The 57,671-nt window shown below is 41.8% G+C and carries 55 protein-coding genes, 1 riboswitch and 1 other annotated feature (1 of these 57 running past the window's edge); of the genes, 3 read left to right on the forward strand and 52 right to left on the reverse strand.

Features of this window, described 5'->3' with window-relative positions; all coding sequences use genetic code 11:
• Positions 1-241 precede the first annotated feature (241 nt).
• From A3KS_RS0117170 to A3KS_RS0117375, 41 genes are all read right to left on the reverse strand, one after another.
• Complete coding sequence (locus tag A3KS_RS0117170) at positions 242-934, reverse strand: acetyltransferase (protein ID WP_242834790.1); 693 nt, start codon at positions 932-934, stop codon at positions 242-244.
• Positions 935-1,717: 783 nt separating this feature from the next.
• Entirely contained in the window at positions 1,718-2,755 is a 1,038-nt protein-coding gene (gene pseI / locus A3KS_RS0117175; protein WP_156913352.1) for a pseudaminic acid synthase, read from the reverse strand.
• Position 2,756: 1 nt separating this feature from the next.
• Positions 2,757-3,602 (reverse strand): methionyl-tRNA formyltransferase, encoded by an 846-nt coding sequence (locus tag A3KS_RS21835; RefSeq protein ID WP_051355973.1) that lies wholly within the window; start codon positions 3,600-3,602, stop codon positions 2,757-2,759.
• 11 nt (positions 3,603-3,613) lie between these two features.
• Positions 3,614-4,612 carry a PseG/SpsG family protein gene (locus tag A3KS_RS21840; protein ID WP_026395936.1) on the reverse strand — a complete coding sequence of 333 codons (999 nt, stop codon included), beginning with the start codon at positions 4,610-4,612 and terminating at the stop codon, positions 3,614-3,616.
• On the reverse strand, positions 4,612-5,346 hold the full coding sequence (locus tag A3KS_RS0117190; RefSeq protein WP_026395937.1) for a cytidylyltransferase domain-containing protein: 735 nt from the start codon (positions 5,344-5,346) through the stop codon (positions 4,612-4,614). Before A3KS_RS0117190 ends, A3KS_RS21840 begins: the two co-directional genes overlap by 1 nt.
• A gap of 4 nt (positions 5,347-5,350) precedes the next feature.
• The gene (pseC, locus tag A3KS_RS0117195; RefSeq protein WP_026395938.1) at positions 5,351-6,511 is read right to left on the reverse strand and encodes a UDP-4-amino-4,6-dideoxy-N-acetyl-beta-L-altrosamine transaminase; all 1,161 of its coding nucleotides are present in this window, start codon (positions 6,509-6,511) and stop codon (positions 5,351-5,353) included.
• Between the two features lie 19 nt (positions 6,512-6,530).
• Positions 6,531-7,538 carry a UDP-N-acetylglucosamine 4,6-dehydratase (inverting) gene (gene pseB / locus A3KS_RS0117200; protein WP_026395939.1) on the reverse strand — a complete coding sequence of 336 codons (1,008 nt, stop codon included), beginning with the start codon at positions 7,536-7,538 and terminating at the stop codon, positions 6,531-6,533.
• On the reverse strand, positions 7,531-8,181 hold the full coding sequence (locus tag A3KS_RS0117205) for a pseudaminic acid biosynthesis-associated methylase (RefSeq protein WP_035356700.1): 651 nt from the start codon (positions 8,179-8,181) through the stop codon (positions 7,531-7,533). Before A3KS_RS0117205 ends, pseB begins: the two co-directional genes overlap by 8 nt.
• A complete protein-coding gene (locus tag A3KS_RS0117210; protein WP_169727719.1) occupies positions 8,178-9,551 on the reverse strand; it encodes a motility associated factor glycosyltransferase family protein in 1,374 nt (457 codons plus the stop codon). Before A3KS_RS0117210 ends, A3KS_RS0117205 begins: the two co-directional genes overlap by 4 nt.
• A 508-nt stretch (positions 9,552-10,059) precedes the next feature.
• On the reverse strand, positions 10,060-10,683 hold the full coding sequence (locus A3KS_RS0117215) for a DUF8042 domain-containing protein (protein ID WP_026395942.1): 624 nt from the start codon (positions 10,681-10,683) through the stop codon (positions 10,060-10,062).
• A gap of 211 nt (positions 10,684-10,894) precedes the next feature.
• Complete coding sequence (locus A3KS_RS24165; RefSeq protein ID WP_026395943.1) at positions 10,895-12,937, reverse strand: flagellin N-terminal helical domain-containing protein; 2,043 nt, start codon at positions 12,935-12,937, stop codon at positions 10,895-10,897.
• Between the two features lie 384 nt (positions 12,938-13,321).
• Complete coding sequence (locus A3KS_RS0117225) at positions 13,322-13,921, reverse strand: hypothetical protein (protein WP_026395944.1); 600 nt, start codon at positions 13,919-13,921, stop codon at positions 13,322-13,324.
• A 31-nt stretch (positions 13,922-13,952) separates the two neighbouring features.
• On the reverse strand, positions 13,953-14,996 hold the full coding sequence (locus tag A3KS_RS0117230; protein ID WP_026395945.1) for a flagellin N-terminal helical domain-containing protein: 1,044 nt from the start codon (positions 14,994-14,996) through the stop codon (positions 13,953-13,955).
• A 66-nt stretch (positions 14,997-15,062) separates the two neighbouring features.
• Positions 15,063-16,700: a flagellar hook-associated protein FlgK gene (gene flgK, locus A3KS_RS0117235; protein WP_026395946.1), complete on the reverse strand. Its 1,638-nt coding sequence runs from the start codon at positions 16,698-16,700 to the stop codon at positions 15,063-15,065.
• Between the two features lie 37 nt (positions 16,701-16,737).
• On the reverse strand, positions 16,738-17,235 hold the full coding sequence (flgN, locus tag A3KS_RS0117240; RefSeq protein WP_026395947.1) for a flagellar export chaperone FlgN: 498 nt from the start codon (positions 17,233-17,235) through the stop codon (positions 16,738-16,740).
• A 47-nt stretch (positions 17,236-17,282) separates the two neighbouring features.
• Complete coding sequence (locus A3KS_RS0117245; protein ID WP_026395948.1) at positions 17,283-17,588, reverse strand: flagellar biosynthesis anti-sigma factor FlgM; 306 nt, start codon at positions 17,586-17,588, stop codon at positions 17,283-17,285.
• Between the two features lie 331 nt (positions 17,589-17,919).
• The gene (locus A3KS_RS0117255) at positions 17,920-18,951 is read right to left on the reverse strand and encodes a protein-glutamate methylesterase/protein-glutamine glutaminase (protein WP_026395949.1); all 1,032 of its coding nucleotides are present in this window, start codon (positions 18,949-18,951) and stop codon (positions 17,920-17,922) included.
• Positions 18,952-18,964: 13 nt separating this feature from the next.
• Positions 18,965-19,468, reverse strand: coding sequence for a chemotaxis protein CheW (locus A3KS_RS0117260; protein ID WP_026395950.1), 504 nt, complete (start codon positions 19,466-19,468; stop codon positions 18,965-18,967).
• A 242-nt stretch (positions 19,469-19,710) separates the two neighbouring features.
• A complete protein-coding gene (locus tag A3KS_RS0117265) occupies positions 19,711-20,199 on the reverse strand; it encodes a chemotaxis protein CheD (RefSeq protein WP_026395951.1) in 489 nt (162 codons plus the stop codon).
• Positions 20,196-20,813, reverse strand: a complete 618-nt coding sequence (locus A3KS_RS0117270; RefSeq protein ID WP_026395952.1) for a chemotaxis protein CheC — start codon at positions 20,811-20,813, stop codon at positions 20,196-20,198. The genes A3KS_RS0117265 and A3KS_RS0117270 overlap by 4 nt, the downstream gene beginning before the upstream one ends.
• A gap of 38 nt (positions 20,814-20,851) precedes the next feature.
• Entirely contained in the window at positions 20,852-22,291 is a 1,440-nt protein-coding gene (locus A3KS_RS0117275) for a flagellar assembly protein A (protein WP_026395953.1), read from the reverse strand.
• A gap of 56 nt (positions 22,292-22,347) precedes the next feature.
• Complete coding sequence (locus tag A3KS_RS0117280) at positions 22,348-23,049, reverse strand: flagellar hook-basal body protein (RefSeq protein ID WP_026395954.1); 702 nt, start codon at positions 23,047-23,049, stop codon at positions 22,348-22,350.
• Positions 23,050-23,142: 93 nt separating this feature from the next.
• On the reverse strand, positions 23,143-23,904 hold the full coding sequence (locus tag A3KS_RS0117285; RefSeq protein WP_026395955.1) for a flagellar hook-basal body protein: 762 nt from the start codon (positions 23,902-23,904) through the stop codon (positions 23,143-23,145).
• 15 nt (positions 23,905-23,919) lie between these two features.
• Entirely contained in the window at positions 23,920-24,744 is an 825-nt protein-coding gene (locus A3KS_RS0117290) for a sigma-70 family RNA polymerase sigma factor (protein WP_051355974.1), read from the reverse strand.
• A gap of 36 nt (positions 24,745-24,780) precedes the next feature.
• On the reverse strand, positions 24,781-26,841 hold the full coding sequence (flhA, locus tag A3KS_RS0117295; protein WP_026395957.1) for a flagellar biosynthesis protein FlhA: 2,061 nt from the start codon (positions 26,839-26,841) through the stop codon (positions 24,781-24,783).
• Positions 26,838-27,905, reverse strand: coding sequence for a flagellar biosynthesis protein FlhB (gene flhB / locus A3KS_RS0117300; RefSeq protein WP_026395958.1), 1,068 nt, complete (start codon positions 27,903-27,905; stop codon positions 26,838-26,840). Before flhB ends, flhA begins: the two co-directional genes overlap by 4 nt.
• A 24-nt stretch (positions 27,906-27,929) precedes the next feature.
• Positions 27,930-28,685, reverse strand: coding sequence for a flagellar biosynthetic protein FliR (locus tag A3KS_RS0117305; protein ID WP_156913356.1), 756 nt, complete (start codon positions 28,683-28,685; stop codon positions 27,930-27,932).
• 35 nt (positions 28,686-28,720) lie between these two features.
• Complete coding sequence (gene fliQ / locus A3KS_RS0117310; protein WP_026395960.1) at positions 28,721-28,987, reverse strand: flagellar biosynthesis protein FliQ; 267 nt, start codon at positions 28,985-28,987, stop codon at positions 28,721-28,723.
• Between the two features lie 15 nt (positions 28,988-29,002).
• Positions 29,003-29,791, reverse strand: a complete 789-nt coding sequence (fliP, locus tag A3KS_RS0117315; RefSeq protein ID WP_051355975.1) for a flagellar type III secretion system pore protein FliP — start codon at positions 29,789-29,791, stop codon at positions 29,003-29,005.
• Complete coding sequence (locus tag A3KS_RS0117320) at positions 29,784-30,140, reverse strand: FliO/MopB family protein (RefSeq protein ID WP_026395962.1); 357 nt, start codon at positions 30,138-30,140, stop codon at positions 29,784-29,786. The genes fliP and A3KS_RS0117320 overlap by 8 nt, the downstream gene beginning before the upstream one ends.
• Positions 30,141-30,157: 17 nt before the next feature.
• Positions 30,158-30,520: a response regulator gene (locus A3KS_RS0117325; RefSeq protein WP_026395963.1), complete on the reverse strand. Its 363-nt coding sequence runs from the start codon at positions 30,518-30,520 to the stop codon at positions 30,158-30,160.
• A 58-nt stretch (positions 30,521-30,578) separates the two neighbouring features.
• The gene (fliY, locus tag A3KS_RS0117330; protein WP_035356701.1) at positions 30,579-31,685 is read right to left on the reverse strand and encodes a flagellar motor switch phosphatase FliY; all 1,107 of its coding nucleotides are present in this window, start codon (positions 31,683-31,685) and stop codon (positions 30,579-30,581) included.
• Positions 31,682-32,695 carry a flagellar motor switch protein FliM gene (locus A3KS_RS0117335; RefSeq protein ID WP_026395965.1) on the reverse strand — a complete coding sequence of 338 codons (1,014 nt, stop codon included), beginning with the start codon at positions 32,693-32,695 and terminating at the stop codon, positions 31,682-31,684. The genes fliY and A3KS_RS0117335 overlap by 4 nt, the downstream gene beginning before the upstream one ends.
• 29 nt (positions 32,696-32,724) lie before the next feature.
• Positions 32,725-33,471: an OmpA/MotB family protein gene (locus A3KS_RS21845; RefSeq protein ID WP_051355976.1), complete on the reverse strand. Its 747-nt coding sequence runs from the start codon at positions 33,469-33,471 to the stop codon at positions 32,725-32,727.
• 17 nt (positions 33,472-33,488) lie between these two features.
• Complete coding sequence (locus tag A3KS_RS0117345) at positions 33,489-34,340, reverse strand: motility protein A (RefSeq protein WP_026395966.1); 852 nt, start codon at positions 34,338-34,340, stop codon at positions 33,489-33,491.
• 30 nt (positions 34,341-34,370) lie between these two features.
• A complete protein-coding gene (locus A3KS_RS0117350) occupies positions 34,371-34,565 on the reverse strand; it encodes a flagellar FlbD family protein (RefSeq protein WP_026395967.1) in 195 nt (64 codons plus the stop codon).
• A gap of 185 nt (positions 34,566-34,750) precedes the next feature.
• The gene (locus tag A3KS_RS0117355; protein ID WP_026395968.1) at positions 34,751-36,268 is read right to left on the reverse strand and encodes a flagellar hook-basal body complex protein; all 1,518 of its coding nucleotides are present in this window, start codon (positions 36,266-36,268) and stop codon (positions 34,751-34,753) included.
• A 73-nt stretch (positions 36,269-36,341) separates the two neighbouring features.
• Positions 36,342-36,749 (reverse strand): TIGR02530 family flagellar biosynthesis protein, encoded by a 408-nt coding sequence (locus A3KS_RS0117360; RefSeq protein ID WP_026395969.1) that lies wholly within the window; start codon positions 36,747-36,749, stop codon positions 36,342-36,344.
• 30 nt (positions 36,750-36,779) lie between these two features.
• Positions 36,780-37,190, reverse strand: coding sequence for a flagellar hook capping FlgD N-terminal domain-containing protein (locus A3KS_RS21850; RefSeq protein WP_051355977.1), 411 nt, complete (start codon positions 37,188-37,190; stop codon positions 36,780-36,782).
• A gap of 12 nt (positions 37,191-37,202) precedes the next feature.
• Positions 37,203-38,816: a flagellar hook-length control protein FliK gene (locus A3KS_RS0117370; protein ID WP_026395970.1), complete on the reverse strand. Its 1,614-nt coding sequence runs from the start codon at positions 38,814-38,816 to the stop codon at positions 37,203-37,205.
• Positions 38,817-39,209: 393 nt separating this feature from the next.
• Positions 39,210-39,294, reverse strand: a riboswitch (cyclic di-GMP riboswitch).
• 137 nt (positions 39,295-39,431) lie between these two features.
• The gene (locus tag A3KS_RS0117375) at positions 39,432-41,162 is read right to left on the reverse strand and encodes a Na/Pi cotransporter family protein (protein WP_026395971.1); all 1,731 of its coding nucleotides are present in this window, start codon (positions 41,160-41,162) and stop codon (positions 39,432-39,434) included.
• Positions 41,163-41,582: 420 nt separating this feature from the next.
• Positions 41,583-41,811, forward strand: a binding site (T-box leader).
• Between the two features lie 68 nt (positions 41,812-41,879).
• On the opposite strand from A3KS_RS0117375, the gene A3KS_RS0117380 reads away from it, so the two are divergent.
• A complete protein-coding gene (locus A3KS_RS0117380; protein ID WP_026395972.1) occupies positions 41,880-43,274 on the forward strand; it encodes a glycine--tRNA ligase in 1,395 nt (464 codons plus the stop codon).
• 100 nt (positions 43,275-43,374) lie between these two features.
• Here the strand turns inward: A3KS_RS0117380 and A3KS_RS0117385 are convergent, their stop codons facing one another.
• The 6 genes from A3KS_RS0117385 to uvrC form a co-directional block, all read right to left on the reverse strand.
• Positions 43,375-43,764 (reverse strand): 4Fe-4S binding protein, encoded by a 390-nt coding sequence (locus tag A3KS_RS0117385; protein ID WP_026395973.1) that lies wholly within the window; start codon positions 43,762-43,764, stop codon positions 43,375-43,377.
• A gap of 282 nt (positions 43,765-44,046) precedes the next feature.
• Positions 44,047-45,117: a peptide chain release factor 1 gene (gene prfA / locus A3KS_RS0117390; RefSeq protein ID WP_026395974.1), complete on the reverse strand. Its 1,071-nt coding sequence runs from the start codon at positions 45,115-45,117 to the stop codon at positions 44,047-44,049.
• Between the two features lie 130 nt (positions 45,118-45,247).
• A complete protein-coding gene (locus A3KS_RS0117395) occupies positions 45,248-46,126 on the reverse strand; it encodes a DegV family protein (RefSeq protein WP_026395975.1) in 879 nt (292 codons plus the stop codon).
• Between the two features lie 73 nt (positions 46,127-46,199).
• Positions 46,200-46,967 carry a phosphatase gene (locus A3KS_RS0117400; RefSeq protein WP_026395976.1) on the reverse strand — a complete coding sequence of 256 codons (768 nt, stop codon included), beginning with the start codon at positions 46,965-46,967 and terminating at the stop codon, positions 46,200-46,202.
• A gap of 72 nt (positions 46,968-47,039) precedes the next feature.
• On the reverse strand, positions 47,040-48,002 hold the full coding sequence (gene hprK, locus A3KS_RS0117405; protein ID WP_026395977.1) for an HPr(Ser) kinase/phosphatase: 963 nt from the start codon (positions 48,000-48,002) through the stop codon (positions 47,040-47,042).
• Between the two features lie 85 nt (positions 48,003-48,087).
• Positions 48,088-49,923, reverse strand: a complete 1,836-nt coding sequence (gene uvrC / locus A3KS_RS0117410) for an excinuclease ABC subunit UvrC (protein WP_026395978.1) — start codon at positions 49,921-49,923, stop codon at positions 48,088-48,090.
• Positions 49,924-50,042: 119 nt separating this feature from the next.
• Between uvrC and A3KS_RS0117415 the strand changes: the two genes are divergently transcribed.
• On the forward strand, positions 50,043-50,291 hold the full coding sequence (locus A3KS_RS0117415) for a hypothetical protein (RefSeq protein WP_026395979.1): 249 nt from the start codon (positions 50,043-50,045) through the stop codon (positions 50,289-50,291).
• A gap of 300 nt (positions 50,292-50,591) precedes the next feature.
• On the forward strand, positions 50,592-50,792 hold the full coding sequence (locus A3KS_RS0117420) for a cold-shock protein (protein ID WP_014356887.1): 201 nt from the start codon (positions 50,592-50,594) through the stop codon (positions 50,790-50,792).
• A 73-nt stretch (positions 50,793-50,865) separates the two neighbouring features.
• On the opposite strand, the gene A3KS_RS23345 is transcribed toward A3KS_RS0117420, so the two are convergent.
• The 5 genes from A3KS_RS23345 to uvrB form a co-directional block, all read right to left on the reverse strand.
• The gene (locus A3KS_RS23345; RefSeq protein ID WP_084505066.1) at positions 50,866-51,030 is read right to left on the reverse strand and encodes a FeoB-associated Cys-rich membrane protein; all 165 of its coding nucleotides are present in this window, start codon (positions 51,028-51,030) and stop codon (positions 50,866-50,868) included.
• 39 nt (positions 51,031-51,069) lie between these two features.
• Positions 51,070-53,091: a ferrous iron transport protein B gene (gene feoB / locus A3KS_RS0117430; protein WP_026395980.1), complete on the reverse strand. Its 2,022-nt coding sequence runs from the start codon at positions 53,089-53,091 to the stop codon at positions 51,070-51,072.
• A 91-nt stretch (positions 53,092-53,182) separates the two neighbouring features.
• Positions 53,183-53,407 carry a FeoA family protein gene (locus tag A3KS_RS0117435; RefSeq protein ID WP_026395981.1) on the reverse strand — a complete coding sequence of 75 codons (225 nt, stop codon included), beginning with the start codon at positions 53,405-53,407 and terminating at the stop codon, positions 53,183-53,185.
• Between the two features lie 317 nt (positions 53,408-53,724).
• Positions 53,725-56,532, reverse strand: a complete 2,808-nt coding sequence (gene uvrA / locus A3KS_RS0117440; RefSeq protein WP_026395982.1) for an excinuclease ABC subunit UvrA — start codon at positions 56,530-56,532, stop codon at positions 53,725-53,727.
• 21 nt (positions 56,533-56,553) lie between these two features.
• Positions 56,554-57,671 carry the 3' portion of an excinuclease ABC subunit UvrB gene (gene uvrB / locus A3KS_RS0117445; RefSeq protein ID WP_026395983.1) on the reverse strand. It continues 859 nt past the right edge of the window, so only the last 1,118 of its 1,977 coding nucleotides appear in the window; the start codon falls outside the window, past its right edge — the gene reads right to left on this strand; the stop codon is at positions 56,554-56,556.

The following is a 57,671-nucleotide window of genomic DNA, read 5'->3' on the forward strand; positions in this document are numbered from 1 at the left end:
CCATTGTGAGCATTCTCCATTTCCTCCTTGTTCTTTGGTCAGATACAAGGATAATTGATTTGATTTTTGCCCGCAATGGATTTTGCAATATTATGCATTTTCCAACTTGCAATACTATGGATTTTTGCTTTGCAACTTTCTACATTTTTATTTTACAATAAACACTGCTTGCTAAATGTCCACCATTAAGTTTATACATTGGTGTCAGGCACCTACTTCTAGGCACCTACTTCTTAGGCACCTACTTCTTAATTCTACAAGGATTCCCATAAGCCAAACAATTATCACCAATCTCCTTCGTCACCACGCTACCAATGCCAATAACTGCATTATCCCCTATACTGATATCCTGCCGTATTACTGTTGCTGCTCCAATATGAGTATTATTGCCAATCCTGACATTACCACTAAGTACAACTCCAGGAGCTATATGAGCAAAAGAACCAATCTGACAATCATGCTCAATAATACACCCAGTATTCAAAATTGAATTTTTTAAAACCTTAGCATCTCCATTTACAGTGACATTTTTTCCAATAAAAATTCCTTCTTCTATTTCGCAATAATAACTGATATTTGCCGAGGGATGAACAATTATCGGCATTCTAAAACTTAATTGAAATAATATCTTAAAAAGCTCTACTCGTCGTTTAGGATTACCGATACTCCCTAGGCTAATAAACGCATATTCAAACCCCTTTTCCTTTAAATCTGGCAAATCTGAATCGTTACCAATTATTTTTACACCCAATACTTCACTGCCTACTTTTTGTGGTTGATCAATAATCCCAATCTCATTATATTCACCACTCAATAGAATAGCCTCAATAACCGATTTACAATGACCATCTCCACCTATCAATAAAAGTTTCTTATTCATTTTAAACCATTCTAAATCCTCTGAAATCAGAACTTCTTTTACAATACAAATCATTCAGCAATGCTTCATTTTGTTCTTTCAAATGTTTAACATAATTATCTAACAACGTACTATTCGCCCAAAGCAAGCAACAATAAAATTCTTCATCTGTCATATCTGTAAATCTGTAAATTTGTGTCAGGCACGTGATCTTTTAGGCACGTGATCTTTTTTAATGACTCAACATGGTGTCAATTATCGCTAGGTCTCTAGGCAGATAACACAGTTTTTTTTCCAATTGCTTTGCGGATTGTTTTAGCTGTGTTTTTCTTTTACATACAATACGTACAAGATTCAAATGATCTTTATGTGCCCGTCCGAAGTAGGTGCGCGGTTTTCTGCCAACGGATGGGTCATGCATTTCAGTGATCACTTCGGTATTTTCACTGGCTTCATTCAGGAGTCCGGTACCTGGGGGTACCGGATATGCGATGGTGCACAGGTCGTATCGAAGATACGAGTTCCGCTGTTTTGAGGTGGTTCAACCGATGATGAATCATCCAGATCATCAGACGCATCTTTCACCTTTTCGGCTTCTGCCTTTTGAATAATCAGCTCATTAATCTAACCCAGAATCTCAGGGGTCAGTCGTTTGTGAACTTAAACCATCAGGGATGAATCAAATAGCAGTTCATCCCGGTATTCACGGAAACCGCAAAAGAACAGAAGATACGGTCCTTCCCGAATCTGAAGAACCGTTTCCACATCGGAATACCCATACTCAGCTTGAATGATGCAGCCCCCAATGCAAGTTCTCAATGGTTTAGCCAAAGTTAAGTTGTGCCTGGCACCAAGGCCTTATTCAAAATATTTCCATTCTAATGGTGTGCCTCTTTTTAAATCTTTATTTGCTTTCCTTCCGAGTATTTGGTTATAATACTTTGGGGATAAACCATTTCCCGGACGTATTGATCGGATATTATCTTCTGAAAAGATATCTCCTTCCTTAATATCTTCTACTACAAATAATGATCTTCCAATGATCCGATTACTCTTTTTTCTCTCGTCCATCGAATAATCAATCTTTCCAACTGCTTTTTCAGCTTCTCGAACTGCTATTACCATTTGTTTGAAATCTTCTGGTTCCATGGAAAATGTGGCATCTGGCCCACCAATTGTCCGATCTAAAATGAAGTGTTTTTCAATTAAACGCGCCCCCAAAGAAGCTGCAACGATCGGTACGGTTATACCCATTGTGTGGTCGGACAATCCAACTTCTACCCCAAAGGTTTCGCGCATGTTTACCATTGTTTTTAAATTTGCATCCTCGATTCTTGCTGGATAAGATGATGTACATTTCAAAAGCATTACCTGATTATTTCCAACCCTTTTACATGCCTCCACTGCATCTTCAATTTCTGACAAGGTTGCAATACCGGTTGAAATGATCATCGGCTTTCCTTTTGAAGCGGCATACTCAATCAAAGGGATATCCATCACTTCAAATGATGCTATTTTATACAATGGTACATCCAGTTCTTCTAAAAAATCAACAGCCGTTTTATCGAAAGGTGTAGAAAAAAATAATAAACCGATACTTTCTGCGTATTCCTTCAGTTCTTTGTGCCATTCCCAAGGAGTGTAGGCTTCCTGATATAACGCATAGTATGTTTTTCCATCCCAAATTGTACCACTATTTAATGTAAAGTACTCATTTTTACAATCAATGGTTAAAGTATCCGCAGTATAAGTCTGCAATTTTATTGCATCTGCTCCAGCCATCTTTGCTGCTTCTATCGTTTTTTTTGCTATATTTAAATTGTGATTATGATTTGCCGACAATTCCGCTACTATAAGCAAGTTATTTTTTATTTCTTCCCATTTTTCTTTATCCATTTTAAACCTCATAAATTTTATAGTCCAGTATTTCTAAATTCGAGTTCTTACATTTAGTAAATGGCTTCCCATCTATGAGCTTAATCTGCCCAATAGAACCGTCGAATTGAAAACCGGTCTCAATAATTCTATTAATAATTATCTTACGTCCATCAATTAGATAAAAATATGCCCCTGGATATGGGAATGCCTGTGCCCGAACAAAATTCTTAATTTCAAGAGCATCCCGATAAAAATCTATGTAACCCATTTCTGGAATACGTTTTCCATAATAGCTAGCATCTTCTGGATTTTGTTTTATCAGGTTTTCTTTATTTTCGAGATGACTCATTGAGGATAAAAGCAGCTCTGGATAAGCATGTTCAAACTTTTGCAATAACATAAATCCTGTCTCATTTTTATCAATAATTATTTTTTTTTGTTCGATAATATCTCCCGTGTCTACAAGTTCTTCAATAAGATGGCAAGTAATGCCCGAGTATTCTTCACCATTTATGATACTCCATACATGTGGCGTTCTTCCACGATACTTTGGTAGTAAGGAGCCATGAATATTGATGGCGTATTTTGCTTTAGAAAATATTGCAACAGGTATAATATAACGATAATTGATGCTCAGCAAAAAATCTGGTTGAACTTTCCCAATCACATCTGACGCAAATTCTGGTTCTTTTCGCATATCAAAGTAAGAAAATTCGATGCTTTTTTCTTTCGCAAAGGTATCCACACTATCGTTTTTCAGTTCCTTGTGAGTAAATACAAATTCTACAGATAAATTAGACTTATGCAAAGCTTTTAGACATTCACTGCCCAATTTTCCAAATCCACAAAAGATTATTCTTTTCATCAGTACTCCTGTTAAGATAATAATAGATTCTTAATAATTCGTTTTACTCCCAAACCATCAATTATGGCATCGGATTGATTTGCATCATGACAACTTTCTCTTACTGTCTCAATTCTTATAAAGGCTTCTAATAGAGCAACTTCAAAATCCTTTTGCATCCCATCGAGGATCAGTTTCTTTTCAAGTATTTGTTTTAAACCATAAATATTATTACCCTGATTATCTGCAGTTCTGATACAAATAAATGGTATATTTAAAGCCATGAGCTCATGAATTGTCTGTCCTGCGGCAGTAATTGCAATATCTGCTTGCATCATTAGATCGCACATCTTTTCACCATTCAGGCTATGATAGACTTTCACATTTTCAAACTGCTCCAATTCTTCTATTAATTGAGATTGTTTTCCAAAAACAACATTTAAAACCAATTCCGGGTATTTTTCTCTCAATAAATTCGTGATACTTACAGTCAAATTTAAGGGATCGGCTCCCCCTAAGGTAATTAAAACATGCTCAATCCTCTTATTCAAACAGCTTTTCTTTTTTCCCAGAAAAGCTGTTCTCAAAATAATATACTGCTCACCCAATAAATACTCACAGTTTTGCTTCTGCTTATATTCAATTTCTGCCGTATTTAAAGACGGATTCACAACAATGCCTTCAGGATAATCAAGCCGACCATAATCATCCAGATATAACGCTTTTTTTGACAGTTCGGCAATAAGCTCATAAATCTCGATCGATGCCAAATAAGAGTCAACAATACACAAATCGTTCTTATCCAGGTTTTTCAATAAATAATCTGGATCTTGCCAATTGACAAAGCTAACCTTTCTTGATTGTAAAAGGCTGTTTTCATTATTCCCGAATTCATTATTCAAAATGAACAGTTCAACCGGGATTCCTTGCCTTATCGCTTCATCATATAAAGCCGTACAGCGGGAAATATGACCAAAACCAATTTTTTCACCGCCTTCAGTGAAAATCTTAATGTTTAAATTCATTCCCATTACTTAATTTTCTTTTGAATGATTGCATCATTTATCTTTATTAATGACGGTTGTTCCTCAAATAATTTAAGAAGTTCATCCAAATAGAAATCGTGTTTCTGATGATACAACCGTTTATATACTTCCTGAATCAGCCAAAAGTCTTCTTGGGTATCCAAAGTCCAGCGATAATTCGAATGATCTACAAGCTCTCTTTGAAAAAAGCACTTTTGACAATGCTCATAAATATAGGGCGTTACATGTTCCCGCTGATATAACTGATCCGCATTCAAATAAGCTTCTTCCAATGAGGCAAATGAAAACACCTCGACATCGAACCCCTGAGGAATAGTTCTTTTCTTATAATCCGCTCCCGAGTTAGACACCATATCGAAATCGTTATTCGTAAAAATATCAATGAGCTGATCCATAATGTGAGGATCAATAAGTGGGCAGTCGGATGTAACTCTTACCACCACATCCAGCATATTTTTTTTAGCAGCAAGATAATAACGTTCCAGCACATTATCTTCACTGCCTCTAAAAACCTTAACACGATATTTCAACGCTTCTTCTTCGATTATATCATCACATGGGTCTTTTGTCGTTGCAATAATTATCGTATCGATTTTCTTCGCTTGTTGTACCCGTTCGATTACATGTCCTAAAACGGTCTTACCAAAAAGTTCCCGCATTACTTTTCCAGGAAGTCGGGTTGAACCCATCCGTGCTTGAATGATTACTCCAATATTCATTTCATCACTTCCCTGCATTCTTTAAAATTTGGCGAATCATTTCGATGACATAATCCACATCATCATCCGTCATTGCGTAAAAAAGAGGAATAGAAATAACATCTTCAAATAAAGCTTCCGCATTTGGACAAATTCCTTTTTGATAACCTAACTTCTGATAATAGGGATGATAATAAATTGGCATGTAATGAACCTGGGTACCAATGTTACAGGTACCCAGTAACTGCATCATTTCATTTCTTCTTATCGAGGTCTTATTTTGATTGAGACGAATAATATACAAATGTTTTGCCGAATCTGATTCATTAATCTCCTTTTGAACAGTGATTTCAGGCATTTCTGCAAAGGCGGCATTATATTTTTCGACAATCTCTTTTCGACGCCTGACAAACTCTTCCAACTTCCCTAGTTGACTGCTTCCCAAGGCAGCCTGAATATCAGTTAACCGATAGTTATATCCCAAAGCAATCTGTTCATTGTAACCAGGATATAAATTCTGCGTTAACTCATCTGTGTCACGGGTAATCGCGTGGGATCTAAAAAGGGAAACTTTTTTATACAGAGCTTCATCATTGGTCAAAACTGCCCCACCTTCTCCGCAGGTGACTGTTTTCACCGGATGAAAACTAAACGTCGTTAAATCAGCCAGATTGCCCACTGGCTGATTCTTATACTTGCTTCCAATTGAATGGGCAGCATCTTCAATAAATACCAACTGATGCTCATCACAGATCGCTCTGATTTCGTCAATCGCTACAACTTGACCCGTAAAATCTACGGCAATCACCGCTTTGGTTCTAGCTGTAATTTTCTTTTTTATATCGTCAGGATCGACATTCCAGGTCTCTAAATCAATATCGGCAAATACCGGTGTACCGCCACAATAAAGAACACAGTTGGCCGAAGCAGCAAAGGTGATCGGTGTTGTAATTATTTCATCACCCGCTTTTATACCTGCTGCGTAACAAGCTGCATGAAGTGCTGCGGTACCATTTGTAACAGCTACTGCATAAGACGCCCCGGTCAAATCACAAAGGTTTTGTTCAAATTCAGCAACCGCTGGCCCAGTGGTTAAAAAATCTGATTGCAGCACCTTGCTCACTGCCTTGATATCATCATTATCGATATACTGTTTACCGTAAGGAATAAAACGTTCAATTTTCATAAAACAACCTACTACACATTTACTTAAAACCAAGTTCTTCCAATTTTTCTTTTAGCATTTCAACACTTAGCCACTCTTTATTGGTGCCAGAATTATACTCAAAACCATCCTCGATCTTAAGACCACCTTTTGTAAAATGCTTAGTAAAATTCCACCATTCAAAACTCGGATAGATAATATAATGCTTGTCATATTCATAGGTTGTTCTTGAATCGTCTTTGGAAACCATCACTTCATCAATCTTTTCACCTTCACGAATTCCCACTTCCTTTAATTCCGATTCAGGCAGCATGGCTTTTGCCAGATCCGTAATATAGAAAGATGAAATCTTCGAAATATATGTTTCTCCGCCTTTGGATTCATCCAAAGCTTTGAAGACAAGATTTACGCCTTCTTCCAGAGTAATCCAAAACCTCGTCATTCTAAAATCTGTAATTGGGAGAGACCGAGCCCCATCATTGATGAGATTTTCAAAAAAAGGAATTACTGAACCTCTACTCCCAGCTACGTTTCCATAACGTACCACTGAAAAAACTGTTCCACTATCGCCGGAATAGGCATTAGCAGCTATAAACAGTTTGTCAGAAACCAGCTTTGTACCGCCATATAAATTGATGGGATTAACCGCTTTATCGGTTGAGAGAGCTACTACTTTTTTTACCCCCAAATCCAACGAAGCATCAATGACATTTTGGGCTCCATTAATATTTGTCTTGATTGCTTCTAATGGGTTATATTCACAAGCCGGAACCTGTTTCATCGCAGCCGCATGGATGACATAGTCAATGCCATTCAAAGCCCGTTTCAAGCGATCAAGATCCCGCACATCGCCAATAAAAAAGCGGAGTTTATTTACCTTATCCGGAAACCGAACCGAAAAATCTTTTTTCATTACATCCTGTTTAAACTCATCTCTTGAATAAATGACGATCCGCTTGGGATCGTACTGGTCTAAAATCATTTCTGAAAACTTTTTTCCAAATGATCCCGTTCCTCCGGTAATCAGAATTGATGTATTATTAAACATGTCTGCCCTCATCTTCCTTTTTTAATAAAAACCAGGTCAAATCATCCATCGGAAACTGCTTATCACGATGATAGCTAAAACCATACTCAAGTAACTTGAGATCTGGGTATAAATCCATCATTTCCCCAGCAAAATCAGCCTTGAATAGTTTTCCTTTCGCTCCGCGATAATCCAGTTCAACCGGTTTGGGATTATAATACTCTACCAGAAGAACATATTTTTTGCTTGTTTCATAAAGTCTTCTATAAACTTCTTTTTTTACAGTCGGTTCAATATGAATCAACACCCCATGGATGATTACCAAATCTCGCTGAAAATCAGGTTCAAAGTCCAGAATTGACTGATTATAAACCCTGATTCCCAGATGTTTTTTAAGTGTTTCAACCGCTTTCGAGTTGATTTCGATTGCAGACAGTTCGCATTCTGGAATCAAATTTCTAATCGCCATCAAATTCAAACCAATGTTACTCCCAAACTCAATACATGAATTGAGTCTATCCAGATGACTGATTACTTTTGCGTAAAACGCTGTTTTATTCCCCAATAATCTCATCGAACTATTGCGTTCAATATAGTCGTTACCAAATTCACCCTTCCAGAATATTTCCTGATCTGTCTCGATCCGATCTATCTTATTAGTCATTCTTCTACCCCACTATCTTTAGTCAATTTCATTTCATAATCTCTAATTGCTTTTTCCAGAATCATCATTATCTTGGCGTCTGTTTCAAAACCGTTTAATAATTGATTGATAAAAACATCCAGATATGTTATTTGTTCTCTTATTTTTTGCAAGCCAGTCCTTTCCCGCTTAATCCGGTGCAGGTTTACTGCCAAAAGCTCATGCTCAACACGATGCATTGGAATTTCAAAAACCGCAGCAAACTGATTTTTTTCAAATTCGTTCAGCAAGTGATCAATTTTGTCATACATGGCTTCACTTTGCTTCAAATTTTTATTTAGCATCAATTCATCCGTTTTAATCACTATCTGTTTGATTGAAATGATGATTTCCTTGTAGGTTTCATAGCTATTCTTCATTGTTAGCAACGCACTTATTAAAAACTTAACATCATAAATATTTCCTGCTTCAAGAGTACTAAATTCATTGATTTCAAAAGGCAGATTCAACCTTTTCATGACTTCTTCTAAACGCTGAAAATTGGTTCCTTCAATCGCTGCGCCACCTACGGTCGTATTGATTACCGGTATGATCGCCTGCGCAATTCGACCTTCTAATTCTTTTCGCATCCGATTGAGGCTCTCATTTGTTAAGACATTTTTCCCCGAAACATCCATCACTTCAAACAAACCATCAGTGAGATTTTTGTCTCCCTGGTTTCCATAGTCAATTCCGCCAGCATAATATGCTTCGTCTTTGAAAGCAAGGTTTTGTCCTACCAGGATAATTTCTTCGAATCCCAATTTTTGTAGTAGTTCAAAGGTCATAACGGCAATCGACGGTGCATCTGCAACCGTCAACAATGCTTGTTTGTCATTCATTTTCAGAAAATACTTCGATACTGTATCCTGGCTGGTGATCATATGAAATTTAGGGCCCTGATAGCGCTCTAGGGTTTCAAACCCGACACTACTGCCAAAAATCATTGGGATCGAAGTAATTTCAGATGTATACACTTTCTCAAAAACTTTCTGATTGATACCTTGAGGGTCATAAGTGCACATTGCATCAGGATAGATTCCATGCTCAATCAATGTACTAATCGCTGAACCCACTGAAAACAAGTAAGCCAGCTTTTCTTCTTTGATTCTTCTTAAATTTTCAATTTCAAGATCCAGGGAAGGCCCTGCGGCGATCAAAATCGCTTGTTTATTTCTGAAACAACCATTATTTTCCATTAAAACATTTGGTGTTTTTAAAACCTCAGAAAAATTCATCACACTGTTGAGAACCCACCGTTTTTTAAAAACATAATCAATTGCCAGTGCATTTTTTTTGATTTGAGTCGCTGATTTAAGCTGCTCAAAGAAAAGTGTTCGTTCTTCCTGCAAAACCTTCTGGTAAGAGGACAATTCGCAGATGATAATTTCCTTGTTGACTTTACTTAATAAATCATTGAAATACGTTAGAATTCTCGTTTCATTATTCCCACATTGAACCAGTTTTAAAGTCCTGCCTGAGAATTTACTCAGTGGCTTATTTTTTAAGTATTCCAGGAATATTGTTTTAGAAGGTTCAAATATCGAAAAATCCACTTCTGGATATCGTTTAACAAATTCTTCCAGATGATATCCCAAGCCCAGACCCCAAAAGATAACGTGGTATTCACTGATCAGCTGATTTTCACTGACCAGCTGATCAATAATTGACTGTGCCTCCCGAATCGGATCATATTTACTATGTAAATATGAAATCTGGCCTTGTTTTTCTATGCTTAAGGTTTCATTTATTCCATTTTTAGTTTTTTCACTTTTTAAAATGAAATAATCCTGGCTGGAGTCATCATCACGAAGCCACTCTAGCAAATCCGGATTATTCTTCTTAAAATAAAGAATATTATCAGCTAACATGGGTATCTCCCTCCGATGTTACCAACAAGTTAAGGGTCTCTTGAGCTTTTGTAAAAACTGGTAACACTTCATAGAGCAGCAGATCGCCAATTAAAACCTGATCCTGATTGGTCAATGCCTCTTCTAAGCCAGGCATCGCCTTCAACAATTCACGAACGCTCAAGACATAATTATTCCAGGCTTTATAATCAGCCAGAATTTGGTCCAGATTCTTGATCTGATCGATATTTTCTGCGGTATCCATAATCCAACCGATTCCTTCAAAAAAATCGGCCAGATTTCCCCAGGTTTCCTGTTCTGGCGTCTTATAAAAAGCCTCTGCCAGCGGCTCTAACTGAAAAATGGCGTTGGATAAATATTGGCTGGTTGATCGAAGCGTTTCATTGACCAGCTTTTCTAAATCCTCAACCACTACTTCTACATTTTCGATGATAAGAACATTTTCCAGAAAATAATCATAAAAGTCCTTATCAACAATTTTTTTATCAATGACCAGGTGATGCAGGTTTTGCCCAGTTTCTTCCAGTTCCGTATTGATTGCATTAAAAATAGCTTCAATGATCTCAGGCTTGTTTTCAAATTCAAGAACTTTGTTATTTAAAATAATTTTCATATACCCTCCTTGTATTCGATACTGAATTTTTTGTCAATTCATTTATCCGGTTCAGTCAACCGTCTATTATATAATATCGTCCGTTTCATTGATAATTTGAGTTTTATTTCTCCGTAACTTTAAGTATAGGGGGATCATGATTGTTTGTAAAGAGATTAGACTCGATTAAACCGAAAAAAAACCACCCGAAGGTGGTTTTGAATAGAATTTGTTATTGTAATAATTGAAGCACGCCCTGTGGTTGTTGATTTGCCTGAGCCAGCATCGATTGAGCAGCTTGAGAAAGAATGTTGTTCTTGGTGAATTCCATCATTTCTTTGGCCATGTCAACGTCACGGATTCGAGATTCAGCAGTTGTCAGGTTTTCAGAAGAAGTACCCAAGTTGTTGATAGTATGTTCCAGACGATTCTGATAAGAACCAAGTTTTGAACGTTCAGCCGATACGGATTCGATGGCATCATTGATAACACTGATTGCAGCGGTGGCTTTTTCATGAGTTGAGACATCCAAAGCATATTCAACACCAGTATTGGTTGTTCCGTCAGTAATATCTTTAGTTGATGTAAACTTGGCAATGGAACCATTTTTGGCAACAGCGTCGCCGCCTTCTTTTGTTCCTGCTACACCAAGAGCAGCCGAACGCATATCATTGACTTCAACGGTAAGACTTTGGGCAGTATTCGCACCAATCTGGAAATTAGCCTGGAAGCCACTACCTGTTTTGTCTGACATGGTCATGACGGCTTCATCACGGGTTTCTGATCCATTGGCTTGTGTTAATGTTAAAATTGGAGAGTTCGCAGCTGAGACTGCAGTGTATTTTGTATTAAGAGTAGTATTCGCAGTAATCGCAGCTGCTAACTTGGTCATTTGACCGCTGGCGGTTTCATTTGCTGCCAATTCGATAAAGGTTCCGGTATCCAGACCAGTTCCAGCTCCTGAAGCGACAACAATAATGTCAGTGCCATCAATGGTGAATTTTCCGCCAGCTTCGACGATATCCTGAGATTGTTGGGTATAGGTCATAACACCTGCTTCAGCAGTACCAGCTGTAGCAGTTCGTGATACTGCCGTCCCGCTTTCAGACCCGACTTTTTCAGTTAAAGTAATTTTTGAACCAATTGCTGATGCGGTGTAATTTCCATTAACATTCCCATTCTGATTTAAGGCACTAGCAATATTAGCAGCCTGCTGTTCTTTGGTTAGGCGATTGGCAGCCGTACCGATATTGAAGTTAGTGCCATCGGTCGTCCCAGAATTCGCAGCTAAAGTAATATCTCTAAATCCACCAGGAGCACCAGACAGCGCTAGGCGAACAGTGAATTCATTATTATCTGCACCATCGGCAGTAACATAAGCTTCACTTAAATCAAATTCGTATACCCCACGAGTTGCAGAAGCTGTACCACCAGTCATAGCTGACATACTCAACGCAGTTGCTGATCCAATTGCTCCTGCAACCGATGCTCCCGTTGTTGCATTTGCGACTGTTGCAGTAATTTTTTGAGTAACTGCACCCGTAGTCTTGAGGAGATTTGTTATTGTAGCGCCTGTGGCACCAGACATTCCACCAGCTAGTGTGATTGTTACTGCTTTACCTACAAGTGCAACACCTGAAGTTGCCCCAGAAGCAATTGCGAAAGTATAACCGTTTAAATCTTCTCCCAGATCGTCTGACTTGAAAGTTAATGTCAGATTTCCACCTGTTCCAGCAAAAGTAACACTAGTTGTTGCTTTTCCGGTTGCACTGGCCGCTTTGGTTGACACGGTGGAGATACCACCGGCCTTGCCCCCCATCGTCGTTGTATCAACATTCAGTTCTGTCAGTTGGCTTCCGCCACCATCTAATAATTTCTTGGTATTAAACTCAGTGGTATTACCAATTCGGTTAATCTCATTGGTTAACTGATTCATTTCCTTCTGAATTTCATTACGGTCAATGTTTACATTAGTATCATTGGATGATTGAACTGCCAGTTCTCGCATTCTTTGAAGAATTGAATGGGTTTCTCCTAAAGCACCTTCAGCGGTATTGATTAGCGAAATCGCATCGCTGGCATTGGTAGACGCCTGATCCAGACCTCTGATCTGGCCACGCATTTTTTCTGAAATCGCCAAGCCTGCAGCATTATCGCCAGCTTTGTTGATTTTTAAACCGGATGACAGTTTTTCCAAAGATTTGGAAGTGGCTGCCGTATTTGCCGTTAATTTGTTATAGGTATTAAGTGCTGCAATGTTATGATTGATTCTCATTGTTTTTTCCTCCGTTTTTTAATTTGCCGATAACCCTCGGCCAGGGAAGTTTTAGAGCCTTTCCTTCGTACGCAAGGTCTGCCAAATGTTTAAGCTTTTTCGCTCTTGTTATTATTATCGTCCAACAAGGGGGATACTTTAGCTTGTTTTTAAAAAATATTTGGGTTTGCTAAAGTTTTTTTTGTTGGGGTGTATTAATAACGCCGTTTTAGGATTTGTTGATAGTATTATCGGATGTTTGGGGTGGGAGTTTAGTTTTTTTGAAAAGTTTTTACTTATCGCAAGCGGGCGGATGATATCCGCCCCTACGAACGGGACCTCGTGGTGTCGTTGAATGATTTTTGAATTTTGGATCTTTTCCACTAAAAAAGGCGTTGCCGCCTTTTATACTTTTTCATCCAATAATGGTATGGTTTGAGGGATCGCTTTTTGTTCAAAACCAATGGGTGGTTGATATGAAGGATCCGAACTGGGGGGAACGTAGATGGGACCGCCGACGTATTTGATGATGACGTCGGGCCGCTGGGTTACGACGAGCTGGAGGTCTGGGGGCATAAATTCGTTGTTGAAATTGTTAGTTTCCGGCATGCCGCTGGATAGCCGGCTGATCGGGATAGTCATTTGCAAGTTGCCGGTGTCCTGGTCATTAATTTGGGCCTGGCTGGACATCGACTCAATGCTGCGGTTGGCATGCTTGAAGCGGATCGCCCGGGCTTCACCGTCTTCCATGTTAATATCGAGGCTGAGATTACCGGCGGTGTCAAATTTTGGGACGGCGGTATAGGTGGCGTTGTCCCAGGCATAGGTGCTGCTGGGTTCATAGGAATCCTGAATCGTCAGCCGCACCGGTTTGCTCTGGATCTGGTTTTCACTTTGCTGCTTGACCTGGAGCTGGGCACTGTGGACGGCCGAGAGTTTCAATTGTTCTTTTTCGACAAAGTCAATTCTTATCGGCACTGTCTCAATGGTGATTAAATTTTCCATCTTCTTTCCTCCCTTCTAAAAAATCCATCCATCAGGACATATAATCAAAGACTGACTGTTGAACGACGCTTTGTCCCATTTGCAGAGCAGCGGAATAGGCAACCTTCTGGCTCTGGAAGGCAATGTAGGTATAGGCTGCATCGACTCCTTCGACCTGGGTCTGGCGTTCCTGGAGATTGAAGTTCTGGGTTTCATAGCGGTTGGTCATAAATTCCAGGTATTGGCTTTTGGCACCAATTTCGGTAGTCATCTGATAGGCTTTGAGGCTGTTGTCCTTAAACAGACCATAAAGTTTATCGACCTTTTCAAAAGAATAAGCACTGCCTTCCTTTTCAAATTCAGTAGCAATCCGCCCCAGTAGATCATAGAGGTTATTGGAAACTTCCTCTCCGGGAATAGCGGTGGTGTTTTTACCGTAGCCCATAAAATTGAGTCCCGGAACCGAATAGTTGAAAACTGAGTTCCGAGCGATATCACCGGTCGTCTCGTCAAAGGTAACTCCCAGGCCGATATCGACATAAAGGGCATCACTTTTTAGGGCGTCAACTATTTTTTTTTCATCGACGGTGGCATCACTTAAATCATCCAGGATTTTACCATTATATTTCAATTGTTCAATACCACCTGCCGTGGTTTCCACGGTAAATGGCTTTTGGTCATTGGTACCCCCAAAGAGAAACATATCAGAGGCTTCGGTATTCATGGTTTGCAACATCTGTTTCTGGATGGTGCGAAGCTCCGAGGCGATGATCTTGCGGTCGCCTTCGCTCTGGGACCCGTTCATGCCCTGCTGAATTTTGGTGGTGGCTTCCGATAGAGAAGACTCAATCTGACTGAGGGTGCTTTCGGAATTGGTCAAAAAATCCTCAGCATGGCGGATATTATCCTGATAGCCTTCCACCTTGGACAGGTTACGGCGGATCTGATAGCCCCGTACAGCTGAAGAAACATCCTCGGAGGTCCGGGCATATTTTCTGCCGGTGGCCACCTGGGTGTTCAGTTTATCAAGATCTGAAGAAAGACTATTTAAATTGTTGGAATATCTTGAGGTCATCATACGATAGGTAATTCTCATTTTTTCACTTCCCTTCATTTATAACTGGTTTATCTGATCATTCTATAGCTTTCACAGGCTAATTATTTATACGCCCATCTTGTTAATAACGTTATCGAGGTTTTCATCCAGCACATTAAAATAACGCATGGCCGCATTATAAACTTTCTGGAAGGCCGAGAGGTTAACGCCTTCTTCGTTTAAAGAAACGCCCGAAACCGAATCTCTGGAGTCTGAAATAGTCTGGAATACATTGGTGGCAGTTTTAGAAAAATTGGTATACAGCTCGACATCCGTTCCGACCTCACTGACCACACTCGTCATGTATTCGTTAAAGGTTCCAGTTAGAATCGGGTCTACAACGGCATCTTTTTTAAATTCAACCGGGTCACTCATTTTTCTAATCATTCGCAGGATATTATCCGGTTCTGTTGGTGTTGGCTTATAAGGCCATGCCAACGGCGGCGTCGGCGGCGTCGTTATCGGCGGTGTCGTCGGCTCAGGGTCAATAATTGGGTTTCTGGTTGTGTTGATGTAGGATGGGTTCTCTAGCCATTTCTTAGATACCTGAATATTTCTGGCTGTTAGCTTATCCGTTGTTACTCCTTCATCATCGGTAAAAAGATTTAACGGATTTGTCGTGAAGTCATTTAGTTTATAACTCGTTCCGTCTGCTACATAAATCTCACTATTTATCTGATTAAACTCTTTGGCAAACTGTTGGGCCATAATGTTTATTTTATCGTTATAGTAGGAAATACCTTTAGCATTATTCTCCGTCCCACTTGCAAAGGTGCCTTTGCCGTTGATGATACTTAAATAGCCATAGAGTTTGCCGTCGCTAATGAGGTCGTTGGCATCATCTCTTAATGCTCCGTTTGTATCCACCACCGATAATTTAACGGGGTCCGTTTCGGCGTTCAGACTCATCTCGGCGTATTTGCCATTGTCAACAATCGTAATCGGCTTGCCACCAGGATTCTCCATGGTGATGCTGTAATGGGGAATGGAAAGATTTTCCGAGATCACATCGGCTGGCGTCATACTGACTTTAATATTCGCAATCCCTGACAATTTGTCAATCAGCAGATTACGGTGATCATAGAGCTCATTAGGGGTATTACCATAAATTTCTTCCCGCTGAATCTGTTCATTCAGCGACGCGATATTTTTGACAAAGGTATTAAATTCGCTATCAACCGTTACTTCAAGATTTTCAATCTGCTCAGTGTGGATCTCGTCGAGCTGATTAGCGTACATATTCATCATCTGGGTTATTTTTTCAGCCGCTGAACGGACAACCTGGGCAATATCCGGGCTGGCCGGGGTTTGCGACAGACTATTAAGATCTTTAACAAAACTGGAAAACTCACCCATCAGGGCTTCTGCTGAGGCTTCATCAAAGACATCTTCGAGATTGGTAAGCCCTTTAACCATGGTATCGTAACGGTTGTTTTCTGAGTTCTGATTACGGTAACGGGCGTCAATGTAAGGATCTCTTAACTGAGTTGTTCCTTTTGCTTTTACACCAATCCCCGTAGAAACCACAGGAGTGGCATACTTTTCAACTTTACCACTGGTGGTAACCGAAACAACATCTACCCGCTGCCGGGTATACCCTTCGGTATTAATGTTGGAAATGTTGTTCCCAACAATATTTATACTTGCCTGACTGGCCTCCATGGCTCTGCTGGCGATATTATATGATACAAATGTTGCAGCCATATTATCTTCTCCTTTTTCCTAACAACGTTTAAGCCTACTAAATGTTTTTCTCAAAGGCGCTGGGAATCTTTACGCTTCCCTCTTTTTTTCCATCTTCGCCATATGTCATTTTATCCTGTTTTGCTTTAAATTGAGCAATATTTTTGTTGACCATGTGCAATTTTGTTTGGAGAAGCGTCTGACATTTATTTTTATAAAATTCTATCTCTTTGGCTGTTTCCTTAAATTGGGTCAGCAGTTCTTCAAATCGGGGCCGTTCACTTTCAGGAAACTGGCTAATCACTTCGCTGATATTTTTACCACTGACATTCAGTTTTTCCATATAGGTGGCAACATCCTGATCAAAATTCTTAATCTGGTACAGAAAGATCTGCTGGTGATTGAGGTTATCATTCAATTCATCAATGCTATTGCTCTGAATGAGCATCAGCTCATCTTTAAGTTTAGGTATGGTATCCCGATGAAGCTTAATAACCCCGAAAAGATAGTCGTAAAAACTATCCAACGTTTTTTTATATTCATTTGTTTCAAGCATATTAAACCTCCTCGAGATTCTCTTTATTTGTTCTTAAATCTTTAGTTCTATTTTAGAAGCGCGTCAACCAGAGCCTCGGTTGGCACGTGGTAGGTTCCATTTTTAACGGCTTCTTTTAATTCACTTAAACGACTCGAATCTTTGACAGTGACGTCATAAAGAATGGCTGATTTAGCGGTGGCAACCCGGCTGTCTTCAAAGGATGGGGTACGTCCGCTTGAGATCGTGCTGCTGTCTGTTTTTGTGATTGCATTTTTCTTGTTCTCAGTATTGACCCGACGGGTGGATTCTGTTGCAGTCTCCTGGCCGATCTTAGATTGGACTGCGGGATTATTGCCTAATGAAATTTTCATGACTAGACCTCCTTTTAATATGATCCTGTATTTCTATTTTTTATGATTACTTTTAAGAATATTTAAGATCGTTTTATCTCTTGATATACATATCGTCATTATAAAAGAAAACTTTAGCAAAAGAAAGAAAAATAATGATGGCGGGAGCAGGAAAAATAATAATCCAGACAGCATTTACGGTGGATGATGTCTGGATTATTAGGTGCGGGACATGGCGGGCGATCTCGGATCGCCTCTACGGGATGAGGTGTTACGTTGGTGTTTTTATTATTGCGCTGGTATTTTTTAGTTTGTAAGGGCGAACCGTGTTCGCCCCTTGCCGGTAGCGGTCTTATTTCGATAAGAACCGAATAATCTCATCGGCGATGCGATCCAAGGGCAATTGTTTGTCAACGGCTCCAATATTGAAGGCCACCATCGGCATCCCATAGACAACGCTGGATTTTTCATCCTGGCCAATCGTATAGGCACCGGTTTTTTTCATCTTCAGTAGGCCGTTGGCACCGTCTCGGCCCATGCCGGTAAGGATGACGCCGACCGATTGTTTTCCGGCGACATCAGCTACTGAGTCGAATAGAACATCAACGGAGGGACAGTGACCACTGACTTTTTCTTCCTGGGTACATTTAACAATGTAACCCGTTCCTCTTTTAGCCAACCGCATCTGGTAATTACCCGGGGCGATCAAAACCCGGCCGGGTCTTAAGGCATCCCCGTCCTCTGCTTCTTTGACTTCCAGCTCGCAGGTATTATTCAAACGCTCGGCATAGAGCTTGGTGAACACTGGCGGCATATGCTGAACAATGACAATCGGCGGCATATCCCTCGGCAATCCGGAAATCACCGTATGGATGGCATCGGTTCCACCGGTTGACGCACCAATGGCAATGATTTTGCTCATGGTGTCGATGCCCTGATTTGTAACCGGTCGGCTGGGGGTATAGTCACTTTTACGATTGCCGACCTTGGCGGTCGAGGCAATCTTAATTTTGATAATCAGTTCATTAACAAAGGAGGCCATCCCTCCTGGTCGGGTAACATTGGGTTTGGTAACGAATTCCACAGCACCAGCATCCAGCGCATCCAGAACATTCTTAGAAACTGAACTAACCACAATAACCGGCAAAGGGTATTGGGGCATCAGTTTTTTTAAAAATTCGATGCCATTCATTTTTGGCATTTCAACGTCCAGGGTTAGTACATCCGGCTTTAATTTGATGATCAAATCTCTGGCCATATAAGGGTCTGTTGCTGTCCCGACAACTTCAATGTCGGGATCTTTCGATATTTCTCTCGATAAAGACTCTCGAAAGACTAGGGAATCGTCAACGATCAGCACCTTAATTCTTTGCTTAAGCCTCATCTTGACCCTCCTACTATTTTTCTTCGAGCAATTCTTCAATCACTTCGATTTCTTCATTTTTTAATAACCGTTCGCAGTCCAACAATAATTGAACTTTTCCGCCAGCTTTTCCGATCCCTTTCATAAAGCGATTTTCAAAGCCGGTTTTATTTGATGGCGGTGGGGCAATTTCTTCATCGTCAATGGTCAGCACTTCTTCGACATTATCAACAATCAGTCCAACCGAAACCGCTTCAATATCAATAACCACAATACAGGTCCGGTCATTATAATCGACGGGTTCTTTGCCAAACTGTAGTCTGACATCAAGAACAGGAATAATTTTTCCACGCAGATTGATGATCCCTTTGATGTAGGTTGGTACTTCCGGGACTTTGGTAATTGATTGCATGCCAATAATTTCTGTAACGTATTTTATTTCAATGCCAAATACTTCATCTTCTAATGAAAAGGTTAGAAATCTACCGTGCTGGGTATCTTCTTCCAGATTGTAATTATCTACAACATTCTCTGCCATTATAAATCTCCTCTTTAAATAATTTTTTAAAGTTATCGTTGTAACCATTATACTTGAAACGCCTAAAAAGGTACACCCTAATTTATCCATCTCTATGACAAAATTCTTGTTCTTTTTTTACCCTAATAAATAATATTTAAACCATCAGAATATTTTATACAAAAAAGCTGGGCATCAAATGCTCAGCAACGGACACCATTATTTTATTTGTCGTTGTCCAACTCTAATTTAAGGAGCGTTAATTAGAATTCCTCAATTCTCCGATTAAGGGACTGAATCTTCATGATCCCGGTGGCCAGATCAAAATATTGGGTTCGCCCAAAATTGAGTCCGGTATCTTCTGCCAGAATGGGAATACGCAACTGATTTAAGACCTGCTTGACACAGACAATATTTCGTTCGCCGATGGCTCCCAGTTTACTACCCGGCTGCACCTCAAACATTTGAGCCCCACCGGCAATCTTTGCCACAATGCGATTGTTTCCACATCCGGCCCGTTTCATTTCATCAACTAAATCGACGATGGCTGTATCGGCAAATTTTTTTCGATTAATATCTCGGTTTGAAAAATTAGTGCTGTCCGGCAGCATAATATGCGACAATCCGCCTACCTTTGAGACCTTGTCGTATAAGCATACCCCCACACAGGAACCCAAAGCATAGGTGACTAATACCTCTGGGCCCTTTGCTAATTTATAATCTGATATTCCAATTACAATTGATTGACTCATATTTCCAGCCCTAATTTTTGCATAATGCATTTTAATGTATTGATTTCGGCAAACATGATCATATTGCTCTTTAAATCGTTGGTTTCCCCAAGGAAATTTTCTTCAATAAACATTAATTTGTCACCAATTGCGCCAAACTCAATAATCGGCACGCTCATCAGAGCGCCAACCATATCAATCGCCACATAAGGAACCGATACTTCTATGGTCAATCCCGTTAATGCCGAAATGGCATTGACATATGACGATGCCAGGATGTTACCAATCTCCTTAATGCCGGAAATTTTCATTTCACTGAGGCCGTCTTCGCCATCATCTTCGCCCACCAGAATATCCATGATGCTTTTGGCATCTTCAACATTAAGTAAAAACATAATCATTCCGTGGGCATCACCACTGAAATTCACAAGTACCGCCACCGTCATGGTTTCAGCACCGCCCAGATTTTCTACTGCCTCATCAAAGCCGGTGATCCTGACACTGGGAACACTCATATCCACTTTTTCATCCAGGATCGTCGCTAAAGCCGTCGCCGCATTACCGGCGCCGATATTCCCGATTTCCCGGAGCATATCAATTTGCATTTCATTCAGTTCATCATAGTTCTCGAACAAATTTTTACCTCTTTCTAATCAATTTATTTCCACATTTATTACATCATACCGTTGACAATATCATCATTATCCCAGTATATTCGACAATGTTCCAAGCTGTCAAATTCGAATTGAAAGGGCATATCGCCAAAATAGATGCGGGTCCCCCGATAGAGTTTTCGTTTGGCTGAAACAGAACCGTAGTAACTGACACTGGCTTTCTGCTGGACATAGGTGATTGCCTTTTCAATTTCTTCGATTTCTTTTTTAAGGAGTAAGGCCTGTCTGTCGATCTGTTTTTTCAGGGTTCCGATCTGTTCCATGGCCGGACTGTTATGGTTACGGCTGAGCATATCTTTTTTTTCCTGGGCCAGTAACAAACCATTGATCTGAGTTTCTTTTTCATTTATTTCCTGGAGCTGCTGCCGCGCTTGTTCTTCCTTTGTTCTGAGTCTTTCGATTTCGTCATGGTCGATGATTTTTTCCCCTATGACGCGAATAATGGTGGGATATTCCCGGTCGTTCCCGATATCTCTGGCTACCAGCTCCCCCATCAGTTGAATTTCGCCGCCGACGATGAGTTCCTTTGTCCCGGAAAGGTATATATTGCCCTTGCAGGTTATTTTACCATCAATAATGTAATCGACGGTGATGTCACCATCAACGTGCAAAATAGCATTTTCAATGTAATTGCAACGCAGGTCTTTACCAACGATAACATCGCCCATGCTGCCGCCATAGATGCCCTTGGCAATGGCTACATTTCCGGCTGCCTCAATCTTTGCATCTTCAACAACACCTTTAATAATCAGATTGCCGCCAGCTTTAACAGAAAAGCCACTGCTGACATCGCCGTCGATGGTGACATCGCCGGGGAAATTGATATTGCCGGTCGAGAAATCAATATTCTTGCGGATATGCATCATTTCGTCGATATTGATGGTATTGACAAATTTGATAATCCCATCACAGTCTGCCATCAGTTTTGATTCATCCGCCGTCAGGCTGGTGTTTTTCCCGGCTGGAACCTGGGGTTTCCTTCCCTTATGGGCCGGAATTACTTGTCCATATAGATCTTTCCCATCAATACCTGGCGTTTCCTTAATGATCTCACATAATATCTGACCCTTTTTTACCATCTGAAAATAATCAAGATTTTTGTAATCAACCGTTTCGTCTTCACTGTATTCAGGTTTATATTCGGCATCTTTCTTGACCAGAAGCTTGACCACCCCGTCTTCTCCGTCGATGGGAGCAGTTGCTTCGGCGACCTTGATCCGAATATTAAAAATTGGCCGCTGGGCCAGTTTTTCAATGGCACTGTCGATGATTCCATATTCGATCTGTTCTTTTTGTAACGCCGCCACCAGCTGTTCTTTTGTAAAAACGGTGCTGCCTTCGGACTGTTTTTCCAGTTTGATGAAACCCTGTTTTTTATCCTCGCTGACACTGACTTCAATCAAACTTACTGCTTCTGTTTTTGCAATCTCCTCATTCATAACCATCCCCTTTTCCATAAACAATTTCTAAATCACAAGCATCCTTTAAATAATGTCTATCGTAGTTGGTTGACTGTTTTTTCCATTTCATCTGTGGATTGAACAATTCTTGAATTAAACGAAAAGGCCCTGTTTGCTTCCAGCATTTTTACCATTTCTGTGGCCGAATCGGTGGCTGATGACTCCAGATAGCCGTTCCTGACAATACTGGCATTATCCGCAGCAGGCTGTCCCGATAAATCGGATACGGCAAATTGATTGCTACCAAGTAAAGTCAGTCCATAAGGATTTGCAAAAGAAAAAACACCCAGATTAGCGGAATCAAAACCTCCAGTTATATTTAGGGGGTTATTGTCCTGTCCCAATACATAATTGCCTCTGGCATCAACCAGAAAACTCTGATCACCTTCGACGCTGATATGGAATACACCATCCCTCGTGTAAGTGGTCGTATTGGTTTCTTTGTTTTGAATAGCAAAAAAACCTGCTCCTTCAATAGCACAATCCAGGGTTCGTCCGGTTGGTTGAAGAAATCCCTGGGTAAAATCGATGCCAATTTTTTGCACCTTGGCACCGTGACCGGTGCTGATTTCAGCGCCGCCGCCGCCGTCAATATTTTCGTAAAGCAATGATGAAAATGCGGTAACCTGGGGCTTGAAACCAATAGTATTGATATTGGCGACATTGTTGGCAATGGTGTTCAGGCTATTCTGTTGCGCGATCATGCCGAGTTTTGAAGCGTAAAATCCTCTTATCATTGTAATGCTCCTCCTGTTATCTCGTTCTCCGGCCGTCAGAAAGAACACTGGATTGCCAGCAAAATTCTTACTGAAGTACCTGGTTTATTTGGTTTAGCCAACTCTTCCGATGGTATTTGATGCGATTTCGCTGATCTTATCGAAAATTTTCAGCATTTGGGTGCATGAGGTAAAATTGTTCTGCCGGGCGATCATATCACTCATTTCTTCACCCATATCAACGTTGGATTTCTCAATGGTCTCCTGTAAGACATTAAAGGAGCCGGCCTGTGCTGGCTGAAAACCGTTGACCGCTTGAAAATAGCCTTCCCCGACCTGAGTCAGATCTGCCCCGTTGGCTACAGTGGAAATATTGAGCCTGGCCACCTCCGCACCGTTTTGGATAATGGCTCCGTTAGGATTAACGGTAAAGTCGCTACCTGCCAATTGAATCGGCTGTCCGGCACTACTTAACACCAGACCAACCCCTGGCAGCGTTAGAAATCCCTGTTGATCCAGTTCAAATTGACCGTTACGGGTCAGTACCTGTCCGAAATTGGCATTCTGGATCACAAAGAACCCCTGTCCCTGAATAGCCATATCCACACTACGATGGGTCGTTTCAAAAATCCCCTGGGTAAAATCTGTAAATTGTTCCGCATTAACCGTAATATAAGCACCAGCACCAATATCTGCCTGCGCGATTCTGGGGTTTGTACTCATTCTTGACGCCATATATTCTGCGAAGGTTGACTGCACCGTGGATTGACTCTTATAACCCGCAGTGGTCACATTTGCGACATTTTGAGCCAATACATTAATTGCTTTCTGTCCTGACAACATGCCGGCTGCTGCTGCGTAAGATCCTCTATCCATTATAATGCCTCCTTATTAATAATTTTTTAAGCGGTTTCTCATTTTAATCATTGCCTGGGAATGGATCTGTGAGACTCTTGACTCGGTAACACCCAGTACCTCAGCAATTTCTTTTAGTTTTAGATTCTCATAATAATACAGTGAGACTACCAATCGTTCTTTTTCTTTTAACTGATCGATGGCTTCACCCAGTTTCTCTTTCAATTCGTTAAAAAGCATTCGCGATTCCGGCGAATCGTCCGTTTTTTCTTCGGTAATCAGTGGCGAAACTTCCATCATTTTTTCATTAATGGCTTCTTCATAGGATAAGACAATCGAATTGTGCCGCTGCTGCAGAATTTTCTGCAAATTTGCCTCGGAAATTCCCATTTTTGCGGCGATTTCTGCTTCGCTTGGTTCTCTTTCCAATGATGCGTATAACTCGCCGTAGGTTTCTTCCAGAACCTTAGAAAGGCTCCGCTGGCTCCGGGGTACCCAATCCTGCTTACGCATAAAATCGATGACTGCTCCTCTGATTTTCAGGGTCGCAAAGGTTTCGAATTTATTGCCCAGTTCCGGGTCAAACTTTTCGACCGCATCAATTAAAACGATCATTCCCTGATTAACCATATCGTCCAGCTGTCCAAAATTGTTATAACTCCCCTTGAACCTTAAAACAATTTTCTTAACCAGTCCGGTGTATTGCAGGACTATTTCGTTACGGATTTCGGTGGTTCGCTGTTCTTTATATAATCGCCAGAGTTCCATAGCCTTCTCATCGACACTTTTTTCGACCATGAGTTTTTCTTCTGGGTTTTCGTCTAAGCTATGTTCTGCTTTATTCATTTCTGCAACATTCATTCTGACACTCCTTATTCTTTAAAGGATTTGCGTTGATTAATTTTCCAACTTTATCATTCCGATAACTTGAATCTGAATATTTGTATCTATTTCATTAAAGGAAAGAACGGTTAAATCCGCCATAAATTGTTCAATTAATCGCTTAAAATATATACGCACAATTGGGGAGGTGAGAATAATCGAATGGTCAATGATTTCTTTCAGTTTTTCGATTTGCTCGGTGACCTTTTCGACAATCGTCTGAACCACCTGGGGATCAATGGCAAGATAGGTGCCATGCTCATTTTTCTTAGCCGAATTGAGGATGATATTCTCAATTTCCTGATCCAGAGCAATCACCTTGATGCTGTTACCATCCGTATATTTTCTGGTGATGGTTCGTTTGAGTTTCTGTCTGACATACTCGGTGAGCATATCGGTATCTTTGATACTGGTGCCATGATCACCCAGGGTCTCCAAAATACTTTCCAAATCTCTGATCGGAATCCCTTCGTTTAAGAGGTTTATCAATATTTTTTGGAAATCAGCGATCGAAATAATATTGGGAATCACATCATCAACAATCGCCGGATTAGATTTTGAGACGTTTTCCAGCAAAGTGTTAATATCCTGCCGACTTAACAGTTCGTGCATGTGCTTTTTAATAACTTCGGACATATGAGTCACAATAACCGAAAGTGCATCAATGACAGTGTAGCCGTAAACTTCGGCCAGCTCTTTTTCATTTTCAGTGATCCATTTTCCCTTGATCCCATAAGCTGGTTCAATGGTTTCGATACCGTCGATCGGCTCACTGGTATTGGACGGATCCAGCGCCAGATAATAACCAACCAGGACTTCGCCTTTGGCGATTTCTTCACCTTTGATTTTAATAATATATTGATTCGGATTGATCAGTCCATTATCTCTTAACCGAACCGTGGGGATAACCACTCCCATGTCCATGGCGAATTGTTTTCTGAAAATAACAATCCGATCGATAAAATTACCGGAGCTCCCTTCATCGACCATCGGTAGCAGGGAGTATCCAAATTCCATTTCAATCGGTTCGACGCCGATGATATTATACACATTATCGATATTCCGATAAAAATCAACCTCACTGCTTTCTTCCTGGATCAGCTGAGTCATTTGCTCAACTTCATCCACTACCACTTTAACATTCGAGCGACGGATCAGCAATAAGCCAAATCCACTGAGCATAATCGCGAGCGTTAATATCTGTAATGCCGGTGCTCCGGGAATAATGGCCATGGCTGAGATACCGATGCCGGCAATAACTAAAACCTGAGGTTGCGACAAAAATTGATTCTTGACATCCACATTCAAGTTGTTTTCCGAGGCTGCCCGGGTCACAATCATTGCTGTTGCCACCGAAATCATCAGTCCCGGCACCTGACTGACCAGACCGTCTCCAACGGTAGCAATGGTGTATACCGAAACTACCTCTTCCAGCGGCATGCCACCCTGCAACATCCCGATAATCATCCCGCCGACGAGATTGACCACCGCAATGATCATTGATGCCACCGCATCACCTTTAACCAGCTTGGTTGCCCCATCCATGGAACCATAGAATTCGGCTTCGGTTTGAATTTTTTGTCTTCTCTCCTTGGCCTCAGCGTCGGTAATGGCACCTGAGCTCAGATCTGCATCAATGGACATCTGCTTTCCGGGCATTGCATCCAGGGTAAAACGGGCAGAAACTTCTGAAATACGCTCGGCACCCTTGGTGATAACAATAAACTGGACGATGACAATGATAATAAAGACAATAAATCCAACGACCGCATTGCCACCCAGTACAAAAGATCCAAAGGTCTCAATGACCTTGCCAGCCTCGCCACCGTTTGAAAGAATTAGACGGGTTGAAGAAATATTAAGAGCCAGTCGCAACAGTGTCGTAATCAAAAGCAGCGATGGAAAAATGGAAAAATCCAGGGGGCCTTTGATGTACATGGTGGTTAACAAAATAATCAGGGATATGGCGATGTTCAAAATGAACATAAAATCCAGAATAAACGGCGGCAAGGGAATAATAATAAGAGCGATTGTCAGAACAACAAAGACAACGACGAGATTCTGAATGATTTTCATTTGACATTTTCCTTCTTCTTAGTACTATAAACCCATGCCATTAATTCTGCCACGGCCTTATAGAGTTCAGCCGGTATATATTCATTGATCTCAACTGATTCATACAATCCTCTGGCCAAAGCTTTGTTTTCCTTCACCAGCACCTTGCTTTCTTCGCCGACTGCAACAATTCGCAAAGCGATGTGGTCTTTTCCCTTTGCCAATACTAGTGGCGCAACATCATGATCCATATCATATTTTAAGGCGACTGCGTAATGGGTTGGGTTTCGGACAATGACATCAGCCTGGGGAACCATCTGCATCATTCGGCTCATACTCATTTCCCGTTGTTTTTGTCTGATCTTACCTTTTATTTCAGGATTTCCTTCGGTTTGTTTATATTCGTCTTTGACTTCCTGCTTGGTCATTTTCAGTTTTTTTTCATAATCATAGCGCTGATAGGCATAATCCAGAATCGCAACGACTGCAAAAATCATACAGACGGTTTGCACCATCGACATGGTCTGGTCACTCATAAACATCATGTTCGCATCGATTTTTGTGACGAGCATATCTGGGGTCATCGGAATAATGCTTAAAATAACGGCATAGATAATCCAGATAATCAGTACCACTTTAGCCAGTGACTTAAGGAGCTCAACTATGGATCTTAACGAGAACATTCTTTTTATGCCAGACAACGGGTTGATTCGGTTAAATTTTGGTTTTAATGCATCTCCGGTTACCAGAAAGCCGGTTTGCACGCCAGACATAATAATGGCAACAATCATAATGATTACCGCCACCGGCAGTACGGTCGCAAAAAACACGATTGCACCTTCTCTAAACAACTGATTGGCACTTGCAACAGTCAGGGTATCCATGGTTACAATTTTTTTCATTTGGGCCATATAAATATTTTTAATCTGCTGATAAATAAACGGTACCAGCAAGTTCAAAACAAAAAATGCCACAAAGAGCAGAACCACACTGACCACGTCTTTGCTTTGAAAGGTGTTTCCCTTTTTACGTTCGTCTTTTCTTTTCTTCGGGGTCGCTTTTTCGGTTTTTTCTGATCCTGCCATTCTTTTCTCCGATTATTATCTGTGTTAAATGAAAAATGTCAGTACCTGAGTTATTTTTTCCATCATCAGTAAATTCATTTGGGTCATAAAATTCGCCAATGCCGGAATGATCGTGAAAATGACAATCAAACCAATGAATACTTTTATTTGAATATTGATAACAAAGACATTGATGTTTGGCACCAGCCGCATTAAAATACCAACGGCAAATTCGGCAATGATCTCGGTGACAATGATCGGGATGGCCAATTGCACCGCATAGATGAATATATAATACATCAGTTCAATGAAAAAAACTCCAACCTGCTCACTGACCTGGCCGATTCCCAAGGGAATAACCTGAAATGATTTGATCACCACGGTGAACAGGGCCAGATGCGCATTTGAGATAAAGAAGATCAAAACATACATCGATGTCAGCAGGTTTCCGGTGACCGATATGTTTGCCCTGGTGGCTGGATCATACATCGAAGCCATACTTAAACCCATTTGCATATCAATAACTTCTCCACCCAGTTGAAATACTGACAGAAACAAAGTCATGATAAAACCGATCACAATTCCGATAATAAATCCCTGCAGCATGGCGCCAATAAATTCAATTGCCGTGTAATTAATAACCTGGGTCGTTCCTAACTCAAAAACTGCAAATAAGGCAATGGCTAAGGATAAGCCCACCTTCATAATACTGGGAACGCTGTTTCTGCCGAAGATGGGATTGAAAAAAATAACGCCTGCCGTTCGGCAACTGGCTAAAAGAAAAATCAAATACTGGTTCATGTCAAAGGTCACATTTATCACCCATGTTTATTTCTTTAGATCTTGGTGGCTATTAATTCAAATATCCGGAATACCAGGTCCATCATCTGCTGGAGCATCCATCCGCCGGCGATAATCATCAGCAACGCGGTGATAATAAGTTTTGGCACAAAGGTCATGGTTTGTTCATTGATGGATGTGGCCGCCTGAATAATCGAGATAATTAACCCGACCAGCATACTGATTAACAGGATGGGACCTGCCACCTTCATCCCGGTAAAGATTGCATCTCTGAAAATTCCGATTAAATCACCTGTACTCATCTGCTGCTCCCTTCTTTAGTTATAGGTCATAATCAGGGTTTTGACTAATAAACCCCATCCATCCACCACCACAAACAGCATCAGTTTAAATGGCATGGAAATCATAACCGGTGGAAGCATCATCATCCCCATGGACATGAGCACACTTGAGACAATCATATCGATGATTAGAAATGGAATAAACAGCAAAAAACCGATTAAAAAGGCCCTCTTTAATTCACTGATGATAAAAGCCGGAATGACAATGGTCAGCGGTAAATCCTGCGGGGCCATATTTTCGATCCCGGTCTGACCTGCCTGAACCGATAAGCTTTTAAACAGGTCCACATCAGTAGCTGTGGTTTGCATCAGCATCCATTCCTTAATAGGATCCACCGCCAAATCCAGAAACTGCTGGGAGTCAATGGTTCCGGCATTATATGGCTGCAGAGCCACCGTGTTGATCTCTGTTAAGACGGGTGACATAACAAAAAATGTGATTGCCAGCGCCAAACCGACCAGAATCTGGTTGGGTGGTGTCTGCTGCAAGCCCAGTGCACTCCTTAAAAAAGAAAGCACGATGATGATTCTGCCAAAGCAAGTCATCATCAGCAATAAGGTCGGCACGATGGTAATCAGCGTCATTAGGACGATGATTTTTACAGTATCTGAACTTTCACCAGCCAGCAGGCCTTCTACCGACAACTCGGCACCATGTGCTTTTGTCGCGGTAAGAAAAAACAAAATGGCGAAAATCGGCATGATGACAAGCGCTTTTCTGAAAATTACTTTTCTATTTTTTGATGTCGTTATTATTTCATTCATTCTGTTTTTCCTTTTGAGAAAATGATTTTACCATACTCAAAAAGCTCTCTTTTGATATTTCCTGCTTTTTCTGAAAAGAAATCGGTTCTTCCAGCTGTGACAAAATTTGGATATTATGCTCCGTTACTCCAACCAGGTATTGAACACCCTGAATGTCAACGATAATGATGGAACCGCTTTTCCCGACAATCAGTCTTTCAACCACCTGCATATGATGCTCACCGGATATTGATCCCGGTCTTTTTAAAAACCGTTCGATATACCATCTGCTTCCATAATAGGTTAAAACAATAACACCAACGGTCCCCAATAGTGCTAGAATTATCGAAAATACATCACTGGAACCCAATTTGGACCTGCTCTCTTTTACTTGCCAAGGGCACTGTTGACGGTTTGGATCAAGCGGTCTGCTTTAAATGGTTTTACAATAAAATCAAGGGCCCCGTTTTTAATCGCTTCCACAACCATGCCTTCCTGTCCCATCGCTGAACACATAATAACCTTAGATTGCGGTTCAAAACCTTTAATGGCCTGCAACGCCTGGATCCCGTCCATCACTGGCATAGTGATGTCCAAAAGAACTAAGTCCGGTCGATTTTCTTTATACTCAGCCAACGCAATTTCGCCATTTTCAGCTTCGATAAAATCGGTGTAGCCACCTTTTTTTAAACTATCTTTGATCATCATACGCATAAAGGCCGCATCGTCTACAATTAAAATTTTACTCATTTTCTTCTCCTTTTAATCCATTCTTTCAAAATTATTTGTTAATCTATATTAATTTCTGCTATTTTTTTTGCTCAGAATTATCTCTGACTTTGATAATTTCGGTTATTTTAACACTGTAGTTGTCATCAACAACTACCACATCGCCCCGGGCGATTAGTCGTCCGTTAGCGATGACGTCCACCTGATCCCCAGCTTGGCGATCCAACTCAACAATGTTTCCTAAAGTTAATTCGGCGATATCTTTTATTTTTTTTCTGGTTTTTCCTAATTCTACCGTAATCTGGATCGGTACAGACATCAATAAATCCAGATTATCTCCCGGTATATTGACTCGTTGATCCTCACCCAGTTGTCGATATTCATAAGGATTAACCTGGACCGGCTGTTGCGGCGGCGCATAGGCTGCCGGCGGCGGGTCATTTCTGACCACCCGGGCAGGTTCTTGCGGGGGCGCCTGGGGTGGCGGCTGATAAATTGTTTCCTGCTGAACCGGTGGCACCTGCTGAATGGGTGGTGGTGGCGGTGGAATTTCTTCCTCTTCCTCTTCGTCATCCATGCCACTTGCCCCCATTGACATGGAGACAATTTCCCGGGCCAGAGCGGGTTCCATCGCACTGATAAATTCACTTTCAACCAGACCTTCAATACTCAGGTTAAACTTGATGCTGACCAGATTATCACCTTTTAGCGAAAATAAGTCCCGGATGCTGGATTTGTTAGTGGTATCCAGAAGCGTTGGCGGTGAAATATTGACGACTTTTCCTAAAAAAGAAGCTAATGCTCCGGCAGCTGCTCCCATCATCTGGTTCATGATTTCACCGATGGCACTTTTGCTGATTTCATCAAACTCGATATCATCGCTGGTATCCATGTCAAACAGCTGCGATAAGATTTTTTTCATATCTGACTCTTGCAGCAATAACACATTGGCACCCTCGATGCCTTCAACATAATTGATTAAGACACCAATGACTGGTTCAAGGTAAGCGAACTCAAAGGCTTCTACTCCGATTGTTTCAATTCTTGGGGTGGTAATATTAACTTTTGTGTTCAATATGGTGGACATCGCCGTGGCAGCTGTGCCCATACTGATGTTCATTACTTCACCAATGACATCAATTTCCATACTGGACAGTTTGTCTGGATTCTCTACTGCATCTGTCATATGAATAGTTCACTTCCTCTCTCGTTAAGCTCTTTTATCTGGATCGCTCTTTTTTTCTTATAGTCTCCCATTTCTCCTCTAAACCAAACCTCGTCATTGACAACAATATCGACCATGGAATTCGCCGGTTTGTTCAGCTTGATGATATCTCCGACTTCCAGTTCGTATATGTCCTGAGAAAGTACTTCGGTGTCACCTAACACGCCTTTAATTTCCAATTCTGTTTTTCTGATTTCATTGATAATATTCAGTCGTCTTTTTTCCTCTGCCTGCTGATCTCCTCTTTTTATATTTTTCTTGGTTTGAGACATCTTCTTTTTGAAGAGCATATCCAAGGTCGTTGCCGGAATACAGATGTTGATTTTCCCTTGGGTTTCATTTACTTTGATACTCATAACAATGATGACAACATTTTCATCCGCCCCGATCCCTTGAAGAATTCGGGAATTGGTTTCAATCTTTATTAATCTTGGGGCGATTTCGAGGTAATCAAACCAGACATTTTTCATCAGGTTGATCATCCCCCGATAAAAATACTCCATAACCCCGATTTCAATTTCTGTAAATTCGCGATCTTCTTTAAGCGGTTTTCCGGAACCACCTAAAAGTCGGTCGAAACTGCAAAAGCCAACTTCCTTGGAAATATCCATGATTACCAGATCTTCTTCATCTTCACTGTCTTTTATATCAAAATCGATGAGTCCCATCAGAACTGAATCGGGAAGAGCGTTATTGAATTCATAGTATTGTTGTTCTTCAACTTCAATTATTTCTACCAAACTATAAGTTTGCAGAATTCCAGTTATATGAGAAGACACCAGCCGCGCATAATTTTCATAAATGCTAAACAGATGCTTAAGCTGTTCTCTGGTAAAAAGCTTTGGTCTTCTAAAATCGTAATCTTTAACCTTTTTGCCCGAGACTGCACTGGGTGCTTCCGGCTCGTCTTTGCCACTTATTAAACTGCTTAAAAGGCTATCAATTTGACTTTGCGAAAGAATTTCTGCCATATTCGTTTCTCCTAGTATTGTCTTTTATTCTATTGTACAACCGTTTCTGTACCTGTATCTGTCGCAATGTCATTGAAAAAATCTTCCGTTTCGGAAATAAGGATTTCGACCCGGCGGTTTTTGGCTCTGTTTTCTTCGGTATCATTTGGTGCGATAGGTCGATACTGACCAAACCCGACTGACAATAATTTTGAAGGATCACTGATATAACCGTTTTGCAGGAATCTTAAAACCTCATTGGCCCGACTGCTGGACAAGTCACGGTCGTCAACCGGCGAATCGGCCTGAGCGGTATGCCCGTCGATTCGAATCGACTTAACAGTTGGTTCTACTGCCTTAAAAGCCTTGCCAATATCAATTAGTATCTGCTGTCCGCCCGCTTTGATCCGGGAACTGTCCGGTTCAAAAAAGATTGAAGACATAAACTTGATTGCAACAGAACTTTCATTCTTTTCAATACTTACTGCATCGTCCAACCCGTTTTCTTTCGTGTATTGACTTAAATATTGGTATAGGTCTTCGAGATCAACAATCTCTTCCACTGTGATATCCTCATTAGGAGATGTTGCACCATCTGACTCTGTCGCTGTCCCGGTTGTTTCATAAACTGCCGCAGGATTAAACTGCTCAACTAACTGTTTATACTTTTCTGCGTCGATGGTTGACATCGAAAAAAGCAGGACAAAAAAGATTAAAATCAGGGTGATCATATCCGCATAGGTGTTCAGCCAGGCATCTTTATTGATTTCTTTTTTGTTCTTATTACGCTTTCCCATAGTATATACCCCTATTTTTAGCTTTCAACAGCTTTTCCTTTTTTACCTTTGGATTTTCCACCTTTTGACGGGGCTTCGCCATTCGCTTTTCTGATTTCATCCTCAGTTAAAAAGTTCATCAATTTGTCCCGGATATATTTGGGATTTTCACCTTCTTTGATGGCGACAACCCCTTCAATGATTAATTCCTTAATCAGCAGATCTCTCCCCTGGGCAATTTCCAGCTTACAGGATATTGGCATAAAAACGGTATTAGCCAGAACCGATCCATAAAAGGTGGTAATCAATGCGACTGACATATCTGCTCCCAGGGTCCCGGCGCCACCTTCAAGGCTCATATTTTTTAGCATGTTGACCAACCCAATCAGGGTTCCAATCATCCCGAAGGCTGGTCCCAGAGCTGCCCCCATATCATAGATTTTTCGCTCCTGATCATTTCGCTCTGAAATATAATCAATCTTCTGATCAAACCAGGATCTTAACTTATCCGGTTCAATGGCATCGACGATCCGCAATACACTTTCTTTTAAAAACTCATCCTGAATCTCCGCTGCTTTCGCTTCCAGCGCCAACAACCCCTTACGTCTCGCCTCTTTAGACAACTCTGTCAAAATTTCCACATATTCCAAAGGATTCTGTTTGTTCTTAAAAAAGATCATCTTTAAATGTTTCGGAATATGGGTAAAGGATTTAAAGGGAAATGATGCAATAAGAACGAAAAATGTTCCACCGATGGTAATGAAAATACTCTGAGCATCAAAGAAATTCATTAATGCCCCAATATTAAAACCATTTGCAGAACTGAATGTCATCCCGAAAAACATGGTAAAGACGACTAGGACATAAGCGATGATTGTTGAAATTTCCATAAATTTATACTTCCTGTCAGAATTTAGTTGTTAACGACTAAAAATGCTTCGTTTATATGCGATGATCTTAGAAAGAACCTGAGCTGAACTCTCGGTAACCACATAGTGTTTGCCGTTCATCAGCCGAATGGTTGTGTCTGGTTTTTCTTCAATGATTTCGATGATCTCGCAATTCAGAAGAAACTTTTCATTTTTTTGTTTGTTCAATCTCGTTAATTCTATCATATTTCCACCTCAAAATATAGTTTTTATTATTTGACCAACTTAAACGGAACTAATTTTTCGTTTTTTTCTGTTATATAACAGCCATTCACCAAATGAGTGCACCACCCATTTGGTGAATGGCCATGATAAAAAGTTCTACCCGAAGGAGTTTTCTCCTTCGGGTGAACTTTCTCAGTTATTATAAACTATCTTTTTAAATTAATCAATTCTTCCAGAATGGAATCCGAAACGGTGATAATTCGGGAGTTTGCCTGAAAACCACGTTGGGCAATAATCATATCGGTAAACTCCTGGGATAAGTCGACGTTTGACATTTCCAGATTGGCGGATTCAGTCCCGCCAGTTCCATTGGTGCCGGCTTTTGAAGCAATCGCTGTACCTGAGTTGGCGGATTCCATAAAGTAGCCGTTACCATCCTGGAGCAGACCATCGACATTGGCAAATTTTGCGATGGCCAGGTAACCTAAAACTTCTGGTTTATCGCTGCCGGTTTCGATTTTGCCAACTAATGCTGATTCAACTGGTGCTGTATCAAGATCCGTGACCAAATCGCCAAAAGCCGTGGCATCAACATCTAGTGTCAGTGTTCCACCGGTTGAACTTGTGAGAACTACGCTAGTATCAGTAGTTGCATCAAAATCGATATCGGTTCCTTCTGGGGTTCGCAAATACTCAACCTGCCCGCCCTGATTGTAAACAGTCGCTACAACCGAAGTAAAATCATCTGGTTCTATTGCACCAAGTTCGAGGCCACCATCCTGAGTCGGATCGCCAATTAATTTTGTCGTATCAATCTTAAGTCCCGGCAGATTTGCAAAGGTCAAAATCCCAGATGAAGACAATGTAGCCTTTCCATAATTTCCTGACCCTTCAGGATTGTCGAGTGGAGTAGCATCGTCGTCTTTTGATGTGAGACCAGTGGCTAAAGTATATGTACCGCCTGCCTTTGTTAAGGTCAGTGTTCCAATAACATCCGCAGTTGGCGCCACGTTTATTGCAGCTTCTTCAGCAGCCCCATCTGCAAGCCCAACCATCGTGCCGATATCCACTGTTACATTTCCGGTATAATTTGATGCCGCTGGAATGGTTATACCACTGAGCCATGTATTACCTGAAGCCTTCGTAAACTCCGGATCCCCGGCTCTGATACCGGTAATCTCACCAGATTTACCAATGGTGATACCGGTATATTTTTCTAATTCTGCTGGTGTAACATTAATCGCTTGCAGGTCTTCAATTGGCAAGGTACCATTCGGGTTTAAAATCGGATTCCCATCTGCATCAATCGGTATCCCCATCACCTTGCTGCCGCTACCATCGGTAAGATTACCCTCGGCATCAAATTTTAAATTACCAACTCGGGTATAACGGTTAGCTCCGGCTTCAGGCTGAACGGTTAAATAACCTTCGCCGGCAATATAGACATCTAGCGCCCGGCCGGTGCTGGCACCGGAAGAAATGGTATTAAGCATATCAATACTGCCAACCTTGGTTCCATAACCCAGCTGACTGGCATTGGTACCACCGGTGGTGGCGGTTGCTCCAGTGGCAGTTGATAAATTCTGATATAACACATCGCTGAATACGACTCGGCTGGCTTTAAAGCCATAGGTATTAACATTGGAAATATTATTCCCAATTACGTTTAATTTAGTTTGATGGGCTGCCATCCCGGAAATTCCTGAATATAAAGATCTGATCATTTGTAAATCCTTTCTGTGCCGCCTAAAGCTTATCAATCGGTCAAAGCTTTATAGTTTCCTCACAGAGGTCCAACTATATAAATACGGCACCATCAATATCATTGAATAGTTTGTTTTTCATTTCGTTTTTGTCCATTACGGTGATAACCCGTTTGTCTGCTGCATTGACAATAAATGCGGAATTATCCATCATGATTAATGCATTGCCAATCCCTTTTTCCTGGGCTTTGTCACATGCATCTCCCAGTTTTTCCAAATCACTGTCAGTCACTTCGATGTTTCGCTGTTCTTTTCTGATACTGGCATGTTTGGTAAAGGTGACGGTATTCTTAATTTGTTGATCGAGCAGATCCTTAAAACTTGTTTCGGTTTTCTGCTTATCATTAACGGCTTTGTTTTGATTGGCATTGTTAAGTCTTTCGGTTTGCCGAATGATCGCATCGTTTAGCCGATAATAATTGCCATTGATTCCATCAGCCATTTTCTCACCTCAGCTTTCAAAGTCTGTTAATTATTTCGCCTGGCCTACTTCCATTACACTGCTCATGGGGTAGTTCACGCCATTGACGATAATTTGGGCATCGCCATTATAAAGATTGACGCCTTCCACGGTTCCAGTGATAACATTTAATGTCCCATCAGATTTAGTTTCCGCCAAGGTAACTTCTTTGCCAATCATACTGAGACCGTAGGTCGTTTTTGAAAGCTCGGTCAAATCTGTTAATGCCTGAACCATCGAAAACTGGGCCATCTGAGATGTGTACTCAGAGGTATCTGCGGTATTGTTCATATCCTGATTCTGAAGCTGGGCGACCATCAGTTTTAAAAAGTCATCCATATTCAAGGACGTTTTCGGTGTTGTGCCAGTCGTTTGCGTTACTGCAGCAGTGGTTCCTAATGTGTTAATTGAATTAACTGCCATGTTTTTGCCTCCTTATATCAAATAATTCACTCTATGGTTTGTGTAGTTCTGCAAATTCTGGGGAATCATTACTGACTCATCTTCGTCACTACTTGTTAAAATACTATTTAATACACCACTGTTTTTGATAAACCGTTCTCTTAAAAGGGCCTGATTTTGGTTCTCATTGGGATCAGAACCGCTGTTCATCATAAATGTTGCATCCTGGCTGTCACTGCTCTGTTCCACTGGCGTATTTAAATGTACCGTTTCAACTTGAACATTTTGAAGGGCAAGGCCTCTCACCAACAAATTGATTTGTTTTCCCAACAGATTTTGGGTTTCCTTACTGATTGCGGTAATATCGATGATCAGTTTCCCCTGATCATAACTCAGCTTGATATCAATATCCCCTAAGTTATCCGGCGATAGTGTCATCTGCAACACCATTGGCTTGTTGGGCTCAAAATTTTGAAGAATTTTCTGCTCTACCTGTTGAGCGACAGCCACCTTGGTATCTGGCTGCACTTCTGGACCTTTACCAGTGTTGATGCCGGTTACATTGATCTCCTGAACACCTTTTTGACCAGGATTCTGGTTTTCGGTTTGGTTTGCCGGGGACATTTGAGTACTAATTGATTCAGTTTGATCACTAATTGATTTTTGTGTTAAAGGTACCTCTTCTGTTATATCCATTTTGTCTGATGGATCAATTTTGACTGGCTGATCTGCCTCTTCCGTTAAAGACACTTTTTCTGTTGAATCAACTTTGACCGGCTGATCTGCCTCTTTTGTCAAATCAACTTCGTCTGTTAGCTCAACTCCATTAAATGCCGTCAAACGTGTTTCTGACTTAACATCTTCTGCTTGATCCCCATTCCGCTGCTTGGCATCACCAACAATCTGGGGGTCTGAATCTTCACGTGCACTTACCTGATCAACCAACTGCTGATCTTGATTTGCATCACTATTTATTACTTTTGTCGCTGTCAATTCAGGCCTGTCATTTTTTAACAATCCCTCCTGAACACCTTCGACGACTTCCTGATTCTCGACTTTTCCGACATTTTGCTGCAAAAATTGCAATTCGTCATGAGCTGTCGCATCATTTTGTGGACTGTTTTCAAGAATAGGTACACCTTGTAATTGATCACCTACATCCTTCAGTTCGATAACTTGCCCTTGAACTGCGAGATCTTCCGGTACCATGTTTTCTTCAAGACCCAATTTCAGATTGAGTCGTGTTAGGGCTGTTTCAATGCCACCCTGAAAATTCTGGATACCCATCAGTTGAGCGGTGTCAATTGTTGGTGCAGCACTGCTTTCCTGACTTTCGTCACCATTCAGCTCCTCCGTTACAGGTTCTTCGGCTTGGCTATCGTCTGCTTTAACTCCACCGTCTTTTAACGATGCCTGTTCACTTTCCCGTCGATTGCTTTCCGCAATTGATTTGGACTCCCTCCGGTTTTCCCGGGCTTTCTCCAGTTGATGATCTGCCTGTTTAATACCCTGTTTGGACTGATCCAGCAGATCTTTAAATTGAGCGCTTCTTTCATGCCCCTTTGACTGAGGGGCTGCCGGAGTCTCGGTTGTTGTGTGCAACCTGTTCATTGTCAGCTTTCCCGCCGATTGAAACTCTAAATTCATTGCCTACCTCCCTTCGTAAATTTGACTATTTCCTGTACATAATTGTATCTGAAATAGCCGGGACGATTTAAAATGTCCCATTTATATAACAGTCGAGTCGACTGGTATAATCATTGTTCATATTATATATTAGCGAAAAAGATCCTGATAAACATCACCGATTCAAATTAAATTGAATTTTAAGAAAACTCTTGTTTTAAACAATAATTGTTCCAGTAAAAAGAATCTCTCTAAAAAAGACAAGTCTGTGTTCATTATATATTAATACTTTAATATTATGCAACTTATTTAAGCGTTTTTTATTTCAGCTTCTTCTGTATTCTTATACGTTCTTCTGAACGAACAAAAAAATGCAGCGACAATGCCGCTGCTTACTAAGGTAACCACCCTTTATCTTGCAACTGGCTGTCATATACCACTGTATTTAGACCCTGTAGTTTTGCGTCCTTACTTTTCAATAAGTATGCTAATATTATGTTATTATAATACTACTTTAATTCACATTAACTGTCAATGGAAATATTCCTTTCCTTAAGAGAAAATACCTGTAATTACCCCAGCTCAGCTGTGTTTACAGGTGTCGCTACTCCTTCAATTTGAGTCCCCGTTTTATGACTATTCTGCTATTGTTTCATTATCAAATTCACTCTGGTTTATAAGGCCCTGGTGAAGTTTCAATCCCAGAATCCCCAGTGCAATGTTTGATGCATGGTCGCCAACCCGTTCCAAATTGGTTAATAAATCCAGAAAGATGACTCCCGCAAAAGGATTACAGATTCCTTCGTTGAGACGGCGAATATGATCATCTTTTAATTTTTCAGTCAGCTCATCAATTTCTTCTTCTTCATCCAAAATCTTATAACACAGGGACGTTTCTTCATTTTCCATTAATTCTACCATATCCCGGAGGGTATTGGTAGTTAAACTGATCAAATTTAACACTTCCTGATTAGCTATATCACTAAAGACAATCTTATTTGAGGCTCGCATTTCTGCCAGTTCACCAATGTTCATGGCATGATCGCCAATTCGCTCCAGATCATGGCTACCTTTTAAGACAAAGGCCAGTCGGTCATTTTCCTCTTCTGACATGTTTTCATTGGAAAGTTTAACCGAATATTCAAAAATTCCCTGTTGGAATTCGTCAATCCGTTCTTCTCGCTTGACTACTTCTTCAACCAACTTTTCATTTCCATCCATGATGGATTCACAAGCCACTCTGAAATTCTTAAAACTCATATCAGCCAAACGATTTGTTTCTCTGACAACCTGCCCTAAAGCGATGGATGGATTATTGAGCAGCCGATCATCCAGCTGCAGTCCATACTCTTCTGCTTTTTCCGGATATACCCGATCCAGAAAGGTGACAAAATAACCAATCAGTGGAAATAAAACAATCGTGTTGGCCACATTAAAAATGGTATGGGCCATTGCAATCTGTCTTGCCACATTCGGAACAACTTCCCCGCTGCTACTGATAAAAGTTCCGGAAATGTTTACAATAAATTCATAGACGGGATTTACCGTCATGACACTGTCTACCCCAATTAAGAACAGCATCACCCAAACAGCTCCAAATACATTAACAAAAAGATGAATAAATGCTGCTTTTTTTGCTGCAGTCGACGTTCCGATGCAAGAAATTAGCGCCGTGACACAGGTACCAATATTTGTACCAATTAAAATAGGAATGCAGATCTGAATCGCTCCGGTTCCGCCGATGCTGGCAAATACACCAGAAAGCGCCAGTGCCTGAAGCAAACCAATGGATGCACTACTGCTTTGAATAATGCCAGTGATCAGCGTTCCGATCAGAACTCCTAACAGCGGATTCGTGCCGTAAGTAGACAGCAAATAAATAAAATCTTCGCTTTCCCGCAAGGGTTCCATCGCCGTTGACATGGCGGCAATACCAAAAAACAAGATCCCAAAGCCAAGGACAATGCTTCCTAAATCCCGATTCCTTTTCCTGGTACTGAAGAGTGTGATCAGTGCTCCAAATCCGATAAAAACCGGCGCTAATTCGGTTACATTAAAGGCGATCAGTTGGGCTGTCACCGTGGTTCCGATGTTTGCTCCTAAAATAACGCCTGCCGCCTGGGTGAGCGTCATTAGAGAAGCATTGACAAAACCCACCACCATAACGGTTGTGGTACTGGAACTCTGAACAATCATGGTTACCGCGGTCCCGACCAGGATGGCCTTGACCTTATTGTTTGTTAAAACCTCCAACAACTTTTTCATTTTTGTTCCAGCAACTGTTTTCAAGCCTTCACTCATCATGTGCATTCCAAAAATAAATAGTCCTAATCCGCCGAAAAGTCCGACTAACATTTCTAACGTCATCTTTTCCTCCAAAATATCATTTAACTTACTAACCTACCCAGCCAAAATTCTTGTGTTAAACAAAATAACAAGCTAAACCACAGAATTAAGGAGTAAGTAGTCAAATAAGCTAATCCCATATGATTCACGCACATTCGTTCACCAGGGTAATCTTTTTTACTTTTCTTAAATGAGAGTATTTAAGATTTAACCTGATTTTAACATTAACCACTAAAAATGAGAACCTTTTTTATTTGTCTAAAGCATATTTTTAAATTTCCACTCTTTATAATAAATATTATTGTTAACCTGGTTTATTAATTATTTTCTTTCAATTTTATATTTGCTCATCTCAGCATAGCAAACAAACTTCATTAGAATAGAAAGTTTGGGTTGACATATGGGTCTGTTTTTGATAATCTTTATTTTAATTTAAAAAATAAAAAAGCGTTGAGAAAAGAAAAATCAGTGAGTCAATGGTTTAAAGCGAGCAGATGGTGGTGAAAGATCTGTAATCAAACTCTATGAATGGCACTTTTGGAGCTGCAGCCACTATCTTTCCCGCTTCCGGTAATTTTAGGTGGTTGACGTGAGATTCGTTAAATGATTAAGGTGGTTTGCCATTAAGGGCAGACAACTTGGGTGGAACCGCGGTTATACCGTCCCTTGTATTGTTACAAGGGGCGGTTTTTTTATTTAGCATGCGCTATTGATTACACTATTTATCAGGAGGAAAAAATGTCAGAATTTACGATGGCTGAAATTGTCAGTCTTGCCAAAATGAGGGGAATTATCTTCCCCGGTTCAGAAATATACGATGGTCTTGCCAACAGTTGGGATTACGGTCCGCTGGGTGTTGAAATGAAAAACAATGTTAAAAAAGCCTGGTGGAAAAAATTCGTCCAGGAGTCTCCATATAATGTGGGCCTGGATGCGGCGATCCTGATGAACCCAAAAACCTGGGTCGCATCGGGTCATGTCGGCGGCTTCAATGATCCACTGATGGATTGCAAAGCGTGTCAGTCCCGTTTCCGGGCCGATAAACTAATCGCCGATTACTATTTTGAAAAGGGCGAAGATGTCATTGTCGATGCCTGGTCCAATGAAGAAATGAAGGCTTTTATCGAAGAACATCAGATCGTCTGTCCCGAATGCGGAAAAATGGATTACACCGATATCCGCCAATTTAACCTGATGTTTAAAACCTTCCAGGGCGTTAATGAAGATACCGCCAGCGAAATCTTCCTGCGACCGGAAACAGCCCAGGGCATTTTTGTCAATTTCAAAAATGTCCAGCGAACGACCCGTAAAAAAGTGCCATTTGGGATTGCTCAGGTCGGTAAATCCTTCCGTAATGAGATTACGCCCGGTAACTTTATCTTTAGAACCCGGGAATTTGAACAGATGGAACTGGAATTCTTCTGTGCCCCAGGCACCGATCTGGAATGGTTCGATTACTGGAAGTCCTTCTGTAAGAAATGGCTGTTTGACCTCGGTATGAAAGACGAAAATATCCGTTTCCGGGATCATGAGCAGGAAGAACTTTCCCATTACAGCAACGCCACTACCGACGTGGAATTCCGCTTCCCGTTTGGCTGGGGCGAGCTTTGGGGCATCGCTGATCGGACTGATTTTGACTTAACTCAGCACCAGAACCATTCTGGTAAAGATATGAAATATACCGATCCGGTCACCAATGAAAAATATATTCCCTATTGTATCGAACCCTCTCTGGGTGCTGACCGGGTTTTCCTGGCTTTCCTATGTAATGCCATGGAAAAAGAAACAATAACCAGCGGCGACAAAACCGAAGAACGAAACGTCATGCGGATTCATCCCTTCCTTTCCGCTTACAAGGCCGCGGTTTTACCGCTCTCTAAAAAATTAAGCGACAAGGCTATGGAAATTTCCACCCTGCTGTCGAAACACTTTATGATTGAATATGATGAAGCCGGTAGCATCGGCAAGCGTTACCGCCGCCAGGACGAAATCGGCACTCCTTTCTGCGTCACCGTGGATTTTGACACCCTGGACGACGAATGCGTCACCCTGCGAGACCGTGACACCATGGATCAGGTCCGCGTACCCATCGCTGAAGTAGTTGCTTATATTTCTAAACGGATTGATTTTTAAATAGAAACGATGCAAAAAAACGTCCCCTGTTCGAGAATTTTCGAACAGGGGACGTTTTTGAGTGACAAATTTGATTAATTATCGATTGTTATGCGGCTGATTAGGATTCTTTAATCGCCAATACGTCTTGTGGACATGCTTCTACACAGATACCGCAAGCGATACATTTTGAAGGAACATCACGGTCTTCAGATTTAACCAGTACTCCAAATGGACATACTTCAACACATTTTCCGCAGTTTACACATAGTTTTTTGCTGATCATGTATACGCCTTTAGCGTTCTGAGTGATGGCACCGGCTTCACATGCCTTAGCACATTTACCACATTGTACACATACCAAAGTTTTTGGGCTGCCATCTTCTTTTTCGGTAATTTTAATACATGATAATTCTGAAACGGGTTCTTTGTAGAATGCGTTTGCACATGCTAATTCACATCCTAAACACTTTACACATGCTGCCTGATCTGCTACGACTACTTTTTTCATTGTTACTCCTCCTTAAGGACAATTTGATCTGAAGATCAAATTTATGTTTAAATTTTTTCAACTGATTTTCATTCTACTTTTAAAGCTAATAATTGTCAACCTAATCCGGAATTTTTATAGGTATTTCTAGCGCTACGCTGATTATGAGCTTCCTACTGATAAAATATTACAGCTCTTTACCAGTACTCTTTCTAAATAAGGTTAAATTTTTATCAATTAATTCCCTGCGAAAAAATTCTCATCAAAAAAAGCTCTCCTGAATTGGAAAGCTCCTTTTGAGTCTTAAGAATGCTGTTTCAGTTTTTCAGTCTGATCACTGGTGACCAGCGCATTGATCATTTCATCGATGTCGCCGTCCAGGAAGGCTTCCAGTTGATAGACAGTCATATTGATTCGATGATCAGAAATGCGGCCCTGGGGGAAATTGTAGGTGCGGATGCGCTCGCTGCGATCCCCGGTACCGACCTGACTTTTCCGGTTTTCGGCAATTTCACTTTGCTGCTTCTGCTGTTCGATTTCGTAAAGTCTGGCTTTCAGAATTTTCAAAGCTTTGTCTTTATTTTTCAGCTGCGACTTTTCATCCTGACAGGTTACTACCATCCCGGTGGGGATATGGGTAATTCGCACCGCCGAGTCGGTGGTGTTAACACTCTGTCCACCGTTGCCGGATGATCGGTAAACATCGACTCGCAGGTCATTGGCGCCAATTTCGATTTCGACATCTTCGGCTTCCGGCAGAACTGCGACCGTGGCAGTTGAGGTATGGATCCGCCCCCCCGATTCAGTACTGGGGATCCGTTGGACCCGATGAACGCCGCTTTCGTATTTCAGGCGGCTGTAAACGCCAGTTCCTTCAATGGCGAAAATAATTTCCTTGATTCCCCCAATGTCGGGAATACTGGAACTCATAATTTCACTTTTCCAGCCCTGTCGTTCGGCATAGCGGGTCAGCATTCTGAAGAGATCTCCGGCAAATAAAGCTGCCTCACTGCCACCGGCCCCAGCTCGAATTTCAACGATAACGTTTTTATCATCATTAACATCCTTGGGAAGGAGCAGAATTCTCAATTCCTCTTCCTGTTCCACCCGTTTTTTTGTCAATTCGTCCAGCTCCGCTTCAGCCATTTCTTTGAAATCTTTTTCCAGTTGCTTATCTTCCAGCATCTCTTTGGTGTCATCAATCGCAGACAAGGTCTCGGAAAACTCATTGTACTTTTGAATGATCGGTTCAATGTGGGAATGTTCTTTCATCAGCTTTCGCCACTGATTCTGATCGCCGATGATCTCGGGATCGCTGATTTTTTCATTTAATTCAGCATACTTTTCTGCTAAAAAATCTAACTTATCTAACATAGTGCTCCTTATTTTTTATTTAATTAGGTTAGGCAATTATCAAACTGCCGTGAGCTTCGCTACTCGTTGCAAAAACCAACATCAAAGCAATTCTTGTTCAAAGTTGACTATAAAAAACCTCTGTTTGGTGCTATTCAAACTGAAAGGCTTCTTTCCACTCATCGAAGAAAAAGACGGCCAGGGTTCCGGGGCCGGAATGGGTTAAAACCGTTGAACCCAGGGGGACTATTTTAAAGCGGTCGGTACCAAATCGCTTTTCCGCCATCTTAACAAACAGTTCCACCAGTTCCAAGTTATCGGCATGACTGATGCCGATGGTCTGCTGATTGATCTGGTTACCATTTACTTCCAGATAATCCACCATTTTTTTGATCAGCTTTTTTTCGCCTCTCACCTTGTCAATTTGCTGCAGCTCGCCAGATTGACTGACTTCAAGTAACGGATTAATGTTTAGCATATTGCCAATAATTGCCGTTCCCTTATTCAGTCGGCCGCCCCGATACAGATATTGCAGATCAGTGACTGTAAAGACATGCTTGACGTGATCGATATAATAATTGATCCGCTTAATCAGTTCATCCATACTGGCACCCGCAGCTGCAGCTTGAGCTGCGCCATACGCAATGTGACCCAGGCCATAGCATACTGCCCTGGTATCAACGACTTTAAAGACTGCCTCGGGATATTTTTCTCTTAAATCCCGTTCTGCCAAAGCTGCTGCCTGATAAGTCCCGGACAGCCCGCTGGAAAAAGCCAGATAAACAAATGGCTGATTTGCAGATATCAGTTCTTCAAACCGTTTGTAAAAATCACCATAGGGAATCTGCGAGGTTTTATAGCGCACACCCTTTCGCATATTGTCACAAACCACGGCCGGTGATATATCAATCCCATCGCGATAGGTCGTTTCGTTTTCGACTACGTAAACCGGCATGATCTCAATATCAAATTTTTGTTGATCGCTTTCCAGTATATCACAGGCAGAATCGGTGATGATTTTGATTGTCATACTTTATGTCCTTTCCCACTCGCTTTCAGGTAATTATTTTAAGCATTTATTTGAATTAATATTTTATCACAGTTTAGTCGTTTTTCAAAAACAATTCTTGGGCATATTCCCGAGGATCAGCAAACAGGATCCGGCCTTTGCTTTCCAGATAATCGGTCAGTCTTTTAGTATCCAGGTTAACAATTAGTTCGTCTGGGAAGTCAATGGTATCCAGAACCTTATCGACGTAAGGGAAATCGCCAATATCCGAGGCAAAATGAGTATCGCTGCCAATAATAATCGGAATCTCCAGTTCTTTACAGCGATTGGCAATCCATTCGCAGTTGGGCTTGGAACCTTTTCGGATAAAAAAAGAACCATTGTTGATTTCAATCAGGGTATTGTGTTTTTTAGCATCCTGAAGAATAGCCTCATAATCCAGCTCGTAGGTGGGATTACCAAGATGGCAGATAAAATCAATATGGGGATTGGCAATCGCACCCAATACGGCGCTGGTATTGCTGGTTTTTGACTGCGGTTTAAAGGTCGGAGTATGGAGTGATGCCGAAATAATTTCCAGGGATTTGATAAAGTCCATGGGAATATCGGTATTTCCGTCAGTATCCATAATATTACTCTCTATTCCTTTAAGTACTTTGACATTGTTTATTTTTCCAGGAATCACCTTATAATTGGCAAAAAATAAGGGGGTCGGCGCTCCCGGCAGAGCCGGTCCGTGTTCGGTAATACAGATCAGCTCAAGATTTTTTTGGGCTGCGGCATCAACTAATTCAAGGATGGTGTTGTAGGCATGTCCGCAGGCCAGAGTATGGGTATGGGCATCTAAAACATAATTTCTCATTTTCTAATCTCTTTTCTCTTTTTCGACTGACTGGCTATTTGATAAATAACTGGCCGGTGATTCTCCGCCCGTCTACTTCGCTTCTTCCAGTTTTTTCTTCGCTTCCCGTTTCTCCACTTCCAGATCATTTTGATGAGCAACCCGGTCGCAAAAAACCTGAGCTGAATGATACCCATATTGTTTGGTCCGATTATTGATGGCGGCGGTTTCAATAATACAGGCCAGGTTACGTCCGCCGGAAACAGGGATCATCACTTCTGGGATATCAATTCCCAATATTTCCAGGGTTTGTTCATCCAACCCCAGCCGATCATAGGGGGATCGTTCATCCCAATTTTCCAGGCGGATCACCATATCAATTTCAACATCTTTTTTGACGGCTCTGGCACCATAAAGGGTTTTCACATCAATAATGCCAATGCCCCGGATTTCCATAAAGTGTTGCAGCAGCTCCGGAGCTGTGCCCATCAGGTGGCCGTCCCGAATCCGCTTTACCTCAACCACATCATCAGCGATCAGACAATTGCCGCGTTTGACAATTTCCAACGCCGTTTCGCTTTTGCCAATGCCGCTGGGGCCGGTAATTAGTACCCCGACTCCAAAAACTTCAACCAGCACCCCATGTAAACTGATCCGGGGGGCTGACAGTTGATCAATATAATTGACCAGGTCATAAAATAAGGTGGTGGTATGTTCCTTACTTTTTAACAGAGTTCGGCCATATTTTTGGGCCGCTTCTTCAAACAGATGGGTCTCATCCAGATCCCAACAAACAATAAAACAGGGGAATTCATAGGAGAAAAAGTCGTCGATCTTCTGCTTTCGAACTTCCGGATCAAGATCCAGCAAATAGGAGACTTCCACCTTACCAATCACCTGAACCCGATTGGAATCAAAATGCTCATAATAACCATGGAGCTGCAGGCCCGGCCGATTGATGCCGCTGTTTGCCAGGTTCAGTTCCGTTGACTTATAATAAATTTTTTCAAGTTTGATTTCTCGACAGAAATCATCCAAATTTACTTTACCATTCATTCTATTCTTATCTCTCTTCATTGATTTACTACTAATTAGTTTACTCAAGTTATTCTACCTCAAAGTTTCTATTGATAAAACATATTTATGTCTTTTGACAAAAAAAATCTAATACCGCCTGGGCTGTTTTCACCTGCATCCCAGGGACTGACATCAATTCCGCTAATGTTGCTTTTTTTATTTTATCCACCTGCCCAAAGTGGGCCATCAGAGCTTCCCGGCGTTTCTTACCGACACCAGGAATTTCCTCCAGTTGGGAGGCCAGCATTTCTTTTTTTCTCAAAATCTGGTGATAACCGAGGGTGTAGCGGTGAACCTCTTCGGATATTTCAAAAAGAAAAACACCCAGTGGCGTGGCTTTTTTAATTGGGTATTCGGTACCCTTATGGAAAATCCCCCGCAGGCGGTGGCGGTCATCTTTAACCAGCCCGCATACCTCGATGTCAACGGGATATAAAGAAACGATACTCTCGGCCGCATTCACATGGCCGACTCCGCCATCAATCATCATGATTTCCGGTAAGGGTAGAAAATTATTAGCCTCCTGGGTTTTCATGGCCCGTTCCATCCGCCGAAAGATCATTTCCTGCATGCTGGCATAATCGTTCTGACCTTCCACCGATTTGATTTTAAAGCGGCGGCAGGCTTTCCGGTTCAGCTTGCCATCGTCGAAAACGACCATTCCACCGACGTTATTGGTGCCGCTGATATTGGAAATGTCATAGGCTTCAATGCGACTGGGTCGCCTAGTCATCCCCAACAGCTCCTGCAGTCCGTCCAAGCGGCTTTTGGAACGGATTTCTTTTTCCCGTTTTTCCAGCAATTGTTGTTTCAGGGCCAGATCGGCATTGTCCGCCACCATTTCCAGCATTTTTATCTTCTGCCCCCGTTGGGGAGAGTGGACTTCAATTCTTTTGCCAGCCAGCTCTCCCAGCCATTCTTCAATGACTTGTTTGTCTTCGAGAGCTTCCTTTAAAATAATTTCCCGGGGGATAAACCCGCAGCTGGCATAATACTGTTTAACAAAACTCTCCAGCACTTCGCGGGGACTGACATCCCCAAGATCTTCGAGAAAAAAATGATCCCGTCCCATCAGCTTGCCTTCCCGGACATGAAAAACCTGGACACATCCGAGATCATCACTTTGTGCTAAACCAATAAAGTCCTGATCCTGTTTGGTACTGGAGCTGATTTTCTGTTTTTCAATGATATGCTGAATGCCAGAAATCTGATCCCGGTATTTTGCCGCCTCTTCATAATTCTGGTTTAATGCAGCTTCAGTCATTTTTTTGTTCAGGTTTTTAATCAGATCCGGATGTCGACCATTTAAAATATCCAGAATTGACTGGATATCCCTGGCATATTTTTCTTTGGACACATTTCCCTGACAGGGTGCCTGGCATTGGCCAATATGATAGTTCAGACAGGGCCGACCGGTCTTTTTTCCGTAAACAACCTGACGGTTGCAGGTTTTCAAGGGGTATATTTTCAAAATAGCTTCAATCGTATTTTTTACCGCATAAGAACTGGTAAAGGGTCCAAAGTACTTGGCGCCATCTTTTTTATATTCCCGGGTCATCATAATTCGTGGGTATTCTTCATTAACGGTCAGCCGAATCCAAGGATAGCTTTTATCATCTTTGAGCAGTATATTATAGCGGGGATGATGCGTTTTGATCAGATTACATTCTAAAATCAGGGCTTCCATTTCCGAATCGGTGACAATCGTTTCAATCGTTTCGATATGGGATACCAGCACCACTGTTTTAGAAGTAAGCTGGCTGGCCGAATGGAAATACTGCCGCACCCGATTACGCAGATTAATGGCTTTACCAACATAGATAATCTCGCCATTATTATTTCTCATGATGTAGACTCCGGGGTTCTGGGGCAAATCTTTTAATTTTTCTTTATCATACATAGTGGTCAACCTTAAATAAATATTTTTTTGGATTTTTTTGTTTATTCGCACCCTAATTTTGGTATAATAATAATACTTTTTTAAACATCAAGATTATTATAAAGAAAGGAAGTGTTACCATGTTTGAAAAAATAACAATAGATGGCCACAACACCCTGATTTCTTTCGGTAATTTCGAAGTGAAGATTGTTCCGAAAATTTATGGTGGATTTACTCTGACAAAATCAATTAAAGACAATCCCTTTAAAATCATCGAAATACGTGAGATAAGACTTCCCCTTTCAGAGAAGGAAGTTATCAAGGAAGCGAAAGAATTGTTAAAACGAAAATATGAGTCCATTGACTTTAACAGCTATTGTACCACATAAATCTTGAGTTCAGCTTTTTTTGATCCAGCTTGTTTATCCTACGAGTTGGATCTGTCTTTTTTCGTTTATCTTTCATCACAGACCCAACCTAATTATACGTCCAGATTTCTTAAACCTTTAAAGTGTTTGTTAAATCATTTGACATTAGCCTTCACCGGGTGTATAATGAAAAAGAATTAAAGTGTATTTATTGATTTCACATATTTTTGCAAGTCATTTTTACGTTTAAATGATTTGCAAAAATATGTGTTTTTTGTTTTTGCATCACGATTTACAAATAATATTTAGGAGGTACCTAAAATGAATAATGGTACAGTAAAATGGTTTAACGAGGAAAAAGGATTTGGTTTTATTTCAGTAGATGGCGGCGAAGATGTATTTGTACATTTCTCGGCAATTATTGCTGATGGTCGTAAAAACCTCGTTGAAGGACAACGCGTAACTTTTGATACCGAAAAAACAGATCGTGGCTTACAGGCTACAAACGTTTTTATTGCATAATTAAGTCATTAAAAAGCCCCACCAGCTCTGCTGGTGGGGCTTTTTTTCTCTAAACTACCGTACCGATCAATTTTTAATCTTCTTTGGGTAGCTCAGTTTTGATATGGCAACCCGGGCAGCCGTCCCCGCCTTTGCAGCCTTCACAGGAAAAATCGCCGGATTTCATTTTCTTGAACTTCTTAAATAATATATAGCCTGCCGCACCTAAGATTAATGCTGCTAGAATCCAGGTAATCATTTTTATTCCTTCTTTCTTCGATCTATAATGCGTTAAAATCTAAACAAAAATCCGACTGCCGACCTGATATACGACGAATGACACGGCATAGGCCAAACCGATTTGATAAGCCAAGGCAAAGAGAAAATCTCGCCAGTTGCCCAGTTCTTTTTTCATGGTAGCCACAGCGGCCATACAGGGTGACGCCAGTAAAACAAATATCACAAAGCTATAAGCCGACACTGGGGTAAAAATTTGACTGATGGACTGTGTTAAGCTACCGCCCTGGCCAGATGATAGCACACTCATGGTACTGATAATCATTTCTTTGGCCGCAATTCCCGTCAGCAAAGCAACTGAGGCGACCCAGTTTCCAAATCCCAAGGGCACAAAAACCGGCGCAATGACCTTGCCAAATGTTGCCAGGATGCTTTCATCGGGAGCTGTAGCCATCTGAAAACCAATTGTAAAGCTCTGTAAAAACCAGAGCACCACCGATACCGCAAAAATAATGGTTCCCGCCCGGACAATGAACTCTTTGGTTCGTTGCCAGACCTGAGTCGCAGTATTCCTCAGCTTTGGCAATCGCAGCGGCGGAATCTCCAGTAAGTAACCGGAATCTGCTCCCTTAAACCAGGTTTTTGAAAGAACAAATCCTGATCCAAAAACCACGGTTAAGCTCACCAGATAAAGAGAGAATACCAACAAGGTTTGATATTGCACAAAAAACACCGAAGCCATTAATACGTAAATGGGCATCTTGGCCCCACAGGAAATAAAGGGCGTCAATACGGCGGTCAGTTTACGTTCCCGTTCATTTTCCAGGGTTCGGGTAGCCATAATTCCAGGAACCGAACATCCCAGGCCGACTACCATCGGGATAAAGGATTTCCCCGATAAACCAAAATGTCTGAAAATCCGATCCATAATAAAAGCGACCCGGGCCATGTAGCCGCTATCTTCCAAAATCGAGATAAATATGAACAATACGACTAACTGCGGCACAAAGGTCAACACCGCTCCAACCCCGGCAATCACGCCGTCATTGATCAGGGCGATAATCCAGTCGGCAGCACCGAGATTGCCCAATACTGCGGCCACCCCGACCATCAGGACATCATTGATAAACCACTCGATGCCACCGATGGTAATATCCCCCACCAGCGTAATCGAAACATAATAGATCACAAACATAAAGAGAAAGAAAATCGGTAAGGCAGCATACCGGTTCATTAATACCTTATCCAGTTTTTCCTGAAATTGGATGGCATTTTCTTTGGTTTTCCTAGTTGCCTGACTGATCCCCGCGGTGATAAAGCGATAGCGATAATCGGCAATGGCGCTGTCGACATCATGCTTTGACAGCACTTCGATTTTTTTTCTGACCACAGCGATATCTTCCAGTAAATCACTATTATTATGAATCTTCAGTAGTACCTCTTCGTCTTTTTCAATCAGTTTGATGACGCGAAACAGGCGCGGATAACCGGCCAGGATCTCCGGATACTTATTCTGAAGCAGCTCGTCAAATTCATTGAATAACGTCATTATTTCCGGGGGAAATATCTGCGGGAATTCTTTGAGCTTTTTGATCTCCAGTGTTTTTTCAACCAGTTTGATCAGTTCATCAATGCCGGTTTCTTTTTGAGCGGATATTTCGATAAAGGGATAGCCAAAAATTTTTTCCATCTCCCGAACGTCGATCTCAACCCCGGTTTTCTTGACCACATCCATCATATTCAAGGCGCCAACCATGGGACAATTAAGCTCCATCAACTGGGTGCTTAAATAGAGATTTCGTTCAATATTAGAGGCGTCAATAATATTGATAATCAGATCCGGTCGTTCTTCCAGCAGAAAATTCCGGGACACAATCTCATCCATTGAATAGGGTGCCAATGAATAAATTCCTGGCAGATCGACCAGGGTGATATCCTTATTTGTGTCTCTCAGATTTCCTTCTTTTTTTTCAACGGTTACCCCCGGCCAGTTTCCCACATAGAGATTACTGCCGGTCAGACAATTAAAAAGGGTGGTCTTTCCCGAGTTGGGATTTCCCGCCAACGCGATTTTATATTTCATTTTGTTTCCTCATTTCCATTGATGCCAGACTAAAATGCTGATTAAATAAATTCAAACAACGAAACCACCTATAAAGGTGGCTTCTCGTTTATTACTGAACCATTAAAATATTCTCAGCATCTTTTTTCCGGAGACTGAGGGAATATCCTCTGAGGCGAACCTCGATAGGATCTCCAAATGGAGCTGTTTTATTAACTTGAATCTCTACACCTGGTGTTACACCCATGTCCATGAGTTTGCGACGCATTAATCCTTCTACGGCAATAGAGCCTACACAAGCTTTCTGACCTGGTCTTAAATCTTTCAAAGTAAACATAAACACACCTTCTATTCTTATGGTTTAAATTCATACATGAGATCTGTCATAATTTGTTAACGATGACTTTCTTTTTTGTTAGCTTTATTATACTCTAATTGAAATTCATTGTCAATTAGAGTCTGAAACTTTTTATCGTCTTAAGCTTTATTTAAACGTATCTAAAAAAGAAAGCTGCAGGCAGCTTTCTTGAGGTTAGTCTGATACTACCGTACCGACAAATGACCAGGGGGTCAGACCCTTATTAATCTGTTGTTCACTGCGGGATCGTGACACATGATCAAACAATTGTCGGTACTGGGTATCCTTTTTATCAATTATGGTAAGATTCGCTTGAGATACTGGCCGGTGTAGGATTCGGGGACCTGGGCAATTTCTTCGGGGGTTCCGATCGCGATGATGGTTCCGCCGCCGTCGCCGCCTTCGGGGCCGAGGTCGATAATGTGGTCAGCCACTTTGATCATGTCCAGCTGATGCTCAATAACAACCACGGTGCTGCCGCTGTCGGCCAGTCGCTGGATTACGGTGATCAGTTGATGGACATCGGCAATGTGCAGACCGGTGGTTGGCTCATCCAGCACATAGAGGGTTTTGCCGGTATTGCGTTTGCTTAATTCGGTAGCCAGTTTAACCCGCTGGGCTTCGCCGCCGGATAGCTGGGTTGAAGGTTGCCCCAGGCGCACATAACTGAGACCCACGTCATATAAGGTTTGGAGTTTATCATTAATTTTGGGAATGTTGCTGAAAAATTCCAGAGCCTCTTCCACCGTCATATCCAGAACATCAGCGATGTTTTTCCCTTTATATTTCACTTCCAGGGTTTCACGGTTATAGCGCTTGCCGCCACAGACCTCGCAAGGAACATAAACATCCGGCAGAAAATGCATTTCGATTTTGATGATTCCGTCACCGCTGCATTTTTCGCAGCGGCCACCTTTGACGTTAAAGCTGAACCGGCCTTTCTGATAACCTCGGGCCTTGGCTTCCGGGGTTTTGGCAAAAAGATCCCGGACCAGATCAAACACCCCGGTATAGGTGGCCGGATTAGAGCGGGGGGTTCTGCCGATTGGGGACTGATCAATATCAATAACCTTGTCGATGAATTCGACCCCTTCGATACTGGTGTATTTTCCCGGTTTTTTGAGGCTGCGGTAAAGTTTCTGAGAAATCCCCTTATAGAGAATTTCGTTGATCAGGGTACTTTTCCCCGATCCTGAAACCCCAGTCACGCAGATGAATTTCCCTAACGGGAAATCCACATCCAGGTTCTTTAGATTATTCTCCCGGGCGCCAACAATTTTGATCGTATCGCCAGTTCCTTCCCGACGCCTTTCCGGAATCGGAATAAAGCGCTTACCACTGAAATATTGACCGGTGACCGATTCAGGCACTGCCATAATTTCTTCGAGGCTTCCCTGGGCAACGATTTCGCCGCCGTGAACCCCGGGGCCCGGGCCAATATCGACAATATAGTCGGCGGCTTGCATGGTTTCTTCATCGTGTTCGACCACGATCAGAGAATTCCCCAAATCAGTTAACCGCCGCAGGGTTTCCAGCAGTTTCTGATTGTCCCGCTGATGGAGCCCGATGCTGGGTTCATCCAAAACATATAACACTCCTACCAGACCCGAGCCAATCTGGGTGGCCAACCGGATCCGTTGGGATTCGCCGCCGGACAAGGTGCCGGCATTCCGGGACAGAGTCAGATACTCCAATCCGACGTTTTTGAGAAAATTCAGGCGCGCGTCGATTTCTTTGAAAATTGATTCACCGATTATCATTTCCCGATCGCTCATGGTCAGGGTATTAAAAAATTCAATCAGCTGGCCAATCGACATATCGGTGATTTCGATAATGTTCATATCATGAATCGTCACGGCCAGACTTGTTGGGTTCAGCCGCTTGCCGTGACAGGTGGGACAGGGTGTTTCGGACATATAGCGTTCAATAAGAGAACGCATCCGCTCTGACGTGGTTTCAATATAGCGCCGTTCCATGTTTCTAATCAACCCTTCAAAGGTGGAGCTATAGGTTCCCGAAAACTTGCCTTCATAGGCGATTTCGAGCACCTCATCACTGCCATATAAGAGAGCATTCAAGAAGGCTTCACTGGCATTTTCCAGCGGTGACTCAATCGAAAACTGATGTTTTTCAGCGAGCGCCTTAATCAGATTATAATAATATTTGGAATCGCTTTTTAAACCAAAAAACTTGATCGCGCCATTGGAAATTGATAGGCTTTTGTCGGGGATCAGCAAATCCGGATCCACTTCCTGATGAAAGCCCAGGCCATGGCAATCCGGGCACATCCCAAAGGGGTTATTGAATGAAAAGGTTCGCGGTTCCAATACGTCCATCGCAATGCCGCAATCGGCACAGGCCAGTTTTTCGCTAAAAAGCTGCGCTTCGCCGCCAATCACATCGCAGATCACCAATCCACCGGATAGCTTCAGGGCGATTTCCAGCGAATCAGACAGTCGTTTTCCCAAATTATCCTTCGCCACCAGACGGTCGACCACCACTTCGATGGTATGCTTTTTATTCTTATCAAGATTGATTTCATCGGTGACCTCCATCGGTTCGCCATCGACGATAATCCGTACGAAGCCCTCTTTTTTGATGTGATCAATGGTTTTCTTATGCTGACCTTTTTCCTTCCGGATCACCGGTGCCAGAATTTGAAACTTGGTTTTTTCCGGGAGGGCCATGATGGTATCGACGATCTGATCAACAGATTGCGATTCCACCACCTTTCCGCATTTTGGACAATGGGGAATCCCAATCCGGGCGTAAAGTAAGCGCAGATAATCATAAATCTCAGTTACCGTGCCAACCGTGGACCGGGGATTACGGTTGGTTGTCTTCTGGTCAATGGAAATCGCCGGGGATAATCCATCAATGCTCTCCACATTCGGTTTCTGAGACTGGCCCAGAAACTGCCGCGCATAAGAAGAAAGAGACTCCATATAACGGCGCTGCCCTTCGGCATAAATGGTATCAAAGGCCAGGGACGACTTCCCCGAACCACTGAGCCCAGTAAAAACCACCAGCTGATCCCGGGGTATTTTCAGGTTAATATTTTTTAAATTGTGCTCTTTCGCACCTTTTATTTCGATGTACTTCATGATTCTCCTTATATCGGTTACTTATCTTCTGTAATTCTTGAGATGATGGATTTCGTCCCGCAGTTTAGCGGCCCGTTCAAATTCCAGGGCTTCTGCCGCGGTCAGCATTTCCAGTTCCAGTTCCTTGATTTTAACATCAATATCCACTGCTTCATCGCCAACCTCATAGGTTGCCGGTTCTTCAGCCACCTTGGTCGCCTCAATAATCGAGCGGATATCTTTTTTAACCGAGCTGGGAATGATGTTATGGGCTTCGTTATGAGCCGTTTGAATAGCCCGACGGCGATTGGTTTCGCTGATGGCCCGATCCATGGATGGGGTAATCTTATCAGCATACATAATAACATGGCCTTCCAGGTTACGAGCGGCTCGGCCAACAGTTTGTATCAGGGAGGTTTCTGATCTCAGGAACCCTTCTTTATCGGCATCCAGAATTGCCACCAGACCAACCTCTGGTAGGTCCAGCCCTTCTCGCAGCAAGTTGATCCCCACCAGCACATCAAAGGTCCCTAAGCGTAAATCCCGGAGAATTTTCATCCGTTCAATCGTATCCACATCGGAATGGAGATAATTCACCAGGATCCCATTTTCCTTGAGGTAATCGGTGAGATCCTCAGCCATTTTTTTTGTCAACGTGGTGACCAATACCCGATTTCCTTTGCCGGTGGTCAACTTAATTTCACCCAGCAGGTCATCAATCTGACCGGCTACCGGGCGAACCGTTATCTCCGGATCAATCAGACCAGTGGGTCGAATAATCAGCTCAACGGTATTCTGGCTGTGCTCTTTTTCGTATTTGCTGGGCGTTGCCGTGGTGAAGACAATCTGATTAATCTTACCTTCAAATTCAGAAAAATTCAGAGGACGGTTATCATAAGCTGAGGGCAGTCGGAAGCCAAAGTCGACGAGATTGCTCTTGCGGGCCTTATCCCCGGCGAACATGCCACCAATTTGGGGGATTGAAACGTGGGATTCATCGGCAATAATCAGAAAATCCTTGGGGAAGTAGTCAATCAGGGTATAGGGCGGCGAGCCTGGGGGCAAACCGTTAATGTAGCGGGTGTAATTCTCGATTCCGTTGCAATAACCCATCTCCCGGAGCATTTCAATGTCGTAATTGGTCCGTTGGAGAATCCGCT

This window comes from Acetobacterium malicum subsp. dehalogenans DSM 11527 (assembly GCF_000472665.1).
GTDB lineage: Bacteria > Bacillota > Clostridia > Eubacteriales > Eubacteriaceae > Acetobacterium > Acetobacterium malicum.

What these genes read in the sequence shown, in the direction of transcription:
- A3KS_RS21840 (WP_026395936.1), bottom strand. Translation starts at nt 4,612, where the DNA reads ATGGGAATGAATTTAAACATTAAGATTTTCACTGAAGGCGGTGAAAAA.
- A3KS_RS0117275 (WP_026395953.1), bottom strand. Translation starts at nt 22,291, where the DNA reads ATGAATGAGGAGATTGCAAAAACAGAAGCAGTAAGTTTGATTGAAGTC.
- A3KS_RS0117415 (WP_026395979.1), top strand. Translation starts at nt 50,043, where the DNA reads ATGTTTGAAAAAATAACAATAGATGGCCACAACACCCTGATTTCTTTC.
- pseC (WP_026395938.1), bottom strand. Translation starts at nt 6,511, where the DNA reads ATGAAAATTGAACGTTTTATTCCTTACGGTAAACAGTATATCGATAAT.
- A3KS_RS0117435 (WP_026395981.1), bottom strand. Translation starts at nt 53,407, where the DNA reads ATGTTTACTTTGAAAGATTTAAGACCAGGTCAGAAAGCTTGTGTAGGC.
- A3KS_RS0117225 (WP_026395944.1), bottom strand. Translation starts at nt 13,921, where the DNA reads ATGGAAAATTTAATCACCATTGAGACAGTGCCGATAAGAATTGACTTT.
- A3KS_RS0117245 (WP_026395948.1), bottom strand. Translation starts at nt 17,588, where the DNA reads ATGAAAATTTCATTAGGCAATAATCCCGCAGTCCAATCTAAGATCGGC.
- A3KS_RS0117355 (WP_026395968.1), bottom strand. Translation starts at nt 36,268, where the DNA reads ATGATCAGATCTTTATATTCAGGAATTTCCGGGATGGCAGCCCATCAA.
- fliP (WP_051355975.1), bottom strand. Translation starts at nt 29,791, where the DNA reads ATGAATGAAATAATAACGACATCAAAAAATAGAAAAGTAATTTTCAGA.
- A3KS_RS0117370 (WP_026395970.1), bottom strand. Translation starts at nt 38,816, where the DNA reads ATGAATTTAGAGTTTCAATCGGCGGGAAAGCTGACAATGAACAGGTTG.
- pseB (WP_026395939.1), bottom strand. Translation starts at nt 7,538, where the DNA reads ATGTTTAATAATACATCAATTCTGATTACCGGAGGAACGGGATCATTT.
- A3KS_RS0117305 (WP_156913356.1), bottom strand. Translation starts at nt 28,685, where the DNA reads ATGAACCAGTATTTGATTTTTCTTTTAGCCAGTTGCCGAACGGCAGGC.
- A3KS_RS0117335 (WP_026395965.1), bottom strand. Translation starts at nt 32,695, where the DNA reads ATGGCAGAAATTCTTTCGCAAAGTCAAATTGATAGCCTTTTAAGCAGT.
- uvrC (WP_026395978.1), bottom strand. Translation starts at nt 49,923, where the DNA reads ATGTATGATAAAGAAAAATTAAAAGATTTGCCCCAGAACCCCGGAGTC.
- A3KS_RS0117265 (WP_026395951.1), bottom strand. Translation starts at nt 20,199, where the DNA reads ATGAGTCAATCAATTGTAATTGGAATATCAGATTATAAATTAGCAAAG.
- A3KS_RS0117215 (WP_026395942.1), bottom strand. Translation starts at nt 10,683, where the DNA reads ATGAAAATTATTTTAAATAACAAAGTTCTTGAATTTGAAAACAAGCCT.
- feoB (WP_026395980.1), bottom strand. Translation starts at nt 53,091, where the DNA reads ATGAAATATAAAATCGCGTTGGCGGGAAATCCCAACTCGGGAAAGACC.
- A3KS_RS0117385 (WP_026395973.1), bottom strand. Translation starts at nt 43,764, where the DNA reads ATGAAAAAAGTAGTCGTAGCAGATCAGGCAGCATGTGTAAAGTGTTTA.
- fliQ (WP_026395960.1), bottom strand. Translation starts at nt 28,987, where the DNA reads ATGAGTACAGGTGATTTAATCGGAATTTTCAGAGATGCAATCTTTACC.
- flhB (WP_026395958.1), bottom strand. Translation starts at nt 27,905, where the DNA reads ATGGCAGGATCAGAAAAAACCGAAAAAGCGACCCCGAAGAAAAGAAAA.
- A3KS_RS0117290 (WP_051355974.1), bottom strand. Translation starts at nt 24,744, where the DNA reads ATGAATGTTGCAGAAATGAATAAAGCAGAACATAGCTTAGACGAAAAC.
- uvrA (WP_026395982.1), bottom strand. Translation starts at nt 56,532, where the DNA reads ATGAAGTACATCGAAATAAAAGGTGCGAAAGAGCACAATTTAAAAAAT.
- pseI (WP_156913352.1), bottom strand. Translation starts at nt 2,755, where the DNA reads ATGGATAAAGAAAAATGGGAAGAAATAAAAAATAACTTGCTTATAGTA.
- A3KS_RS0117280 (WP_026395954.1), bottom strand. Translation starts at nt 23,049, where the DNA reads ATGATAAGAGGATTTTACGCTTCAAAACTCGGCATGATCGCGCAACAG.
- fliY (WP_035356701.1), bottom strand. Translation starts at nt 31,685, where the DNA reads ATGACAGATGCAGTAGAGAATCCAGACAAACTGTCCAGTATGGAAATT.
- A3KS_RS0117285 (WP_026395955.1), bottom strand. Translation starts at nt 23,904, where the DNA reads ATGGATAGAGGATCTTACGCAGCAGCAGCCGGCATGTTGTCAGGACAG.
- A3KS_RS0117255 (WP_026395949.1), bottom strand. Translation starts at nt 18,951, where the DNA reads ATGAGGCTTAAGCAAAGAATTAAGGTGCTGATCGTTGACGATTCCCTA.
- A3KS_RS23345 (WP_084505066.1), bottom strand. Translation starts at nt 51,030, where the DNA reads ATGATTACCTGGATTCTAGCAGCATTAATCTTAGGTGCGGCAGGCTAT.
- A3KS_RS0117380 (WP_026395972.1), top strand. Translation starts at nt 41,880, where the DNA reads ATGTCAGAATTTACGATGGCTGAAATTGTCAGTCTTGCCAAAATGAGG.
- flgN (WP_026395947.1), bottom strand. Translation starts at nt 17,235, where the DNA reads ATGCTTGAAACAAATGAATATAAAAAAACGTTGGATAGTTTTTACGAC.
- A3KS_RS0117170 (WP_242834790.1), bottom strand. Translation starts at nt 934, where the DNA reads ATGATTTGTATTGTAAAAGAAGTTCTGATTTCAGAGGATTTAGAATGG.
- A3KS_RS21850 (WP_051355977.1), bottom strand. Translation starts at nt 37,190, where the DNA reads ATGGCAGTTAATTCAATTAACACATTAGGAACCACTGCTGCAGTAACG.
- A3KS_RS0117260 (WP_026395950.1), bottom strand. Translation starts at nt 19,468, where the DNA reads ATGGCAGAGAATGTTGTAGATAATTACAATCTGGAAGAAGATACCCAG.
- flgK (WP_026395946.1), bottom strand. Translation starts at nt 16,700, where the DNA reads ATGGCTGCAACATTTGTATCATATAATATCGCCAGCAGAGCCATGGAG.
- prfA (WP_026395974.1), bottom strand. Translation starts at nt 45,117, where the DNA reads ATGTTAGATAAGTTAGATTTTTTAGCAGAAAAGTATGCTGAATTAAAT.
- A3KS_RS0117205 (WP_035356700.1), bottom strand. Translation starts at nt 8,181, where the DNA reads ATGACTAATAAGATAGATCGGATCGAGACAGATCAGGAAATATTCTGG.
- A3KS_RS0117420 (WP_014356887.1), top strand. Translation starts at nt 50,592, where the DNA reads ATGAATAATGGTACAGTAAAATGGTTTAACGAGGAAAAAGGATTTGGT.
- A3KS_RS24165 (WP_026395943.1), bottom strand. Translation starts at nt 12,937, where the DNA reads ATGAGAATCAATCATAACATTGCAGCACTTAATACCTATAACAAATTA.
- hprK (WP_026395977.1), bottom strand. Translation starts at nt 48,002, where the DNA reads ATGAATGGTAAAGTAAATTTGGATGATTTCTGTCGAGAAATCAAACTT.
- A3KS_RS0117395 (WP_026395975.1), bottom strand. Translation starts at nt 46,126, where the DNA reads ATGACAATCAAAATCATCACCGATTCTGCCTGTGATATACTGGAAAGC.
- A3KS_RS0117230 (WP_026395945.1), bottom strand. Translation starts at nt 14,996, where the DNA reads ATGAGAATTACCTATCGTATGATGACCTCAAGATATTCCAACAATTTA.
- A3KS_RS21835 (WP_051355973.1), bottom strand. Translation starts at nt 3,602, where the DNA reads ATGAAAAGAATAATCTTTTGTGGATTTGGAAAATTGGGCAGTGAATGT.
- A3KS_RS0117190 (WP_026395937.1), bottom strand. Translation starts at nt 5,346, where the DNA reads ATGAATATTGGAGTAATCATTCAAGCACGGATGGGTTCAACCCGACTT.
- A3KS_RS0117325 (WP_026395963.1), bottom strand. Translation starts at nt 30,520, where the DNA reads ATGAGTAAAATTTTAATTGTAGACGATGCGGCCTTTATGCGTATGATG.
- A3KS_RS0117350 (WP_026395967.1), bottom strand. Translation starts at nt 34,565, where the DNA reads ATGATAGAATTAACGAGATTGAACAAACAAAAAAATGAAAAGTTTCTT.
- A3KS_RS0117360 (WP_026395969.1), bottom strand. Translation starts at nt 36,749, where the DNA reads ATGGCTGATGGAATCAATGGCAATTATTATCGGCTAAACGATGCGATC.
- flhA (WP_026395957.1), bottom strand. Translation starts at nt 26,841, where the DNA reads ATGAAAATCATTCAGAATCTCGTCGTTGTCTTTGTTGTTCTGACAATC.
- A3KS_RS0117375 (WP_026395971.1), bottom strand. Translation starts at nt 41,162, where the DNA reads ATGACGTTAGAAATGTTAGTCGGACTTTTCGGCGGATTAGGACTATTT.
- A3KS_RS0117400 (WP_026395976.1), bottom strand. Translation starts at nt 46,967, where the DNA reads ATGAGAAATTATGTTTTAGATGCCCATACCCATACTCTGGCCTGCGGA.
- A3KS_RS21845 (WP_051355976.1), bottom strand. Translation starts at nt 33,471, where the DNA reads ATGGGAAAGCGTAATAAGAACAAAAAAGAAATCAATAAAGATGCCTGG.
- A3KS_RS0117345 (WP_026395966.1), bottom strand. Translation starts at nt 34,340, where the DNA reads ATGGAAATTTCAACAATCATCGCTTATGTCCTAGTCGTCTTTACCATG.